The organism is Kribbella sp. DT2 (genome assembly GCF_049844575.1).
Lineage (GTDB): Bacteria > Actinomycetota > Actinomycetes > Propionibacteriales > Kribbellaceae > Kribbella.
Genome location: NZ_JBNCLH010000006.1, coordinates 440,219 through 495,916 on the forward strand (window position 1 = coordinate 440,219; position 55,698 = coordinate 495,916).

53 protein-coding genes and 1 riboswitch (2 of these 54 only partly in view) are annotated in these 55,698 nt (G+C 70.1%); of the genes, 30 read left to right on the forward strand and 23 right to left on the reverse strand.

What is annotated here, in order from left to right:
* Positions 1-503 carry the beginning of a hypothetical protein gene (locus ACLQ2O_RS26620; protein ID WP_425836061.1) on the reverse strand. It extends 6,694 nt beyond the left edge of the window, so only the first 503 of its 7,197 coding nucleotides appear in the window; the start codon lies at positions 501-503; the stop codon falls past the left edge of the window.
* 176 nt (positions 504-679) lie between these two features.
* On the opposite strand from ACLQ2O_RS26620, the gene ACLQ2O_RS26625 reads away from it, so the two are divergent.
* The 13 genes from ACLQ2O_RS26625 to ACLQ2O_RS26685 all read left to right on the forward strand — a co-directional run bounded on the left by ACLQ2O_RS26625 (position 680) and on the right by ACLQ2O_RS26685 (position 12,722).
* Positions 680-1,153 carry a hypothetical protein gene (locus tag ACLQ2O_RS26625; protein ID WP_425836063.1) on the forward strand — a complete coding sequence of 158 codons (474 nt, stop codon included), beginning with the start codon at positions 680-682 and terminating at the stop codon, positions 1,151-1,153.
* 63 nt (positions 1,154-1,216) lie between these two features.
* Positions 1,217-1,942, forward strand: a complete 726-nt coding sequence (locus ACLQ2O_RS26630; protein WP_425836065.1) for a hypothetical protein — start codon at positions 1,217-1,219, stop codon at positions 1,940-1,942.
* Positions 1,942-2,745 carry a hypothetical protein gene (locus ACLQ2O_RS26635; protein ID WP_425836067.1) on the forward strand — a complete coding sequence of 268 codons (804 nt, stop codon included), beginning with the start codon at positions 1,942-1,944 and terminating at the stop codon, positions 2,743-2,745. The genes ACLQ2O_RS26630 and ACLQ2O_RS26635 overlap by 1 nt, the downstream gene beginning before the upstream one ends.
* Entirely contained in the window at positions 2,742-4,052 is a 1,311-nt protein-coding gene (locus tag ACLQ2O_RS26640; protein WP_425836069.1) for a CpaF family protein, read from the forward strand. The genes ACLQ2O_RS26635 and ACLQ2O_RS26640 overlap by 4 nt, the downstream gene beginning before the upstream one ends.
* Positions 4,053-4,061: 9 nt before the next feature.
* Positions 4,062-4,967, forward strand: a complete 906-nt coding sequence (locus ACLQ2O_RS26645) for a type II secretion system F family protein (protein WP_425836072.1) — start codon at positions 4,062-4,064, stop codon at positions 4,965-4,967.
* Entirely contained in the window at positions 4,964-5,884 is a 921-nt protein-coding gene (locus ACLQ2O_RS26650) for a type II secretion system F family protein (protein WP_425836074.1), read from the forward strand. Before ACLQ2O_RS26645 ends, ACLQ2O_RS26650 begins: the two co-directional genes overlap by 4 nt.
* Before the next feature lie 101 nt (positions 5,885-5,985).
* The gene (locus ACLQ2O_RS26655) at positions 5,986-6,204 is read left to right on the forward strand and encodes a hypothetical protein (protein WP_344171457.1); all 219 of its coding nucleotides are present in this window, start codon (positions 5,986-5,988) and stop codon (positions 6,202-6,204) included.
* Positions 6,205-6,207: 3 nt separating this feature from the next.
* A complete protein-coding gene (locus ACLQ2O_RS26660; RefSeq protein ID WP_425836077.1) occupies positions 6,208-6,717 on the forward strand; it encodes a TadE family protein in 510 nt (169 codons plus the stop codon).
* The gene (locus tag ACLQ2O_RS26665) at positions 6,714-7,199 is read left to right on the forward strand and encodes a TadE/TadG family type IV pilus assembly protein (protein WP_425836079.1); all 486 of its coding nucleotides are present in this window, start codon (positions 6,714-6,716) and stop codon (positions 7,197-7,199) included. Before ACLQ2O_RS26660 ends, ACLQ2O_RS26665 begins: the two co-directional genes overlap by 4 nt.
* Positions 7,183-7,983 carry a TadE/TadG family type IV pilus assembly protein gene (locus tag ACLQ2O_RS26670; protein WP_425836081.1) on the forward strand — a complete coding sequence of 267 codons (801 nt, stop codon included), beginning with the start codon at positions 7,183-7,185 and terminating at the stop codon, positions 7,981-7,983. The genes ACLQ2O_RS26665 and ACLQ2O_RS26670 overlap by 17 nt, the downstream gene beginning before the upstream one ends.
* A 23-nt stretch (positions 7,984-8,006) precedes the next feature.
* Positions 8,007-8,687: a hypothetical protein gene (locus tag ACLQ2O_RS26675; RefSeq protein ID WP_425836083.1), complete on the forward strand. Its 681-nt coding sequence runs from the start codon at positions 8,007-8,009 to the stop codon at positions 8,685-8,687.
* Positions 8,688-8,779: 92 nt separating this feature from the next.
* Positions 8,780-9,718, forward strand: coding sequence for a hypothetical protein (locus ACLQ2O_RS26680; protein ID WP_425836085.1), 939 nt, complete (start codon positions 8,780-8,782; stop codon positions 9,716-9,718).
* A 13-nt stretch (positions 9,719-9,731) separates the two neighbouring features.
* Positions 9,732-12,722 carry a hypothetical protein gene (locus ACLQ2O_RS26685; protein ID WP_425836087.1) on the forward strand — a complete coding sequence of 997 codons (2,991 nt, stop codon included), beginning with the start codon at positions 9,732-9,734 and terminating at the stop codon, positions 12,720-12,722.
* Positions 12,723-12,785: 63 nt separating this feature from the next.
* Here ACLQ2O_RS26685 and ypfJ read toward each other — a convergent pair whose 3' ends face one another.
* A complete protein-coding gene (gene ypfJ, locus ACLQ2O_RS26690) occupies positions 12,786-13,694 on the reverse strand; it encodes a KPN_02809 family neutral zinc metallopeptidase (protein ID WP_425836089.1) in 909 nt (302 codons plus the stop codon).
* Between the two features lie 104 nt (positions 13,695-13,798).
* Between ypfJ and abc-f the strand changes: the two genes are divergently transcribed.
* The 4 genes from abc-f (at position 13,799) to ACLQ2O_RS26710 (ending at position 18,477) form a co-directional block, all read left to right on the forward strand.
* On the forward strand, positions 13,799-15,397 hold the full coding sequence (gene abc-f, locus ACLQ2O_RS26695; protein ID WP_425836091.1) for a ribosomal protection-like ABC-F family protein: 1,599 nt from the start codon (positions 13,799-13,801) through the stop codon (positions 15,395-15,397).
* A gap of 64 nt (positions 15,398-15,461) precedes the next feature.
* The gene (locus ACLQ2O_RS26700; protein ID WP_425836093.1) at positions 15,462-16,232 is read left to right on the forward strand and encodes an enoyl-CoA hydratase/isomerase family protein; all 771 of its coding nucleotides are present in this window, start codon (positions 15,462-15,464) and stop codon (positions 16,230-16,232) included.
* Positions 16,233-16,301: 69 nt separating this feature from the next.
* Positions 16,302-18,185: an ABC transporter ATP-binding protein gene (locus ACLQ2O_RS26705; RefSeq protein ID WP_425836095.1), complete on the forward strand. Its 1,884-nt coding sequence runs from the start codon at positions 16,302-16,304 to the stop codon at positions 18,183-18,185.
* 115 nt (positions 18,186-18,300) lie between these two features.
* Positions 18,301-18,477 carry a hypothetical protein gene (locus tag ACLQ2O_RS26710; RefSeq protein ID WP_425836097.1) on the forward strand — a complete coding sequence of 59 codons (177 nt, stop codon included), beginning with the start codon at positions 18,301-18,303 and terminating at the stop codon, positions 18,475-18,477.
* Between the two features lie 153 nt (positions 18,478-18,630).
* Here ACLQ2O_RS26710 and ACLQ2O_RS26715 read toward each other — a convergent pair whose 3' ends face one another.
* Positions 18,631-18,975, reverse strand: a complete 345-nt coding sequence (locus ACLQ2O_RS26715) for a hypothetical protein (RefSeq protein WP_425836099.1) — start codon at positions 18,973-18,975, stop codon at positions 18,631-18,633.
* Positions 18,976-19,142: 167 nt separating this feature from the next.
* Complete coding sequence (locus tag ACLQ2O_RS26720; RefSeq protein WP_425836101.1) at positions 19,143-19,643, reverse strand: hypothetical protein; 501 nt, start codon at positions 19,641-19,643, stop codon at positions 19,143-19,145.
* A gap of 68 nt (positions 19,644-19,711) precedes the next feature.
* Here ACLQ2O_RS26720 and ACLQ2O_RS26725 point away from each other — a divergent pair, with 68 nt between their 5' ends.
* Complete coding sequence (locus ACLQ2O_RS26725; protein ID WP_425836103.1) at positions 19,712-20,776, forward strand: ATP-dependent DNA ligase; 1,065 nt, start codon at positions 19,712-19,714, stop codon at positions 20,774-20,776.
* Here the strand turns inward: ACLQ2O_RS26725 and ACLQ2O_RS26730 are convergent, their stop codons facing one another.
* On the reverse strand, positions 20,777-23,041 hold the full coding sequence (locus ACLQ2O_RS26730; protein ID WP_425836105.1) for a glycoside hydrolase family 3 C-terminal domain-containing protein: 2,265 nt from the start codon (positions 23,039-23,041) through the stop codon (positions 20,777-20,779).
* 96 nt (positions 23,042-23,137) lie between these two features.
* Here ACLQ2O_RS26730 and ACLQ2O_RS26735 point away from each other — a divergent pair, with 96 nt between their 5' ends.
* Entirely contained in the window at positions 23,138-23,677 is a 540-nt protein-coding gene (locus ACLQ2O_RS26735; RefSeq protein ID WP_425836107.1) for an FHA domain-containing protein, read from the forward strand.
* Between the two features lie 30 nt (positions 23,678-23,707).
* Here the strand turns inward: ACLQ2O_RS26735 and ACLQ2O_RS26740 are convergent, their stop codons facing one another.
* The gene (locus ACLQ2O_RS26740) at positions 23,708-24,124 is read right to left on the reverse strand and encodes a hypothetical protein (protein WP_425836109.1); all 417 of its coding nucleotides are present in this window, start codon (positions 24,122-24,124) and stop codon (positions 23,708-23,710) included.
* Positions 24,125-24,315: 191 nt separating this feature from the next.
* Positions 24,316-25,299, reverse strand: a complete 984-nt coding sequence (locus ACLQ2O_RS26745; protein ID WP_425836111.1) for a LysR family transcriptional regulator — start codon at positions 25,297-25,299, stop codon at positions 24,316-24,318.
* Between the two features lie 190 nt (positions 25,300-25,489).
* Here ACLQ2O_RS26745 and ACLQ2O_RS26750 point away from each other — a divergent pair, with 190 nt between their 5' ends.
* Positions 25,490-28,801 carry a M28 family peptidase gene (locus ACLQ2O_RS26750; protein ID WP_425836113.1) on the forward strand — a complete coding sequence of 1,104 codons (3,312 nt, stop codon included), beginning with the start codon at positions 25,490-25,492 and terminating at the stop codon, positions 28,799-28,801.
* Between the two features lie 114 nt (positions 28,802-28,915).
* Here the strand turns inward: ACLQ2O_RS26750 and ACLQ2O_RS26755 are convergent, their stop codons facing one another.
* The gene (locus tag ACLQ2O_RS26755) at positions 28,916-29,875 is read right to left on the reverse strand and encodes a zinc-binding dehydrogenase (protein WP_425836115.1); all 960 of its coding nucleotides are present in this window, start codon (positions 29,873-29,875) and stop codon (positions 28,916-28,918) included.
* Positions 29,876-29,991: 116 nt separating this feature from the next.
* Between ACLQ2O_RS26755 and ACLQ2O_RS26760 the strand changes: the two genes are divergently transcribed.
* Positions 29,992-31,215 (forward strand): ROK family transcriptional regulator, encoded by a 1,224-nt coding sequence (locus tag ACLQ2O_RS26760; protein ID WP_425836117.1) that lies wholly within the window; start codon positions 29,992-29,994, stop codon positions 31,213-31,215.
* Here ACLQ2O_RS26760 and ACLQ2O_RS26765 read toward each other — a convergent pair.
* Genes ACLQ2O_RS26765 through ACLQ2O_RS26790 form a run of 6 tightly spaced genes read right to left on the reverse strand, consistent with a single transcriptional unit; the run spans position 31,204 to position 37,589 of the window.
* The gene (locus tag ACLQ2O_RS26765; RefSeq protein WP_425836119.1) at positions 31,204-32,604 is read right to left on the reverse strand and encodes a GH1 family beta-glucosidase; all 1,401 of its coding nucleotides are present in this window, start codon (positions 32,602-32,604) and stop codon (positions 31,204-31,206) included. The two genes, ACLQ2O_RS26760 and ACLQ2O_RS26765, sit on opposite strands and share 12 nt — an antisense overlap.
* Entirely contained in the window at positions 32,601-33,593 is a 993-nt protein-coding gene (locus ACLQ2O_RS26770; RefSeq protein ID WP_425836121.1) for an aldo/keto reductase, read from the reverse strand. Before ACLQ2O_RS26770 ends, ACLQ2O_RS26765 begins: the two co-directional genes overlap by 4 nt.
* A 58-nt stretch (positions 33,594-33,651) precedes the next feature.
* Positions 33,652-34,422 (reverse strand): VOC family protein, encoded by a 771-nt coding sequence (locus ACLQ2O_RS26775; protein ID WP_425836123.1) that lies wholly within the window; start codon positions 34,420-34,422, stop codon positions 33,652-33,654.
* Positions 34,423-34,448: 26 nt separating this feature from the next.
* On the reverse strand, positions 34,449-35,303 hold the full coding sequence (locus ACLQ2O_RS26780) for a carbohydrate ABC transporter permease (protein WP_425836125.1): 855 nt from the start codon (positions 35,301-35,303) through the stop codon (positions 34,449-34,451).
* The gene (locus ACLQ2O_RS26785) at positions 35,300-36,262 is read right to left on the reverse strand and encodes a carbohydrate ABC transporter permease (protein WP_425836127.1); all 963 of its coding nucleotides are present in this window, start codon (positions 36,260-36,262) and stop codon (positions 35,300-35,302) included. Before ACLQ2O_RS26785 ends, ACLQ2O_RS26780 begins: the two co-directional genes overlap by 4 nt.
* A 4-nt stretch (positions 36,263-36,266) precedes the next feature.
* Positions 36,267-37,589 carry an ABC transporter substrate-binding protein gene (locus tag ACLQ2O_RS26790; RefSeq protein WP_425836129.1) on the reverse strand — a complete coding sequence of 441 codons (1,323 nt, stop codon included), beginning with the start codon at positions 37,587-37,589 and terminating at the stop codon, positions 36,267-36,269.
* A gap of 168 nt (positions 37,590-37,757) precedes the next feature.
* Between ACLQ2O_RS26790 and zapE the strand changes: the two genes are divergently transcribed.
* The 6 genes from zapE (at position 37,758) to solA (ending at position 43,374) form a co-directional block, all read left to right on the forward strand.
* Complete coding sequence (gene zapE / locus ACLQ2O_RS26795) at positions 37,758-38,768, forward strand: cell division protein ZapE (protein ID WP_425836131.1); 1,011 nt, start codon at positions 37,758-37,760, stop codon at positions 38,766-38,768.
* A gap of 120 nt (positions 38,769-38,888) precedes the next feature.
* Positions 38,889-39,620 (forward strand): hypothetical protein, encoded by a 732-nt coding sequence (locus ACLQ2O_RS26800; RefSeq protein WP_425836133.1) that lies wholly within the window; start codon positions 38,889-38,891, stop codon positions 39,618-39,620.
* Between the two features lie 149 nt (positions 39,621-39,769).
* The gene (locus ACLQ2O_RS26805; protein WP_425836135.1) at positions 39,770-40,501 is read left to right on the forward strand and encodes a hypothetical protein; all 732 of its coding nucleotides are present in this window, start codon (positions 39,770-39,772) and stop codon (positions 40,499-40,501) included.
* A 62-nt stretch (positions 40,502-40,563) separates the two neighbouring features.
* Positions 40,564-41,427 (forward strand): PPK2 family polyphosphate kinase, encoded by an 864-nt coding sequence (locus ACLQ2O_RS26810; protein WP_425836137.1) that lies wholly within the window; start codon positions 40,564-40,566, stop codon positions 41,425-41,427.
* Positions 41,414-42,178, forward strand: coding sequence for a phosphotransferase (locus ACLQ2O_RS26815; protein ID WP_425836140.1), 765 nt, complete (start codon positions 41,414-41,416; stop codon positions 42,176-42,178). The genes ACLQ2O_RS26810 and ACLQ2O_RS26815 overlap by 14 nt, the downstream gene beginning before the upstream one ends.
* Positions 42,179-42,216: 38 nt before the next feature.
* Positions 42,217-43,374, forward strand: coding sequence for an N-methyl-L-tryptophan oxidase (gene solA, locus ACLQ2O_RS26820; protein WP_425836142.1), 1,158 nt, complete (start codon positions 42,217-42,219; stop codon positions 43,372-43,374).
* On the opposite strand, the gene ACLQ2O_RS26825 is transcribed toward solA, so the two are convergent.
* The 7 genes from ACLQ2O_RS26825 to ACLQ2O_RS26855 form a co-directional block, all read right to left on the reverse strand.
* Positions 43,364-43,687 (reverse strand): hypothetical protein, encoded by a 324-nt coding sequence (locus ACLQ2O_RS26825; RefSeq protein WP_425836144.1) that lies wholly within the window; start codon positions 43,685-43,687, stop codon positions 43,364-43,366. The two genes, solA and ACLQ2O_RS26825, sit on opposite strands and share 11 nt — an antisense overlap.
* A 65-nt stretch (positions 43,688-43,752) precedes the next feature.
* Complete coding sequence (locus ACLQ2O_RS26830) at positions 43,753-44,535, reverse strand: sirohydrochlorin chelatase (RefSeq protein ID WP_425836146.1); 783 nt, start codon at positions 44,533-44,535, stop codon at positions 43,753-43,755.
* Positions 44,532-45,869, reverse strand: coding sequence for a sulfate adenylyltransferase subunit 1 (locus ACLQ2O_RS26835; protein ID WP_425836148.1), 1,338 nt, complete (start codon positions 45,867-45,869; stop codon positions 44,532-44,534). Before ACLQ2O_RS26835 ends, ACLQ2O_RS26830 begins: the two co-directional genes overlap by 4 nt.
* On the reverse strand, positions 45,869-46,801 hold the full coding sequence (gene cysD, locus ACLQ2O_RS26840; RefSeq protein WP_425836150.1) for a sulfate adenylyltransferase subunit CysD: 933 nt from the start codon (positions 46,799-46,801) through the stop codon (positions 45,869-45,871). Before cysD ends, ACLQ2O_RS26835 begins: the two co-directional genes overlap by 1 nt.
* On the reverse strand, positions 46,783-47,469 hold the full coding sequence (locus ACLQ2O_RS26845) for a phosphoadenylyl-sulfate reductase (RefSeq protein ID WP_425836151.1): 687 nt from the start codon (positions 47,467-47,469) through the stop codon (positions 46,783-46,785). The genes cysD and ACLQ2O_RS26845 overlap by 19 nt, the downstream gene beginning before the upstream one ends.
* The gene (locus ACLQ2O_RS26850; RefSeq protein WP_166665480.1) at positions 47,466-47,615 is read right to left on the reverse strand and encodes a hypothetical protein; all 150 of its coding nucleotides are present in this window, start codon (positions 47,613-47,615) and stop codon (positions 47,466-47,468) included. Before ACLQ2O_RS26850 ends, ACLQ2O_RS26845 begins: the two co-directional genes overlap by 4 nt.
* Positions 47,612-49,300, reverse strand: coding sequence for a nitrite/sulfite reductase (locus tag ACLQ2O_RS26855; RefSeq protein WP_425836153.1), 1,689 nt, complete (start codon positions 49,298-49,300; stop codon positions 47,612-47,614). Before ACLQ2O_RS26855 ends, ACLQ2O_RS26850 begins: the two co-directional genes overlap by 4 nt.
* Positions 49,301-49,707: 407 nt before the next feature.
* On the opposite strand from ACLQ2O_RS26855, the gene ACLQ2O_RS26860 reads away from it, so the two are divergent.
* From ACLQ2O_RS26860 to ACLQ2O_RS26870, 3 genes are all read left to right on the forward strand, one after another.
* The gene (locus ACLQ2O_RS26860) at positions 49,708-50,274 is read left to right on the forward strand and encodes an ArsR/SmtB family transcription factor (RefSeq protein WP_425836155.1); all 567 of its coding nucleotides are present in this window, start codon (positions 49,708-49,710) and stop codon (positions 50,272-50,274) included.
* Positions 50,275-50,455: 181 nt separating this feature from the next.
* On the forward strand, positions 50,456-51,604 hold the full coding sequence (locus ACLQ2O_RS26865) for an MFS transporter (RefSeq protein ID WP_425836157.1): 1,149 nt from the start codon (positions 50,456-50,458) through the stop codon (positions 51,602-51,604).
* Between the two features lie 141 nt (positions 51,605-51,745).
* On the forward strand, positions 51,746-53,632 hold the full coding sequence (locus tag ACLQ2O_RS26870; protein WP_425836159.1) for a glycoside hydrolase family 9 protein: 1,887 nt from the start codon (positions 51,746-51,748) through the stop codon (positions 53,630-53,632).
* A 71-nt stretch (positions 53,633-53,703) separates the two neighbouring features.
* Here ACLQ2O_RS26870 and ACLQ2O_RS26875 read toward each other — a convergent pair whose 3' ends face one another.
* Positions 53,704-55,152, reverse strand: a complete 1,449-nt coding sequence (locus tag ACLQ2O_RS26875; protein ID WP_425836161.1) for a glycine hydroxymethyltransferase — start codon at positions 55,150-55,152, stop codon at positions 53,704-53,706.
* Positions 55,153-55,179: 27 nt separating this feature from the next.
* Positions 55,180-55,261, reverse strand: a riboswitch (ZMP/ZTP riboswitch).
* Positions 55,262-55,304: 43 nt separating this feature from the next.
* Positions 55,305-55,698: the 3' portion of an acyl-CoA dehydrogenase family protein gene (locus ACLQ2O_RS26880; RefSeq protein ID WP_425836163.1), read on the reverse strand. 1,232 nt of this gene lie beyond the right edge of the window; 394 of the gene's 1,626 nt are visible here — the last part of the coding sequence; its start codon lies beyond the right edge, outside the window; its stop codon occupies positions 55,305-55,307.

Genomic DNA, 55,698 nt, shown 5'->3' on the forward strand with positions numbered 1-55,698 from the left:
GCGCTGACGGTGTCGGCGACCAGGGGAGGGTGTTGAGCGGCCCGCTCGGCCGACAGACGCCGTACGGCGGAGTCGGTGGTGAGCGGGTTGGTCTCCAGGACGTTCCGCAGGACCGTCCTGGCCTCGTCCCGCACGCCCTCGTTGACATCGGGCAGGTCGAGCAACTGGTCCAGTGCGACCGTCGCTCCGTCCACCGGCGACGAGCCGCCGCGGGTGTGGTCGACCTCCGCGCCCAGTGCGGCGACCGCCTCCACCAGGAGACGCTGGTCGCTGATGTCCTCGCGCGCGGCCATCGCGGCCAGCCGCCGGTCGAGCCGGTCCATCGCCGCCTGCTCCAGCAGCTCACCAGCGCCGCCGAGCCGGACCCGGCCGTCGTCGAGCGCGACGGCCTCCGGCGAAACCACTCCCAGTGCGACCCCCAGGGCCGCGCGCGCCCGCTCGTGCGGTGTGAACCGCAGTCGCGTACCGCCGGCCGGCGAAGGGCCCTCCGGTGACTCGGTCATCGCTGCTCGCCCCCTCGTCGATCACTTCATTGTGACGTCCGTGTGACCGCAAAGTAACCGTTCGGGTTCCATCGGGCAACCAAGTACCGATCTCGATCCCGAAACGGTGGGTGATTGACATGCCCCGTCCACTGTCGTTGCCTGATGCATCAACCTGGGTGTGCCAGGCTGGTTCGGTGAGTACCGTCTTGTCGCCCTCGTCGTGGACCGTCGCCGAAGCCCGCAGCCTGACCTCCCGCCTGCGGCACACCAACCTCACCGGCCCCGAGTACGACGGCCTGGAGCTGTTCGGCTCCCTGACCAGCTACCTGGACGACCTGTACGGCGGTGCCGGCTTCGACCGGTTGCTGCCCGAGCCGGACCGCGCGGCCCTGGCCCGGCGGATCCGGAAGGCCCGCGGGCACGGCGTACCGGTGGACCTGTCGGCGACGGAAGCGGATGCGCGGCTCGACCAGCCGGTCAACGCGGCCGTGACGCTGGCCGAGGGCCGCGAACTGGCGGTCGAGCTCGCCGCGGCGGCGGAGTGGCAGAGCGAGCTCGGCCGGTGCCTGCTGGCGCTGTACAGCTATCTAGACCACTTGTACGGCGGACCCGGTGCGTTCACCGAGCTGCTGACCCCGGAAGAGGTCTCGGAGGTGGCCGCCGGGTAACAGCCTTGCCACGCCGTGGACCTATCGGCGCGGATGGTCCCCGCTGGCCATTACGGTAGGCCCGTGAGTTTCTCCTCCTCCAACCGTCCCCAGGCCGCCGGCGCCCGCGCGGCCAAGCCCAGCGGCTCCGGCAGACGCCTGCCCGGCAGTCGCGAGCGCCGCCCCGCGCTGGCCGCCCTGGCGGTGATCCTGATCCTGCTCGGTGCGGCCGGCTCCACGCTGATCGCCCTGCGTAGCGGCGACCGTCAGTACTTCGTGGCGGTCAAGGAGAACCTGCCTCCCGGGCACAAGATCCAGGACGAGGACCTGACCCGCGGCGACCTGGCCGGCGCGACCCGCACGCTGGTGCTGTGGTCCGACCGGGCCTCGCTGAAGGACCAGTACACGACCGGCTGGATCTACGCGGGCCAGTTCGTGTCGAAGAAGAACTTCATCGCCGACGCCGTCCCCCAGGGCGGTGCACTGGTCGGGATCAGCCTGGAGAGCGGCCGGGCGCCGGCCGAGCAGATCGAGATCGGCGACATCGTCCGGCTGGTCCGGATCCCGGCCGCCAACCAGGAGAACGGCCAGGCGATGGTCATCGCCCCGGCGGCCAGAGTGACCGCGACCAGCGGGAACACGCTCACCGACGGCAAGACCGGCGCCAACACCACGGTCAACGTCACCGTGCTGATCCCGGACACCCGGGCCACCACCGTGGCGGCCGCCGCCGCGGCCAAGACGCTCGTCCTGGTCAAGCTGGCCGACTCGGTGAAGCCGGAGATCTCCAACGACCCCGGAGCCCGCTGATGGCACTGGTCGCTTTGGCGAGCGCCAAGGGCTCGCCGGGAGTGACGACGGCCGGTCTGGTGCTGGGAGCGCTCTGGCCGCGGCAGGTGCTGCTGACCGAGTGCGACCCGGCGGGCAGCGACGTCGCGATCCGGATGACGGCGCCCGGCGGCCAGCCGCTCAACTCCGACCGCGGACTGGTCAGCCTGGCCGCCGCGGGCCGCAAGGGCCTCGGTGACGAGGTCATCATGGCCCACAGCCAGCAGCTCGACGGCGGGCTGGACGTCATGCTCGGGGTGCGATCGCCCGAGCAGATCGGCGGCATGGGCGGCCTGTGGGCGCCGCTGGGCATCACGTTCAACCAGATGCACGGCGCCGACGTCCTGGCCGACTGCGGGCGGATCGGGCCTTCGTCGCCGCAGCTGCCCGTCGTACAGGCTGCTCGGCTGGTCGTCCTGGTCTGTTCGGCGACCGGTTCGTCGGTGGCGCACCTGCGCGAACGGCTGTCGTCGCTGGTGCACCACGTCGACGCACGGCTCGCCGTGATGGTCGTCGCCGACCCGAAGCGCCGTGACGGGGTCAAGCAGGTGTGGTCGGTGCTGGACGCGATGTCGATCCAGATCCACCACCGCTGGCACCTCGCGTACGACCCGATCGGCGCGTCGTTCTTCGACGGGCGTGGGCACGGCCGGCTCGAGAAGACCGCGCTGATCCGGACCGGCAGCGAGATCGCCGCCGAGATGGCGTCGGTCGTCGGCGCGCCCTCGCAGTACGAGTACGACATGGCGCAGGCCCTGCCGCGCGACGGGGAGGTGCGGCGGTGATCACCGACCAGGAGCTGGTCCGCAAGCTGCGCGTCCAGGTCGCCGAGCGGCTGAACGAGCAGCGCCGCCGCGACCAGGTCAACGGCGTACCGCCGATGAGTGCCGAGGACGAGCGTGAGTACGCCCGCTCCCTGATCGTGCAGGTGCTCGAGGACCACGCCCGCTACGAGCTGGCCGAGGGCCGGACGCCGCCGACGCCCGAGGACGACGCGCAGATCGCCGGCGCGATCCACTCCGCGCTGTTCGGCGTCGGGCGGCTGCAGCCGCTGATCGACGACCTCGACGTCGAGAACATCGACATCAACGGGTACGACCAGGTCTTCGTCCAGTACGGCGACGGCCGCGAGGAGCGCCCCGGACCGGTCGCGGAGTCCGACGATGAACTGGTCGAGCTGATCCAGGTCCTGGCCGCGCACGCCGGACTGACCAGCCGCCCGTTCGACTCGGCCAACCCGCAGCTCGACCTGCGGCTGCCCGACGGTTCCCGGCTCTCGGCCGTGATGGGCGTGACGTCGCGCCCGGCGGTCTCGATCCGGCGCTCGCGGCTCGGCCGGGTCTTCCTCAAGGACCTGGTCGCCAACGGCACCTTCTCCGACGAGATCGGCTCGTTCCTGAAGGCGGCCGTCGCGGCCCGCAAGAACGTGATGATCGCGGGCGCCACCAACTCCGGCAAGACCACGATGCTGCGCGCGCTGGCCAACGAGATCCAGCCGCACGAGCGGCTGATCACGGTCGAGCGGTCGCTCGAGCTCGGGCTCGGCGAGTTCCAGGACCTGCACCCGAACGTCGTCGCGTTCGAGGAGCGGCTGCCGAACTCGGAAGGCGTCGGCGAGGTCAGCATGGCCGACCTGGTCCGCCGTTCGCTGCGGATGAACCCGTCCCGCGTCATCGTCGGTGAGGTGCTCGGCGACGAGATCGTCACGATGCTGAACGCGATGAGCCAGGGCAACGACGGCTCGCTGTCGACGATCCACTCGAACAGCTCGATGGAGGTCTTCAACCGGATCAGCACCTACGCGATCCAGGCGACCGAGCGGCTGCCGATGGAAGCCACCCAGATGCTGATCTCGGGCGCGCTCGACTTCGTCGTGTTCGTCCGCAAGCACAACGACTACCAGCACGGCGGCACGCTCACCCGGTACGTCGAGAGCATCCGCGAGGTGACCGGCTGGGACGGCCGGGTGCTGTCCGGTGAGGTGTTCGCGCCGGGACCGGACGGCCGGGCCGCGGCGCACGCGCCGATCGCCTGCATCGACGAGCTCGAGCACTTCGGCTACCAGCCGATGGTGCACGGCCGGTGGGCGTGAGGAGAACCGATGGATGACCGGACCCTGATCTCGCTGCTGAGCGGCGCGGTGGTCGGCGGTGGGATCCTGCTGCTGGTCATCGCGCTCCGCGGCACCGAACCGCGCGAGGAGACGCCGTCGCTGTTCAAGCGCGGCCGCAGCGCGGACAACCGGCGGCAGCTGACCCGGCTCGGTGCCGGTCTCGCCGTCGGCGTGATCGTGCTGGTGGTGACCCGCTGGCTCGTGCTCGCGGTCGCGCTCGGTCTGCTGGCGGCGATGGCCGACCGCTTCTTCGGCGGCACCGGCGAGGAACGCCGCGCGATCGAGCGGCTGGAAGCGCTGGCCACCTGGACCGAGGCGCTGCGCGACACGATCGCCGGCGCGGTCGGCCTGGAGCAGGCGATCCCGGCGACCGCCGTGAACGCCGCCCCGGCGATCAAGCCCGGCCTCAACCTGCTGGTCGACCGGCTGCGGATCCGCGAACCGTTGCCCTCGGCCCTGATGCGGTTCGCCGACGACCTGGACGACCCGTCGGCCGACCTGATCGTCGCCGCCCTGGTCCTGAACGCACGGCTGCGTGGCCCCGGTCTGCGCGAGGTGCTGACCGCCCTGGCCGACTCGGCCCGCGAAGAGCTCGACGTACGCCGTAAGGTCGCCGCCGAACGGCGCTCGACCCGCCGGTCGGTCCAGGTCGTCGTCGCGATCACGCTGGTGGTCGCGGCCGCGCTGGTGCTGTTCAACCCGCAGTACGTCGAGCCGTACACGAGCTTCGTCGGCCAGTTCGTGCTGTTCCTGGTGATCGCCCTGTACGCCGTGGGGCTGGTCTGGCTGCGCAAGCTGGCCAAGATCGAGGTGCCCGAGCGGTTCCTGATCAAGGCCGACGACAAGCGGTCCGCGCGGGCCGGCGACGATCGGATGGAGGTGGTGGGCGGATGACGTGGGCCTTCATCTGTGGCGGCCTGGTCGGCATCGGGGTGTTCCTCCTGGTCCGGATGCTCGTCCGGCCGGCGCCGAACGTGCTGTCGACGATCGCGCGCATCGACGCGGGCCGGGCCGGGTACACGAGCGCCTCCACCGCGAGCGCGGCGGGGGAGAAGGTGCTCGGCGGGGTCGACAAGGCCCGCGAGACCCTCGGTCGCCGGCTCGAGGCCGAGGCGAACGCGCGCGGCTGGGCGTTCGGCCGGCTGCGCCGCGACCTCGCGGTGATGAACCAGTCGTTCGCGGCGATGCTCGCCACCAAGGTGTTCTTCGCGCTCGGCGCGCTGATCTTCATCCCGCTGGTGCTGTTCGCCGCGTCGTACCTGGGCTTCCCGGCACCGGGCGCGGCCCCGGCCGTCGTCACGCTGGCCGCGATGACGTTCGCGTTCTTCCTGCCCGACCTGGCGTTGCGCCAGGAGGCGGAGGAACGCCGCCGCGACTTCCGGCACGTGGTCGGCAGCTTCCTCGACCTGGTCGCGATGAACCTGGCCGGCGGCCGCGGCCTGCCCGAGGCGCTGATGACGGCGTCCACGATCGGCGATCACTGGGCGATGGCCCGGATCCGCCAGGCCCTGGCCAACGCGCGCCTGATCGGCATCACCCCCTGGGACGCGATGGCCCGCCTCGGCGAGGACCTCGGCGTCGAGGAGCTCCGCGACCTCGCCTCCGCCCTGGCCCTGGCCGGCGACGAAGGCGCCAAGATCCGCGCCTCCCTGCTGTCCCGCGCCGCGTCGCTGCGCCGCAAGGAGCTCGCCGACGTCGAAGGCAAGGCCGGCGAACGCTCCCAGTCCATGCTGGTGGCCCAGCTCGTCATGTGCGCCGCCTTCATGCTCTTCCTCGGCTACCCGGCGGGAGCCGCGATCCTGGGAAGTTAGTGGTGGCGACGGGTCGGGCAGGGGATCCGTCGAGGCAGTTCGATCGTCGTACCGGGCATACTGAGGCCCGGTTCGGGCTCACGAGTGGGAAAGGCAATCGGATGAACCTGGAAGTGCAGTTCGTGCGCGCGATGGTCGGTTACGCGCTGGCGCGGGCCCACAACCAACGGGCCAAGGCCCGGCGGGGTGAGAGCGAGCTCGGGGCCTCGGCGCTGGAGTGGGCGATCATCTCGGCCATCCTGGTCGCCGCCGCGATCGCCATCGGCGCCGTGGTGAAGGGCGTCATCGACAAGCGCACCGGCGAGATCCAGAAGGGCTGAGCGTTGCCGCAGGGACGTCGGCGTACCACCGCCACCACCGGGCACCGCCTCGCCCGGACCGGCGGAGCCGGCTCGTCCAGGCGGCGCTTCGGCGTACCCTTTTCGGCCCGGTCGGAACGAGGTGCCAGCTCCCTGGAGCTGGCCATCCTCGCCCCGACGATCCTGGCGCTGATCTTCGTCTCCATCCAGAGCGCCCTGTGGCTGTACGGGCGTTCGGTGGCCCTGAACGCGGCGCAGGAAGGCGTCTCGCGGCTGCGGCTCGTGCAGCCCGAGCTGTACAGCCCGGCCGTCGGTGAGAAGGTCCGCGCCGACATCGAGGCCTACGCGCAGCAACTGGGCGGTAACTCCCTCGGCGACGCGAAGGTCGATGCTCCGGCGTACAACGACCCCGAGGGGCAGGTCTCCTTCACCGTGACCGGCGAGACCATCTCGCTGGTTCCCGGTCTGACCCTGACCGTCTCCCGTACGGCCACCGGCCCGATCGAGGAATTCGAAGCGGACGACGGCGAATGAGCACACGTACGCCGGGCCGCCCGGCTTCCCCCGGCCTTCGCGCCGCGTTGCGGCGCGAGCGCCGTACGGAGCGCGGCACGATGGCCCTGGAGATGGTCATCCTCGCGCCCATCCTGCTGATCCTGTTCTTCTTCCTGCTCGCCTGCGGCCGGTACTTCCAGACCTCGTCGCTGCTCGAGAACGCCGCCCGCGACGGCGCCCGGTCAGCGAGCCAGGAGCGCAGCCTCGGCGGGGCGCAGACCAAGGTCGACCAGGCCGTCGCTCGCACGATGGACCAGGCCGTCGAGTCCTGCAAGACCTCCGCCTCGGGCTCGATCACCACCGGCTTCGTCGCCGGCACCCCGCTGTCGGTCGAGGTGACCTGCACCATCAACTACCGCGACCTCGGCCTGCTCGGCATCGGCGGCGACACGACGATCACCAAGAAGTTCTCCAGCTCTCTCGACCCCTACCGAGGAGTCCGAGATGGCGAGAACCCGTAGCCGCGCGGGCCGGGCGCCCGCCGTACGCCGAACTGTCACCCGGCTGACCAACTGGTTCCGCATCGATGCCCCCAGCAACGACCGCGGCGCTCTCAGCCCGGCGGTGGTGATCCTCGCCCTGATGATCTTCACCCTGGCCGGCCTCGTCATCGACGGCGGCCGCCAACTCGGTGCTCGGTCCCGGGCCGTCGGCTACGCGCAGGAAGCAGCCCGGGCCGGCGTCGGCACCATCGACTTCAACTCCGCCGAGGCGAAGATCGACATCACCAAGGCGGGCGACGCGGTCGGGACGTTCTGCGCGAAGGTGACCCAGAACGATCCGGCGGTCACCGAGTGCGGAACGAGCGAGATCGACGCCGAGCACCTGCAGGTCCAGGTGAAGATCGACAACAAGACCACCTTTCTCGGCATGGTCGGCATCCAGAACCTGACCGCAAGCGGAGTCGGCGAAGCGCACACCGAGCAGGGCGTGTCCAAACCCGACGACGCCCCGACGAAGATCCCGCCGCTCGTGGTCGAGACCAGACCGGATGGGCCGGGCTCCAACGTCCCGGTGGAATCGACCGCCGTACCGCCACCGATCGACTTCCCTTGCCCGAAGTGGACGATCGGCTCGCCGACGCCCCCCTGGGAACCGCCGATCCCGATCCCGTTCCCGTCGACCTGTACGCCGAGCATCACGCCGACGGACAGCCCGTCCCCGACCGACGACCCGTCCGACACCACGTCGCCGACACCGACGTCGCCCACACCGTCGACGCCGCCGACCAGCGCGGGCGGCTGATGAGTACGCCGAGGAGCAGCGCAGTGCGCGTTCGTTCAACCATCACCCGGGTCCTGCTGCCGATTGTCGCCCTGACTGTCGTCGCGGCCTGCGGAGGCAGCGGCGACGCGAACAGGGGTGGGCTGCCCGAGGGCGTCAGCGAGGAGCCGGGAGGGGATCGCACGATCACCCTCGGTACGCCGACGCCGACGCCGACTCCGACCAAGCCGTCGAGCGGCAAGCCGAGCAAGCCTGCGACCACTGTCCCGCCGGCCGCGCCGTCGGGTCAGGTGACCGTCGTCCCCGGGCGCTTCGGCGCGGACCCCGCCGTCCAGGGACTGATCGCGAAGTACCCGCTGTACTACCAGGCGCTGGTCAAGCGGGACTCGAACATCGTCAAGACCAGCTTCCCGGCGTTCTTCTACGCAGACACCGCGATCAACATCGATGCGGCGAAGGCCTCCGGCTGGGTGATGCGCCCGCCGGGCAGCATCGTCGTGGTCGGCACGTCCAAGCAGCCGTACGGCGTGGTCCGGCTCAACCTGTGCCGCTCGCAGCGGCTGCAGTGGTGGAACCCGAAGACCCGCAAGTTCGTCGTAGTCGCGCCCAAGGGAACCCCCGAGGCGATCGACATGGTGCGAAGCGGGGTCGGCTGGACGATGTACAAGGTGGTTCGTCCGGTGCCGAAGGGCATCAACTGCGCCGCCGTGCGGTATCCGGCCTAGGCCGGTAACGCGCGAGTGCAATGCGTGACTCGCTGGGCATGATGCCCCTGAGCGACGATAATCTGCCAGCAGGACCAGTGTCAGGAGTGAGGATGCGCAACCGGGTAGCCCGTGGGTTCATTGCCCTGAGCACCGTGCTCGCATTGTTGGTCGCTCTGCCCGCCCCGACCGCCACGGCCGACACCATCCACCTGGGTGACGGCGTCTGCAGCATGTACGCGAACTCGAGCGGGTTCGGAGCATACTGCAGCGCCGGTCAGACCGGCTGGGGCGACTCCCCGCCGAGCTGGCGGGCCAAGCTGGCAGGCAAGCCCTTCATCCCGTGCCGCGACTTCCCGGTCCCGAACGGGATCGAGTTGGCGGCCCCGCCGGCGGGCAAGGAGTGGGTCCTGCGGCTCACGATCGTCGACTACGAGCTCGACAGCAACTACGGCGGTGACGACGCGCATCTGGAGCGGGCCATCGTCCCGGTGTCGCGGGAAGAGCGGCGGCAGTGCCTTCCGGAGTCGTACATGGACGAGTTCTGGACGTACTTCGACGAGGCCTACCCCGACCCGGTGCTGCTGGTGAAGCCGACCTACACGCCACGGGTCAACGTCCCGGCGTACTTCGCGCTGGCTCCGGAGACGTCGTACGTGCTGAAGAACTACGGCCCGGTCGATGCTCGTGACTTCGCCAACTACCGGCCGGGGACACGGCTCACGATGCGGGCGATGGTGACCCGGATCAGGGTCGATCCCGGTGACGGGACCCCGGCGTTCGACTGCCTCGAAGGCATGCTGCCGCTCGGCTCGGACGGGTACGACGAGGCCCAGGACCCGTTCAACCAGTTGAGCGGCTGCAGCCATGTCTACAAGCGTTCCAGTGCCAAGCAGCCGGACGGGATGTACACGGTCAAGCTGACGATCCACTGGCAGGTCGACTACTGGCGCGGGCCGGACGCACTGCAGGACTGGACGACCGTCGGGGAAGCAGACGTGCACGCTGTGCAGCGGTTGCCTGTGCAGGAAGTACAGGGGATCGGTGGCTGATGGAGGGACGACGATGGTGAAGACGACTGATCCGGTGCGGTCGGCGCGGTTGCCGCAGCGGGGGGCGGGGAGTGCGGCGGCGGACCGGTTGAAGGGGTTTGCCTCGTTGCTGGCCGTGCTGGCGATCGTCGGTGGCGTGCCGTACGTGCTGCTGACGTTCTTCGGCAAGCCGTGGCCCGACCAGGTGCCCTCGCGGGACGTGCTGTTCAGTGAGCTGAGCATCGAGACGGTGCTGGGGATCATCGGGTTCTTCGTGTGGCTCGCGTGGCTGCACTTCGTGGTGTGCCTGATCGCCGAGGCTGTGGCCGAGGTGCGGGGGCACGGGTTGTCGCCGCGGATTCCGCTGGGTGGTGGGTCGCAGACGCTGGCCCGCCGGCTGGTGGCGGGTGTGGTGCTGATCGCCGGTTCGGCGGCGGTGACGCTGCCGGTTGCCAGCGCGGTGACCACGAGCGGTGTCGCGCCGACCTCGATCAGCGTGTCGCAGGGTGGGGACGACTCCGTCTCGACGTACCGGCAGACCGAGAAGCGCAGCACGGTGCTCAGCGGTGGCCACACCGGCGTACGGACCAACAACGACCAGACCGGTCAGGTGGTCAAGTACACGGAGGTCCGGCCGCCCGAGGGGCGTAACTACGACTGCTTGTGGGACATCGCCGAGCGGTACCTGGGCGAGGGGCGTCGTTACAAGGAGATCTACGACCTCAACAAGAACAAGCTGCAGCCCGACGGCCGCCGGCTGACCAACCCGGACCTGATCATGCCGGGCTGGCAGGTCCGCCTGCCCGCCGACGCGAAGGGCCCGGGTGTGCACACGGTCCGGGTCGCGATCGACACGCCCGGCAGCCCGGTGCAGCAGCAGGACGACAAGCTGTCGCCGAACACCAAGGACACCAAGGAGAAGGTGACGCCGAAGATCGTCACCAAGCCGACGGTGAAGACGGCGACCGAGGCCAAGCCGGGCACGGGCAGCCGCTGGTTCGAGGAGCAGGGCACCGAGAAGCCCTCGTCGGTCGGGATCGGCAACGACCCGGCCGTCAAGGACACCAAGCCGAGCGAGCCGAGCATCGACGTCACCCAGCCGCACGGTCCCGGTACGACGGAAGCCCAGCCGGGCGACCCGGTCGCCGGCGGTACGAAGGTGCCGGACGTGGTCGTGGAGTCCGACAGCGGGATCAGCGCGACCGAGGCCGGGATCTACGGCTTCGGCGCGACGCTGCTGGCGGCCGGTCTCGCGGTGGCGCTGAAGCGCCGGCGCGGCTGGGCCCTGGGCCCCGGCCCGAAGGCGGCGGCGAATCGGCAGACCGAGATCAACCTGCGGCTGGCGGCCGACGTACCGACCGCGCAGTTCGTGGACAACTCGCTGCGCCAGCTGGGCGCGAGCATGACCGAGGCGGACCGGCCGATGCCGGCCGTCGTCGCCGCGCTCGTCACCGACCGGGCGCTGACGCTGGTGCTGGAGCCGGGGGAGCACCATGCCCCGCCGCCGGCGCCGTGGCAGGTCATCGCCGACGGGCGTCGCTGGGTGCTGCGTCGCGCGTACGGGCCGGCCGGCGAGGTGACCGCGCCTTCGCCGTACCCGACGCTGGTGACGATCGGCCGCAACGCCGACGGCGCGACCGTGCTGGTCGATCTGGACACCGCCCGCGGTGTCGTCAGCTTCGGCGGTGTCACCAACGCGTCCCGCGACGTCGTCGGATCGCTGGCGGCCGAGCTGGCCACGAACCTGTGGTCCGAAGGCGCGCACGTGAGCATGGTGGGCTTCGGTGACGATCTGTCGTCGCTGGCTCCGGCACGGTTGAGCTACTGGACCAAGCTGGACGACGCGCTGCAGGAGGTGACCCGGCGGACCGACAACCAGGTTCAGGCCTGCGCCCGCCGCGACGCCGACTCCGTCGCGACCGCCCGGATGGCCTACCCCGACGCGATGTTGTGGGGTGCGGAGATCATCTTCGTGTCCGCTCCGCCGTCGCTGGAGGAGCAGCACCAGCTGGGCCGGCTGGCGGCCGACGCGAAGCGCTGCGTCGCCGTGGTCGTCGTCGGTGACGTGCTGGACGCTCCCTGGCGGTTCGTCGTGGACGAGAAGAACCAGGCGGTCTGCCGGCTGCTCGGGCTCGAGGTCGATGCCCACAGCATCAACCCGACGCAGTTCGCCGACCTGGTCGCGCTGTTCGACACGGCCGAGTCCGAGGCGCGGGACAAGCGCCGGGCCGAGCAGGACATGCCGGCGTACGAGTTCTCGTCGATGGACCTGAGCCAGGCGGCGCCGGTCGAGGTCGACCTGCTCGGCCCGGTCGAGGTCGACGCACGCGGGCCGATCGACGACGGCCGCGTGCAGCTGGCGACCGAGATCGTCGCGTTCCTGGCCGGCCAGGACTACGGCGTGCACCCGAACGTGCTGGCCGGCTCGATCTGGCCGCGCGGGATCAGCGACGAGCTGCGCGACGCGGCGCTCGAGCACACCCGTCAGTGGGTCGGTGTCGACGCCATGTACGCCGACGAGTCGGGCCGCTGGATGCTGAACCGCAGCGTCGTACGGGTGGACTGGGACGTGTTCCGCACGCTGGCCAAGCAGGCCGACCTGATGGACGACCCGCGCCGGCCGTTGTCGACGGCGCTCGGCCTGGTGCACGGCCAGGCCTGGTCCGGGCTGCCCGCCGGCCGGTACTCCTGGCTCGCGGCGGCCGGCATCGAGCGGCGGATGGCCGAGTCGGTCGTCGACGCGGCGCTCAAGCTGGCCGAGGCCAGCCTGCGCCACGACGACGGCAACCTGGCCCGTACGGCGCTGCAGACCGGCCTGAGCTTCGCCCCCGCGTCGGAGGAGCTGTGGCGCGCGACCCTGCGCCTCGCGTCCCACTTCGGTACGACGGACGACGTCACGGTGATCGCCGGCCAGATGTACACGGCCCTGTCCAAGCACGGCGGCCCCCGCGGCGCCGAGGCCGAGACCGACGCCCTGGTCGACGAGCTTCTCCCGGGCTACCGCCGCCCGGCGCAGGTCGCTTAGTACGCCGTACGGCGAAGGCCCGCTCTCCTGCAGAGGAGGAGCGGGCCTTTCGTCGTACAGGGGTTAGAGGGTCTGTGCGCCCCAGGTGTCGCAGTCGGTCATGTCGCCGGAGTCCATGCCGGTCCTGAACCAGCGCTGGCGCTGCTCGGCCGTGCCGTGGCTGAAGTTCTCCGGGGTGACGCGGCCCTGGGTCTTCTGCTGGATCCGGTCGTCGCCGACGGCCGCTGCGGCATCCAGGCCGCGGTCGATGTCGTCGTCGTTCAGGCCCTCGATGAACGTGTCGCCCTGGGCGTCCTTGGCCGTGGTGGCGTGGTTGGTCCAGATCCCGGCCAGGCAGTCGGCCTGCAGCTCGGAGCGGACCGAGTCCGACGTCGGTCCCTCGCGGGTCTTGATCCGGTCCAGGTAGCCGTACAGGTTCTGGATGTGGTGGCCGTACTCGTGCGCGACGACGTAGGCCTCGGCGAAGTTGCCGCCCTTGGCGTCGAGCTCGGTCTGGAGGGTCTCGAAGAAGCCGAGATCGAGGTAGACCCGCTTGTCCGGCGGGCAGTAGAACGGACCGACCGCGCTCGAGGCGGCGCCGCACCCGGTGTTCACCTGGCCGCCGAAGACGCGCATCGGCGCCTTGACGTACTTCTTGCCACGGCGCGGCAGCTCGGCGGCCCAGAAGCCCTCGATCGAGTTCTGGTAGACGACGAAGCGGCAGTCCTCGTTCTTGGCGAGGTCGCTGCCCTTCTTGCAGGTGTCGAGGTTGCCCTCGGCGGTGTTGCGGACGGTGGGCTCGTCGGAGCCGCCGCCGACGCCGGGGATGCCGCCGTTGAGCAGCAGGATCACGACGAGCAGGATCAGGCCGCCGACACCGCCCCCGACCGGGATGCCCATCCCGCCCGGCAGCCGGCCGCCGCCACCGCCCCCGCTGCCGCGGGTGTCCTCCACGCCGCTGGTGTCCAAGTCGGCGTCCGGGTTGAATTTCACAGCAACTACACTAGACCCGGACATGGAGTAGAGGCCGCCTCGTCACGGGGCGTCGCAGACGTGTCCCACCCCCTGTACCCGACCTTGAGGACCCCTGCGCCGCCATGATCACCGTCACAGACGTCGAGGTCCGCGTCGGGGCCCGGCAGTTGCTCGCGCCGGCGTCCTTCCGGGTCGGTCCTGGCGACAAGGTCGGTCTGGTCGGGCGCAACGGCGCCGGCAAGACGACGCTGACCAAGATCCTGGCCGGTGAGGGCCTGCCGGCCGGCGGTTCGGTCAGTTCCTCGGGCGAGATCGGCTACCTGCCGCAGGACCCGCGGACCGGCGATCTGGCCATCCTGGCCCGCGACCGGATCCTGTCGGCCCGCGGCCTCGACGAGGTCGTCCGGCGGATGCGCAACGCCGAGAAGCAGATGGCCAGCGCGGACGACAAGACCCGCGAGAAGGGCATGCGCCGGTACGAGCGTGCCGAGTCCGACCTGCACGCGGCCGGCGGGTACGCGGCGGAGTCCGAGGCCGCCCGGATCGCGGCGAACCTCGGGCTGCCGGATCGCGTGCTCGGCCAGCCGCTGAGCACGCTGTCGGGCGGTCAGCGCCGCCGCGTCGAGCTGGCGCGGATCCTGTTCGCGCAGGCCGAGACGCTGCTGCTGGACGAGCCGACCAACCACCTGGACGCCGACTCGATCGTCTGGCTGCGTGACTTCCTGAAGCAGTATCCCGGCGGCGTGATCATGATCAGCCACGACGTGAACCTGCTCGAGGAAACCGTCACCCGGGTCTTCCACCTGGACGCGAACCGCGCCGAGATCGACGTCTACAACGTCGGCTGGAAGCTGTACCTGAAGCAGCGCGAGACCGATGAGCGCCGGCGCAAGCGGGAGCGGTCGAACGCGGAGAAGCAGGCCTCGCAGCTGGTTGCCCAGGCCAACAAGATGCGCGCCAAGGCGACCAAGGCGAGCGCGGCCCAGCAGATGCTCAAGCGGGCCGAGAAGCTGATGTCCGGGCTCGAGGACGAGCGCGCGGCCGACCGCGTCGCGAAGATCTCGTTCCCGACGCCGGCGCCGTGCGGCAAGACGCCGTTGATGGCCAAGGAGCTGTCGAAGTCGTACGGGTCGCTGGAGATCTTCACCGACGTCGACCTGGCGATCGACCGCGGCTCGCGCGTCGTCGTACTGGGCCTGAACGGTGCGGGCAAGACGACGCTGCTGCGGGTGCTGTCCGGGATCGAGAAGTCCGACACCGGCGAGGTGCTCGACGGGCACGGGCTCAAGCTCGGGTACTACGCGCAGGAGCACGAGACCCTCGACGTGAACCGGACCGTCCTGGAGAACATGAAGTCCGCGGCCCCGGACCTGAACGAGACCCAGGCCCGGTCGGTGCTCGGCTCCTTCCTGTTCAGTGGGGACGACGCCGACAAGCCGGCCCGCGTCCTGTCGGGTGGTGAGAAGACCCGGCTCGCGCTGGCGACGCTGGTCGTCTCGGCGGCGAACGTGCTGCTGCTCGACGAACCGACCAACAACCTGGACCCCGCGTCGCGCACCGAGGTGCTGAACGCGATCCGTTCGTACACGGGCGCGATCGTGCTCGTCACCCACGACGAGGGCGCTGTCGAGGCCCTCGAACCCGAGCGGGTGCTGCTGCTCCCGGACGGTGTCGAGGACCTGTGGACCACCGAGTACGCCGACCTGGTGTCGCTGGCCTGAGAGGTTTTCCACAGCCGCTCAGGACGCCGGAGAATCGGCGTGCTGGTCCCGTATGTTCTTGGGCATGGAGAACAGTGGACTGCGGTTGACGGTGGACGGTCCGGTCGCGCGCGTGGTGCTCGACCGGCCGGAGGTGCGGAACGCGCAGACGCCCCGGATGTGGCGGGCGCTGGCGGAGTTCGGGGCGGCCCTGCCCGCGGACGTGCGCGTGGTCGTGGTGTCGGGGGAGGGGCCGTCGTTCTCGGCCGGTCTCGACCGGCGGCTGATGACGGCCGAGCCGGTCGACGGCGACGAGCCGCTGCTCGCGCTCGGGACCAAGCCGGTCGACGAGGTGCACGCGACGATCGCCGAGATCCAGGCCGGGTTCTCCTGGTTGCGCAAGCCGGACTTCATCAGCATCGCGGCGGTCCAGGGGCACGCCGTCGGTGCCGGGTTCCAGTTGGCGCTGGCCTGCGACCTGCGGGTGGTGACGCCGGACGCCAAGTTCAGCATGCGTGAGCCGGCGCTCGGGCTGGTGCCGGACCTGGGCGGGACGCAGCCGCTGGTCCAGCTCGTCGGGTACTCGCAGGCCCTGGAGATCTGCGTGACCAGTCGCTGGGTCGAGGCCGCCGAGGCCAAGGAGATCGGGCTGGCGAACATCGTCGTACCGAGTGAGGAGCTGGACGGTACGGTGAAGGACCTGACGGATGCGCTGCTGACCCCGCTGGTTGATGCGGTCCGGGAGACGAAGGCGCTGCTGCTGGGTGCCGCCGATCGGTCGTACGAGGACCAACTGAAGGCCGAGCGCGAGGCGCAGCAACGCCGGCTAGCGGCCCTGGCGTCGTACCTCGGCTGACGGATCGGGAAGAGACGGCTGACCTGGAGCGTTGTTGAGGTTCATGGGTGGACACCGGGGAGGAGCCGAATGTCACAGGGAATGATGCGAGGTGGTGGCGCCAGCGGTTGGCGCCGGCAGGACGCGTCGGTGGTCAACCAGAAGCTGGCGAAGGGCACGGTCAAACGGATCGTGCGGTTCGCGCGGCCGTTCCGGGCGCAGATCACGGTGTTCCTGCTGCTCGTGGTGGTGTCGGCGGTCCTGGTGATCGCCTCGCCGCTGCTGTTCAAGAAGATCGTCGACGACGGCATCTCCAAGGGCAACGCCGGTCTGGTGACCGGCCTGGCCCTGCTGGTGGCGCTGCTCGCGATCGTCGAGGCCGGCCTCGGACTGGTCCAGCGCTGGTACTCGGCGCAGATCGGTGAGGGACTGATCTTCGACCTGCGGACCAAGGTGTTCGCGCACGTGCAGAAGATGCCGGTGGCGTTCTTCACCCGGACGCAGACCGGCGCGCTGGTCTCCCGGCTCAACACCGACGTGATCGGCGCCCAGCAGGCCTTCACCTCGACGCTGTCCGGCGTCGTCTCGAACATCATCAGCCTGATCCTCGTGGTCGGCGCGATGCTCCTGCTGAGCTGGCAGCTGACGCTGGTCGCGATCCTGCTGCTGCCGGTCTTCCTGGTCCCGGCCCGGGTTCTCGGGCGACGGCTGGCCGCGATGACCCGGGAGCAGATGCAGCTCAACGCGGACATGTCGACGGCGATGACCGAGCGGTTCAGCGTCGGCGGCGCGCTGCTGGTGACGCTGTTCGGCCGGCCGTCCGCGGAGAACGCGGAGTTCGGCGAGCGCGCCGGGCGGGTCCGCGACCTGGGGATCCGGACCGCGATGCTCGGCCGGGTCTTCTTCACCGCGCTGACGCTGGTCGCTTCCCTGGCGACGGCGCTCGTGTACGGCGTGGGCGGCAACCTCGCCGTCCGGGACACGCTGACCGTCGGCACACTGCTGGCCCTGGTCGCGTTGCTCGGCCGGCTGTACGGGCCGCTGACCGCACTGTCGAACGTGCGGGTCGACGTGATGACCGCGCTGGTCTCGTTCGAGCGCGTCTTCGAGGTGCTCGACCTCGAGCCGATGATCCAGGACCGGCCGGAGGCCAAGCCGCTGCCGGTCGACGTCGCCGCGTCGGTGAAGTTCGACGAGGTCGCGTTCGCGTACCCGACGGCCGACCAGGTCTCGCTCGCGAGCCTGGAGTCGGTCGCGGTGCTCGACAAGCGCGCGTCGTCGCAGGTGCTGCACGACGTCAGCTTCACGGTGGAGCCCGGGCAGATGGTCGCGCTGGTCGGTCCTTCGGGCGCCGGCAAGACGACGATCACGAACCTCGTCGCCCGCCTGTACGACGTGACCGGGGGAGCCGTGCGGGTCGGCGGGCACGACGTGCGCGAGGTGACGCTGGAGTCGCTGCACGACGCGATCGGGTACGTCACGCAGGACGCGCACATGTTCCACGACACGATCCGGGCCAACCTGGTCTACGCCAAGCCGGACGCGACCGAGGACGAGATGATCGAGGCGCTGTCCTCGGCGCAGGTGTGGGACCTGGTGTCCACGCTGCCCGACGGTCTCGACACGGTCGTCGGCGATCGCGGCCACCGGCTGTCCGGTGGTGAGCGGCAGCGGCTGGCGATCGCCCGGTTGCTGCTGAAGGCGCCGCACATCGTCGTACTGGACGAGGCGACGGCTCACCTGGACTCCGAGTCCGAAGTCGCCGTGCAGCGGGCTCTCGACACCGCGCTGGAAGGGCGGACGTCGCTGGTCATCGCGCACCGGCTCTCCACGGTCCGCAACGCCGACCAGATCCTGGTCGTCGACCAGGGCACGATCGTCGAGCGCGGGACGCACGAGCAGTTGCTGGCGCTCAACGGCGAGTACGCCGATCTGTACCGCACGCAGTTCGCCCAAGCGCCCGCGGCGGTGTAGTCCGGGGCGCTGCGTAGACGTCCGTCCTCCGGGTACCTGCCGAAGCACGGACCTATCACCAGCCATACTGGTGATAGGGAACGGCATTGTCCTGACGTGAGGGAAGGACTTCGGGATGATCAAGTACGTACTGGTCCTGGGCGCCGGCTACACCGGCTTCCGGCTGGCCTACAACTCCGAGGACGGCGTCCACTACGGCAAGGTCGGCGACCAGACGCTGCGCCGGGGGCTGTCCCTGTTCTTCGCCGCGCTCGCCGCGGGGCTGGCGTACGCCGCTGTGATGCTGCACTGAAACGCCGGAGCAGCCCGGAGCGGGGGATGCGAGCGGTCAGTTGGACCGGCGGGGGCGGGGCCGCTGCGCCAGCGAGGGCGGGCTTGGACGCACCGGCTGAGGTGCGGTCAGTCGTACCAGCGGGGCGGGGTCGGTTGCGCCAGCGGGGCGCGCTCAGTTCAGCCAGCGGAGGGCTGCGTCGGCGCAGTCGTCGGGGCGGCCGTTGAACGCGATGGCGGCTGTGGGTGCGTGCAGGCGCACGAGGTTGACCACCTGCTCGAACAACTCGAGCAACGGCTCGTGCTTGCGGATCCCACCGCCGACGACGACACACTCGTAGGTGCCGCCGGCGAGCGCCTCGACGATTGCTCGCTCGGGCTGATCGGCGGGCGCGATCAAGCACCAGTCAGCGGTCAGCCCGAGCTCGTCGAAACGCTCCCGCCCGCGCGCCATCGCAGCCAGGACAGGCTCCGGGTCCCAGCCGTCGAGTTTCGCCGGGTCGAGCCCAATCACCAACACCCGTGCGGCACGCACTCCGCCGCCGGCCTCGCCCACACCGCCGGCCTCGCCAACTCCGCCGCTCCTGCCAACTCCGCCGGGCTCGGCGGGCTCGCCGGGATTGCCCCTGGCGGAATCGCCGAGCTCAGCGGCAGGATCGTCTTCGGCGGGCTGGGGCCGCACCGGGGTTACTTCTCTGCCTTTTCCGGGTCGTGTTCCAGCAGGTGCAGAACCGGTACGCCGAGGTGGCGGCGGGCGGTGTTGGTCCAGTCCAGGTGGAAGAACTCGGCGACGATGTGTGGGCGGGTCAGGATGATGACCTCCTGACCCCCGGCCTTGTCGACCGTTGCCGTGAGGGCGTCGATCGGGCGGTCGTGGGAGATCCCGCCGACGGCGTCGTGGCCCAGGTCGCGCAACCGCTGGACGCTGCGGCCCGTGCAGTCGCGGGCCTCGCTGTCGATCGCTTTCTGGGCCTCGGCCAGTTCCGAGCGTTGATCGCCCAGACCGGTCCCGTAGAGGTCGGCCGTGCCGAGGGCGCTGATCGACGCCTCGACCCCGGCTTCGGCGTTGTGGCACGGCACGAGCACGTGGTACCTCACCGGCTCGGGCATGTCCTGGTGCAGCTCGACGACCCGGTGGGCGTCCTCCTGCGACAACTCCTGCTCGACAAGCAGTACGACGTCGTACATCGCGGTACCTCCGGTCCCTACCGTTCGGTATACCTCCATCATGCCCCGTCCGCGGGCAGAATGGCCGCATGCAGCTACCCGTGGTTCCTCCGGTCAAGCCGATGCTCGCCAAGGCGGTCAAGCAGATGCCGGACGGCGAGGTCAGCTTCGAGCCGAAGTGGGACGGGTTCCGTTCCATCATCTTCCGCGACGGCGACGAGGTCGAGATCGGCAGCCGGAACGAGAAGCCGATGACGCGCTACTTCCCGGAGCTGGTCGAGGCGATCAAGGCGAATCTGCCCGAGCGCTGCGTGATCGACGGCGAGATCGTGGTCGTCGGCGGCGAGGGGGACCGGCTCGACTTCGAGGTGCTGCAGCAGCGGATTCACCCGGCGGCGTCGCGGGTGAAGATGCTGTCCGAGACCACGCCGGCGCGGTTCGTCGCGTTCGACCTGCTCGCGCTCGGTGACGTCGACTACACGGAGCGCCCGTTCGCGGAGCGTCGCGCGGCGCTGGAGAAGGCGCTCGCTCCGGCGAAGACGCCGATCCACCTGACCCGTACGACGACCGACAAGGCGCTGGCGACCGAGTGGTTCCACCAGTTCGAGGGCGCCGGCCTGGACGGCGTGATCGCGAAGCCGCTGCAGGGTTTGTACGAGCCGGACAAGCGGACGATGTTCAAGATCAAGCACGAGCGGACGGCGGACTGCGTCGTCGCCGGCTACCGCGTGCACAAGAGCGGCCCGAACCGGATCGGCTCGCTGCTGCTCGGGTTGTTCAACGCCGAGGGTGTGCTGGCGAGCGTCGGTGTGATCGGCGCGTTCCCGATGGCGCGGCGTGAGGAACTGTTCGAGGAGCTGCAGCCGCTGGTCACGGACTTCGACCAGCACCCGTGGGCGTGGGCGAAGCAGGAGGAGGGCAACCGGACTCCCCGCAACGCCGAAGGCAGCCGCTGGCAGGCCGGCAAGGACCTGAGCTTCGTCCCACTCCGGCCGGAGCGTGTCGTCGAGGTCCGGTACGACCACATGGAAGGTGTTCGCTTCCGGCACACCGCGCAGTTCGTCCGCTGGCGCGAGGACCGTACGCCGGAGTCCTGCACGTACGAGCAGCTCGAGGAGCCGGTGAAGTTCGCCCTCGACGACGTCCTGGGCTGACTAGATTCTGGTCAACAACTGCTGAAGGCGCTCGGGCGTCAGCCCGAGGCCCGGGAACGACGCGATGCTGCTGATCGGGAAGTTGCCGATCAGCTTCAGCAGGTCCGGGTCCGGGTCCGCCAGGATGCCCTGCGCGTTGCCGTCGGCATCGACTCCGATGAGCTCCAGCAGCGCCGCCGCGCCGACCGGGTGGGCAAGCCACTCCTCGAGCGTGGCCATCCCGTCGAGGTGGGGAAGCAGCGGCGGCGCGTCGATCTCGACCGATGCGGTCAGTCGCAGGTCGCGCGAGGACGCCCCCACGGAGAACTCGAAGGTCCCGCCTTCGAGAACCCAGCCGTTCGACCAGTACGACAGGTCACGAGCGCTAAGGGTGAAGTTGACGTTGACACTCTCACCGGACTCGAGAGTCACCTTCTCGAAGCCCTTGAGCTCGCGCACCGGGCGGCGGACCCGCGCGACCGGATCGCCGACGTACAGCTGGACGATCTCCTGGCCGGCCCGGTCGCCGGTGTTGGTCACCCTGCAGCTGAGGTTGAGGCTCAAGTCGCCCGCGGCGGCGCTGCCGTCGACGGTCACGGTCAGGTCGTCGTACGCGAAGGTCGTGTACGACAGGCCGTGGCCGAACGGGTAGCTGACGTCGCGACCGACCGCGTCGTAGCCGCGGTAGCCGACGAAGACTCCCTCGCCGTACCGGACCTGGCCGTTCTCGCCGGGGAAGTTGAGGTACGCCGGGCTGTCCTCGAGCCGCAGCGGCAGGGTCTCCGCGAGCCGGCCGGACGGGTTGACCTTGCCGAGCAGGACGTCGGCGACCGCGCCGCCCGAGGCCTGACCGGCCAGCCAGCACTCGACGATCGCGGCGGCGTGCTCGTCCCACGTGGACAGCCGCACGGCCGAGCCGTTGCTCAGGACAACGACCAGGCGGGCGTTGACCTCAGCCAGGCGGGGGAGCAGGTCCAACTGGTCCGCGGGGAGATCGAGGTGGGTGCGGTCGAAACCTTCGGACTCCTCTGCTGCCGGGAGGCCGAGGAAGAGGATGACGGTGTTCGCGCGGGCGGCGAGGGAGACGGCCTCGTCCGCGCCGGCGGCGTACTCCAGCTGGACGGCGTCGGGCAGCGCGGCGCGCAGCTCGACGTAGGCGTTCTCGACGCGCGTCGGGTTCACCTGCGAGCTGCCGGCACCTTGGTAGCGCGCGGTCTTCGCGAACTCGCCGATCACGGCCACGAGCTCACCGTCGGCTGGCCTCAAAGGCAGCATGGGCAGGCCGACCGGCGCCGGACCACGAGCCTCCCCGGCAGGAAGAGCCCCTCCGCTGTTCTTCAGCAGTACGACGCTCGCGGCCGCCGCCTCCCGGGCCAGCGCGTGGTGCTCGTCGACATCGAAGCTCGGCCTGTCCGCCAAGGCCACCGCGTCAGATGCCAGCCGGAGCACCCGCTCCGCCGCCCGATCCAGCACCGACTCGTCGAGCTCACCCGAGGCGACAGCGGCGACGATCGCCGCATCGCTGATCCCGAGCTTCGGCGGCATCTCCAGATCCAGCCCGGCCTTCAGCGACGCCACGCGATCGTGCACAGCACCCCAGTCCGACATCACCAGCCCGTCGAATCCCCACTCGTCACGCAGCACGTCGGTGAGCAGCCAGCGGTTCTCCGACGCGTAGACCCCGTTGATCTTGTTGTACGAACACATCACCGTCCACGGCTTCGCGCTCCGTACGACGCGCTCGAAGCCGGCCAGGTAGATCTCCCGCAACGTCCGCTCGTCGACCTCCGCGCTCACCCGGAGCCGGTCGGTCTCCTGGTTGTTCGCCGCGAAGTGCTTGACCGAGGCACCGACTCCCTGGCTCTGCAGCCCGTCGACCAGCGCCGCGCCGAGCACGCCGGAGACGTACGGGTCCTCCGACAGGTACTCGAAGTTGCGCCCGCACAACGGCGACCGCTTGATGTTGATCCCCGGCCCGAGCACGACCGCGACCCCCTGCGCCCGCGCCTCGATCCCGATCGCCGCACCGACCCGCCGTACGAGGTCGACGTCCCACGACGAACCGAGCGCGCTCGCCGTCGGGAAGCAGGTCGCGGGCAGACTCCCGCCGATCCCGACATGGTCCCCGCCGTCCGGCTGCCGCCGGAGCCCGTGCGGCCCGTCGGCCACCATTACAGCCGGTACGCCGAGCCGCTCGATCGCCGCGGTGTGCCAGAAGTCCGACCCGAGACACAGGGCGGCCTTCTCCTCGACGGTCAGCTGCCCGAGAGTCTCACCCGAAGTCATTCACCCAGCTAACCACTGGCTCCCCGGACAGACCGTGACACCGGCGTGGCCGAGGCGTGCTGGACAGTGAACCGCTGGTCAGCGGACAATTCCGGAATGACCTCCGGCCTGGAACTCACGCGTCCCTCGGACCGTGAGCGGGATCGCGCGCTGGAGATCCTGCGCGAGGGCGCCGGGACCGGGCGGTTGTCGCAGGACACGTTCGTCCGCCGGATGAACTTCGTGCTCGGTGCCCAGAGCCGCCGGGAGTTGCGCGATGCGACGCAGGACCTGCCGGGCCGTGAGCCGCGGGTGGTCGAGTGGCTCCGCGAACTGGTCTCGAAGCTTCCGCGCGTCGAGCTGACCCCGAGGACCAAAGCCCAGCTTCCGGGCCTGGCACTGCCGCCGGCCGGTTCGCCGACGATCCGGATCGGGCGTGGACCGGGTGCCACGCTGCGCATCGCGGACGCCTCGGTCTCACGCCGTCACGCCGAGCTGCGCCGCGTCGGCGAAGGCTGGATGATCCGCGACCTCAACTCGATGAACGGCACCCACCTCAACGGCTCCCGCATCACCTCGCCGACCGCGGTCCGCGCCGGCGACATCGTCCAGTTCGGCTCGGTCCTCTACACCCTCACCTGGTCCAACTTCCGCTGACACCCGGTCGGCGGGGCACGGCGGGCCGGGTCACCACTTGTCGGGCTCGAGCTCTTCCTCGTAGGCGTCGCGCTCGGCGGTTCTCTGCTCGCGGCGGCTTGCTCGGACCCGGCGTTGGAGCTGCAGGACCTGGTCCAGCTGGACCCACTCGTCGGAGTCGTCGGGTCCCATCGGCTGGTCGCCGGAGGGGAGTGAGGAGCGCAGCTCGTCCTCGGACATGTCCACTGCCCGCGCGGCCTCCCGAAGGGGGAGTTCGTGCGGCAGCAGCGAGATCTGTACGGCGTACCCCTCGCGGAGGGCTGTCTCGACGTAGTGCAACGCGTCGAGGGCTTTCGGCGGTACGTCGTGGCGCTCGCCCTCGGTGTCGACGATCGCCGGCCCGTCGGGGACCAGGCGGCGTTCCTCGCCGGAGATCATGAAGATCTCGGAGAGGCTGGGCACGGTCATGCCGGGGAGCGTACGGGACCGGGCCGCCCGGCGGCAGGCCCTCGCGAATCACAACTCGATCGCGAAACCCCGCCGGCCGGCCGAAGCCCCAGCCCGCGCTGGGGCCGGACGAGATCCGGGCCGGGCCGCGCTGGAGCCGCACGAGATCCAGCCCGCGCCGGAGCCGGACGAGATCCGGGCCGGGTGCGGAGCTACCCGCTCGGGTCGAGCACCGTCGGGTGGGAGCCCGGGTGCGTGGTCCACCACGGGCGGCGGGTCGCGTTCTCGGCGATGGTCGCCCGGTAGGTGTCGACGAACGCCTGGTGCACCAGGTCGACGTCCTCCTGCGTGGTGTGGTCGGTGCGCCAGCGCAGCGTCCGGCGCCACAGGAGCGGGTGGTCGCGCAGCGGCCGGACCACCGTGTTCGGGATCTCGCGGACGGTCGGCGCGCACAGGCTGATCCCGCGCCCGGCGCCGATCAGCTGCTCGATGTCGGGGGTGTCGAGGTTGGCGTACCGGAACTGCGGCGTGAACCCACCCACCGCCTCGCAGGTAGTACGCAAGTACGCGAGATCGCCGTCCTGCTTGCCCGCCGGCGGGCAGATCCAGATGTCACCGGCCAGGTCGCGCAGCTCGATCTCGTCGCGATCCGCGAGCGGGTGCGTGGAAGGCAGCGCGACCGCGAACGGTTCCGGGTAGACCATCGTCTGCTCCCGGACCCCCGCCGGGCACGGTGGCGCGTGCACGTCGTCGCAGCGGCCGAGCATGACGACGTCGACGATGTCCGCCGCGAGCAGATCGGTCAGTACGGCGCACGAGCTGTCGACCTGCGTGATGATCTCCCGCCCGGGCAGCACCTCCTCGAGCCGCGACAGCCAGGCGCCGTACATCACTGTCCGCATCGCGCCGAGCCGCAGCGGCCCGGTGCCGATCGTGTAGCGCCGGCTGCTGCCGACCAGCTCGTCCATGTCGGCCAGCATCGAGCGGGCCCGGCCGAGGACGTGCTTGCCGAGCGGAGTCGCCTCCACGCCGTACGGGCCGCGCTTGAACAACTGTCCGCCGATCGCCTCCTCGATGCGCTGCAGCTGAGCGGTCAGCGACGGCTGGGAGATCCCCAGCGCGGCCGCGGCCTTCGAGACGCTGCCGCTCTCGGACAGGCGGCAGACGACCCGCAGATGGCGTAGCTCGAGATCCATAGCGGCGAGGTTATGCCCTGCTGGGATATCACAGCCACAACTCACGGGTGCCAATCTCTTTGCACAGAGGACCCCGGGCGTTCACCTGCCCAGTCCGGACCCCGGATCCTCGTCCCCCGCCGCCGGCCGGACGGCCCTGCAGCCCCCCGGCCGGCGTTGGGGTCCCGCCCCTTTCAGTGAGGACTGCCCCATGAAGAGCACAGCCCTGCGCACTGTCGCAGCCGGCTGCGTGCTGAGTCTCGCGGCCGCCGCCACAGCGGTGGTCGCGACCAGGCTCCCCGCAGCCGACGCCCAGGCCGACCCACCGGTCAGTCCGCGCGCCGCCGCCCTGGCGACCGCCGACCGGCTGGTCGAGGGACGCGCCGCCGAGCTCAAGGCGAGCCCGGGCGACCAGTTCGTCCGCCAGCAGGACATCAGTACGCCGTGGGGCCTGCAGTACGTCGCCTACGAGCGCACGTACTACGACCTCCCGGTGGTCGGTGGCGACTTCGTCGTCACGACGGATGCCAAGGGCAACACCCGGGGCATCTCCGTCGCGCAGCAGCGGGCGATCGACGTGAACCGTCACCCGGTCGTCACCAAGGCCGCCGCCGAGAAGGCGGCGCTGACCGCGCTCGACCAGGCCAAGGCGGTGCCCGGCGACCCGACGCTGGTCGTGTACGCGGGCGGCGCGACGCCGGTGCTGGCCTGGGAGTCGATCGTCCAGGGCCGTGACCACGGTGAGGACAGCCGGCAGAAGGTGTACGTCGACGCGCGCACCGGCAAGGTCGTGCACGCGATCGAGCAGACCGCGTCGGGCACCGGCACCGGCGTGTGGAACGGCGCGAACTTGTCGTTCGGGACCACACAGAGCGGTGCGCAGTACTCGATGACGGACCCCGCGCGGCCCAACCTGCGCTGCGCCGACTACAGCACCGGCACCGTGTACTCCGGCTCCGACGACGTCTGGGGGAGCACCTCCAAGACCGACAAGGAAGCCGGCTGCGTCGACGTCATGTACATCGCCGCGGGCGAGTGGAACATGCTCAAGGACTGGTACGGCCGCAACGGTCTGGACGGCCAGGGCCGCTGGGCGGACGCGGTCGTCGGCCTCGGCGACGTCAACGCGTACTGGGGTCACCAGAGCAACCCGGACGGCGTCGTCTTCGGCTACAACAACAACCGGCAGTGGATCACCGGTACGGACGTCGTCGCCCACGAGTACGGGCACGGGCTGGACGCCAAGACGCCGGGCGGCATCTCCGGCCACCCGTCGCAGGAAGCGGTCGCGGACATCTGGGGCACGCTGACCGAGCACTACCTGAACAACCCGAACGACCCGCCGGACTACGAGGTCGGCGAGGAGATCAACCTGCAGGGCGCCGGGCCGATCCGGTACATGTACGAGCCGGCCAAGATCTCCGGCCACCCGAACTGCTACTCGACCAGCCTGCCGTCGTCGGTGCACGCCGCGGCCGGCCCGATGAACCACTGGTTCTACCTCCTTGCCGAAGGCAGCAGCCCTGGCAACGGCAAGCCGAACAGCCCGACCTGCAACAGCAGCACGCTGACCGGCATCGGGCACCAGGAAGCGGGCAAGCTCTTCTACAACACGATGCTCGCCAAGACCTCGGGCATGAGCTACCCGAAGTGGCGGGTGGCGACGTTGGCGGCGGCAAAGAACCTGGACCCCAGCTGCGCGCTGCACGGCAAGGTGAAGGCCGCCTGGGATGCCGTTGCCCTGGGCACCCAGTCCGGCGAGGCCACCTGTACGGCGACCGGCAACGACTTCACGATGACGCTCTCACCGGCCAGCGGCTCGGTGAAGCCGGGGGAGTCCGCGACGGCGACGGTCAACACAGTGATCGGCAGCGGCTCGGCCCAGGCCGTCCAGCTCAGCGCGTCCGGGCTGCCGAGCGGCGCGACCGCGTCGTTCGCGCCGGCCTCGGTCCAGTCGGGCAACTCGTCGACGCTGACCGTCAGCACGTCGTCCAGTACGCCGGAAGGCAGCTACACCGTCACGGTCACCGGTGACGGTACGGCGGTCGACCGGACGGCGACGTACCGGTTGACCGTCGGCGGCACCGCCCCGCCCGCCGGCGTACCGGACGTCGACGTGGAGAAGGTGAAGGCGCACCTGCTCGCGCTGCAGCAGGCGGCCGACAGCAACGGCGGCAACCGCCGCGCCGGTTCGGCGGGCTACACCGCCTCGGTGAACTACGTCGAGCAGAAGCTGCGGGCCGCCGGGTTCACCGTCGCCAAGCAGCGGTGCACGAACTGCACGTACCCGTCGGACAACCTGATCGCCGACTTCCCCGGCGGTGACGCCAACCAGGTCGTCATGCTCGGCGCCCACCTGGACAGCGTGAGTGCCGGTGCCGGGAGCAATGACAACGCGTCGGGGTCGGCCGTCGTGCTGGAGACCGCGCTGACGCTGGCGGCGAAGAACCCGTCGCTGGCCAAGCACGTCCGGTTCGGCTGGTGGACCGACGAGGAGCAGGGGCTGAACGGCTCCGAGTTCTACATCGGTCAGCTGGCGTCGGCCGAGCGGTCGAAGATCAAGGCGTACCTGAACTTCGACATGGTCGGCTCGACCAACGCCGGCTACTTCGTCAACAACATCACCACGACGACCGGCAAGGTGCTGAAGGAGTTCTACGACGGGCTGAACCTGGCGCCGGAGGAGAACACCGAGGGCGCCGGGCGCTCCGACGACGCGTCGTTCAAGAACGCCGGGATCCCGACCAGCGGCGTGGCCGCCGGCGCGAGTGCGCGCAAGACCACGGCGCAGGCGCAGAAGTGGGGCGGTACGTCGGGCTCGGCGTACGACCCGTGCTACCACGGCTCCTGCGACAAGTACCCGGCGAACGTCAACGCGACAGTGCTCGATCGCAGTGCCGACGCCGCGGCGTACGGGCTGTGGAAGCTCGCGGTCGGGCAGACCCCGCCGGCCGGCAACGACTTCTCGCTGTCGCTCGACCCGGCGTCGCGGTCGGTCGCGGCGGGTGGCTCGGCGCAGACAACGGTCCGGACGGCGACCACGAGCGGCGACGCGCAGAGCGTGCAGCTCGCGGCGAGCGGCCTGCCGTCCGGTACGACGGCCACGTTCGCGCCGTCCTCGGTGACGTCCGGGAGCACCTCGGCCCTGACCCTGGCGACGTCGGCCACAACGCCGGCCGGGACGTACCAGGTGACGGTCAAGGGCACCGGCGCGGTCAGCCACGAGGTGACGTTCAGCCTCACGGTGACCGGTTCGTCGTCGGGGACGGTGACGGTGCAGAACCCGGGCAGCCAGTACGGGTTCGTCGGCTTCCAGAGCTTCCCGCTGCAGGTCCGGGCAACGGCCAGCTCTGGACAGCCGGTCACCTTCCGCGCGACAGGACTGCCCCCGGGCCTGTCGATCAGCACCAGCGGAGTCATCTCGGGGACACCGACCAGCCGCGGCTCCTCCACGGCAACAGTGACGGCAACCGATGGTGGCGGGGCAACAGGAAGTGCCACCTTCGCTTACTCGATCTGGTAGGCGGCCACGGCTGAGGGCTCCGGGACGTACACCAGGCGACCCGGAGCCCGACCCCGTGAAACCGTCGGCACAGAGCAGGGCTCCCAGGCATTGAGGCGCACGGGGATCTCCGCTCTAGGTGACCAGGACCACCTTGCCGACGGTTTCACGGTTCTCCAGCGCGCGGTGCGCGTCGGCCGCCTTGGACAGCGGGAAGCTGGTCACCAGCGGCGCCCACTCACCCTCGACGGTGTGCCGCAGCGCCTCGCTCTCCAGTTCGCGGAGCCGGTGCATCAGCTTGGGCCCGATCGCCCACGTCGCACTCAGCCCGCGCTCCATCAGGTCGGCGGTGGTGATCTGGACCGGTCCGCCGCCGGACCAGCCGAACATCAGGATCCGGCCACCGACCGCCAGCAGCTCGAACGCCCGCTGCCCGACCTCGCCGCCAACTCCGTCGAGCACCACAGTCGGCTTCTCGACGACCTGATCGACCCAGTCGGCCTGGCGGTAGTCGACCACGATCTGCGCACCCAGTTCTCGCACCTGCCGGACCTTCTCCGCTCCACCGGCCAAACCGACGACCGTCGCGCCGGCGTTGCGGGCGCTCTGGACCAGCAGGCTCCCCATCCCGCCCGCGGCCGCCGTCACCAGTACGACGTCGTCGGCCGTGAGCGCGGCCTGCTCCAGAACCCCTGTCACCGTGCGGCCGGTACCGATCGTCGCCACGGCATGAGCCGCACTCACGTGCTCGGGAAGCTCGTACAGCGACTCCACCCGGGCCACCGCCTTCTCGGCGTACCCACCGGGCACCGGCCCGAGATGGACCACGACGCGCTTCCCGGCCCACGCCGGATCGACGTCCGCGCCGACGCTCTCGATCCGCCCAGCGACCTCCCGGCCGGGGATCGTCGGCAGGGTCGGGGGAGGGACCGGCCCGCCACCGCCCGTTCCCTGCCGGAGCACGGTGTCCAGCAGGTGCACCCCGGCCGCCTCCACCGCGATCAGCACCTCGCCGGCCGCGGGCACCGGATCCGGTACCTCTTCGAAGGTCAGGTTCTCGGCCGGACCGAACTCGTACAAGCGGATCGCCCGCATCTGCGCACTCCCTCTCCCAGGACTGCTCCGCACGCTATGACCTGAACTTCGCTTGAGGTCAACCCGCACCACTTCCTTACCTTGTGTATTAAAGTGCGGGACCGGGAGGGAAGAACGTGGCGAAGATCTTGAAGGGTGCGACGGCCCAGGAGACGCACAGCGCGATCCTGGACCTGATCCGTTCCAGCGGGACCGTGACCCGGGTCGCGCTGGCCGACCGGTCCGGGCTGACCGGCGCGTCGATCTCGCGCGTGGTCAAGCAACTGCTGGCCGAGGGGCTGATCGTCGAGACCGGCCTGGGCGACCCGACCGGCGGCAAGCGCGCGACGTTGCTGCAGTTCAACCCGCGGGCCCGGCACGCGGTCGGGATCTCGGTCGACACCCTCAGTACGACGTACGTGGTGACCGACATGAACGGGCGCGTGATCGAGCAGCTCGCTTCGAAGGGCATCGGCCGCGACCTTCCCGCGACGGTGATCTCCCGCCTGGTCGGCGAGCTCGAGGACCTGATCACGCGCACGGGCGTCGAGCCGGCCACCTTGGTCGGCGTCGGTGTCGCGCTGGCCGGCCGGCAGGGGAGTGGGTCGTCGTTGCTCCGGGCCGACCGGGAGCGGTACGCGTGGGAGCCGTTCGCCGTCCAAGGGCAGCTCAGTCAGGCGATCGAGCACCCGGTGGTCGTGGAGAACGACTCGACCTGCGCCGCGATCGGCGAGTTCTGGGCCGGCCGGATCCCGTCGGCCAGCGACTTCGCGACGCTCTACCTGGCGGCCGGATTCGGCCTGGGCCTGGTCACCAACGGCGACGCCTACCGAGGCTCGTCCTCGAACGTGGGCGAGATCGGCCACATGGTCCTGGAGGTCGACGGCCCGTCGTGCTGGTGCGGAGGCAACGGGTGCCTGGAAGCGCTCGCCGCGCCCGCCCGCGTCGTGGAGCTGGCCCAGCAGGATCCGGCCCTCGCCAAGGACTTACGCGGCAAGCGCTCGTCGGTACGGACCGACTTCGCCCGCATCGCCCGCCGGGCCACCGAGGGCGACCCTCGGTGCCTGGAGCTGATCCAGCAGTCGGCCCGGTACCTGGCCAAGGCGCTGCTCTCGATCACCAACCTGCTGGACCTGTCGCAGATCATCCTTGCCGGCCCGGGCTTCAGCGAGGCCGGCGACCTGTACGTGCAGGCCGCGACGGAGGAGATCAACCGGCTCTCGTTCGTCCGCGCGATCCACCCGACCCGCGTGGAGCTGTCCAAGCTGGGCCCGAGCGCCGCCGCGCTCGGTGCGGCGGCGCTGGTCCTGCACAGCCAGCTGACGCCGCACCAGACGTCGAACCGGGCTCTAGCGACTTAGGAAGTTCTTCAACCACAGCCCGCTGTTCTTGATCGTTCGCTGCTGCGTCGTGTAGTCGACGTGCACGAGGCCGAACCGCCGCGTGTACCCCCACGACCACTCGAAGTTGTCCATCAGCGTCCAGGCGAAGTAGCCCTTGAGCGGCAGGCCTTCGGCGACGGCCTCGCCGACCGTGGCCACGTGCTTCTCGAAGTACGCCTGGCGTTCGGGGTCGTCGATCGTGCCGTCGGCGCCGACCTCGTCCGGGTACGCCGCGCCGTTCTCCGTGATGTACAGCGGGAGCTCGGGCGCCAGCGTGTTGATCTGCACGAGGATGTCGCGCAGGCCGTTGGGGTCGATGCCCCAACCCATCTGGGTCTTGTCCAGACCGATGTCCACGGCAACGACCTTCTCGCTGCCGGGCTGGGTGGTCGGGCCGCCCGGGGCGGAGAACGAGCCGTCCGCCGGCGCCGCGACCGTCGACGGGCAGTAGTAGTTGACGCCGAGGAAGTCCAGCGGCGCCGAGATCAGCCGAAGATCGGCGTCGAAGCGGCCGAACCACTCGGCGGTGCCGGTGTCCTCCAGTACGTCGGCCGGGTACTTCCCGACCAGCAGCGGATCGAGGAACATCCGGTTCCGCAGCCCGTCGACCCGCCGCTGCGCGTCCCGGTCGGCGTCCGACTCCGACGCGGCGTACACCGGTGCGGGGTTGAGCGCGATCCCGACGGTGTTCTCCGGCGTCTTGATCGCCTGCAGCGCCAGACCGTGCCCGAGCAGCAGGTGGTGCACGGCCTTCAGCGCGTCGGAACCCTCGACCCGTCCGGGCGCGTGCTCGCCGTTGCCGTACCCGAGGAACGCCGAGCACCACGGCTCGTTCAGCGTCATCCAGTGCGAGACCACGTCGGAGAGCGCTTCCTGCGTCAGCGCCGCGTAGTCCCGGAACCGTTCGGCGGTATCGCGCACCAGCCAGCCGCCGGCGTCCTCGAGCGGCTGGGGGAGATCCCAGTGGTAGAGCGTCGCGTACGGCGTGACGCCGTTCGCCAGACACGTCTCCGCGATCCGCCGGTAGAAGTCCAGCCCTGCCTGGTTGGCCGCGCCGCTCCCGGTCGGCACCACCCGCGGCCAGGCCACCGAGAACCGGTACGCCTTCAGCCCGAGGTCCGCCAGCAGCCGGATGTCCTCCTCGTACCGGTGGTAGTGGTCGTCGGCAACATCCCCGGTCTCGCCGTCCGCGATCTTGCCGGGCGTCGCGGCGAACGTGTCCCAGATGCTCGGCCCCCGCCCGTCCTCGCGGGTCGCTCCCTCCACCTGGTACGACGCGGTGGCCGCGCCCCACACGAAGTCGGCAGGGAACGCGGATCGCGCGCCCACCAGCGCGTCCTCGGGCGTCGCACCAACAGAGTTGCTCATCGGGTTCCTTCCAGCCAATGGGTGCGGTCGGGCATCAGTTCGGCCAGCCGAGCGCTCAGCTCGGCGGGGATCTCGGTCTCCAGCGCCGCGACCAACTGGTCGACCCGCGCAGGCTTGCTGAAGCCCACGACGGTGCCGGTGATCTTCGGGTCGTTCACCGAGTGCTGCAGCGCGGCCGTGGACAGGTCGATCCCGTACTCGCGGCATGCCTTGTCCATCTCCGCGACCGCGTCGAGCATCTCCGCCGGCGCGTCGCGGTACCCGTACTTCCGCAGGCCACCCTGTGGGTTCGCCAGGATCCCGCCGCCGTAGATCGCGGCGTTGACCACCGCGAGATCCGCGGAGCGCGCCTTCTCGATCAGCTCGTCGGCGCTGTGGTCGACCAGGCTCCAGCGGTTGTGCACGAGCAGCACCTCGAAGCCGCCGAGGTCGAGGTACCGCGCCAGTTCGCGCACCGATCCGCCGGCCAGCCCGACGTGCCCGATCTCGCCCTCGGCCCGGAGCTTCATCAACGTGTCGACCGCGTCCCGCATGCTCGCGAAGTCGTGGAACTCCGGGTCGTGCAGGTACACCAGCGGCAGCTGCTCCAGCCCGAGCCGTTCCTTGCTCTCGGCAACACTCGCGCGGACCCGGTCGCCGGAGTAGTCGTTGCCGAGCGCATCCACCTTGGTGGCGACCAGGAAGCCGTCCGGCAGGGCCCCGCTTCCGCTCGCGCCGTCGTTCCCGCTCGCGGCGTCCGCCCGGGCCGCGATCGCCGCGCCGATCCGGCGTTCGCTCTCGCCGGCGCCGTACCCGTTCGAGGTGTCGATCCAGCGCAGCGGCCCGTCGAGCACCCGGTCGATCACGGCGACGGCCTCGTCGCGGCTCACCTCGTACCCGAACACCTCGGGCATGCTCGCGAGCAGGGCGCCACCGGCGCAGACGGCGGACACGGTCAGTCCGGTCGATCCGAGCGGCCGCAGCCAGTCGTCGGTCGAGGGATCTGTCACAAGGACCAACTTTCGGGAGGTCGGAGCAGAGCGGTTGGCAGTAGCCTAACCGGTTAAGTCAGGCGGTGGCGAACGCGAAACCGTCCGGATCGACGTGGACCTGCGTTCCCTCCGGAGCGGTCAGCTCGGTCAGTCCCGCGGGAGCGTCACCCGCCAGTACGGCGTACGAGAATCCCGCCACGTCGAGCTGCGGTTCCCGCGACGACTTCTCCCGGTCGTAGGTGAACACCTCGATCACCGTGTCGCCGCCCTTGAGGTAACCGATGCTGAACCCGCGCGGGTCGTGCGGCTGCTCGATCGTGCCGATGAACGAGAAGCCGTAGTTGTCCCGGTAGTACGCGTCGGTCCGGTCCCGGTCCTCGACCGTCACCGCGACGTGGTCGAACCGCGGCCGCGCGGGAACACCGAGCGCGCGCTCCTTGGCGACCCCGTCCTCGTCCAGGACGGCGGCGTACTGGAGATCCCCCTGGATCATCTCCAGCAGCGTGCCGTCGGGGTCGAAGAAGAAGCAGATCCGGACCGCGCCCTCGGCGTCCAGCGGGTCGAGCTTGAACTCGACGCCGGCGGCCTTCAGCACGGCGGCCCGCTCGTCGAGGCGGTCGACCTTGAAGCCGAGGTGGCGGAACCCCTTCTGCAGGTCGTCGCCGACCCAGGTGGTGTCCTCCCGCCCGCGCTCGACCCTGCGCAGCTCGACGGTCGCCGTCACGGCGTCGAGGACGGCGCGCTCCGGTGTCGGCTCGCCGATCAGCGGCAGCTCGAGGAACTTGCCGTAGTACTCGACGGAGGCCTGGACGTCGGTGCAGTTGACGACGACGTTCTTGATCGGCATGGAGCTCCTTCTGAAGTGGGAAGAGGTCAGTTCTTGACGGCGCCGAGCATCATCCCGGCGACGAACTGCCGCTGCATCCGGACGTAGACGATCACGACCGGGACGACCGACAGGGTCAGGCCGGCGGTGAGCGCCGGCCAGTTGGTCGAGTACTGGCCCATCAGCGTGAACAGCACGGGCTGCAACGGCAGCGACTTCGTGTCCTGCAGCACGGTGTTCGCGATCAGGAACTCGTTCCAGGTCTGCAGGAACTGGAAGATCACCACGGTCGCGATCCCCGGCCGGGTCAGCGGCAGGATCACCCGCCAGAAGATCACCAGCTCCGAGCCGCCGTCGACCCGTGCGGCCTCGATCAGCTCGTCCGGCAGGGTCTGGAAGAACGCCCGCATCAGGAACATCGCGAACGGCGCCGAGCCGGAGATGTAGAGCACGAGCAGCCCGGTCTGGGTGTCCAGCAGCCCGAGCGTCTTGAGCTGCAGGTAGAGCGGGATGATCAGCGCCGTCGACGGCATCATCAGCGTGGTCAGCAGCAGCACGAACAGCGTGTTGCGGAACGGGAAGTCGAGCTTGGCGAACGCGTACCCGCTGAGCGTCGCGAAGACCAGGACGCCGACCACCGTGACGGACGTGATCCAGACGCTGTTCCAGAAGTGCAGCGGGAACTCGATCTTGGTCCACGCGGTCGAGTAGCCGGCGAAGGTCAGCTTGTCCGGGATGATCGGCCCGCCGAAGATCGTGCTCGGCTCCCGCAGCGAGGTCAGCAGCATCCAGACGAACGGGAACGCCATCAGCACGCAGAACGGCGCCAGCACGAACGCCGCGAAGCTCTTGCCCAGTGGGAACTTGAACGGCTTGGTCTGTTCCACCGCAGGGGCACTCATCGATCGGCCCTCCTCGTCAGCCAGAGCTGGGCGATCACCGCGATCGTGCACAGGATCATCGTCACCACGCTGAAGGCGCTCGCGTAGCCGAGCTGCGGGATCGACCCGGACGTCGAGCCGAAGGCGAGCGAGTACAGGTAGGTCCCGAGGACCTCGCTGCCGTGGTTCGGCCCGCCGCCGGTCATCACGTAGATGATGTCGAACGCCTTGAACCCGTTCAGCAGCCCGAGGCTGACCACCAGCCCGGTCACGACCCGCAGGCTCGGCACGGTGATGTTCCAGAACTGCTGGACCGTGTTCGCGCCGTCGACGGCCGCCGCCTCGTACAGGCTGGGATCGATTCCCTGGATCCCGGCGAAGAAGATCAGCATGTTGAAGCCGAGGCCGCCCCACACCGTCACCAGGATGATCGCCGGCAGCACCGTCCGGCTGTCGGCCAGCCACGGGTGCTGCAGCGAGTCGAGACCGATGGCTCCGAGCAGCTGGTTGAGCGTGCCGATGTTCGGGTCGTAGATCAGCTTCCACAGGACGCCGGACACCACGAACGAGACGATGCCCGGGATGAACAGGATCGTCCGCACCAGGACGCCGACGTGCTTCCACACGACGTTCACCAGAACCGCCGTGACCAGGCCGAGGAAGGTCAGGACCACCGTCGTCACCGCGGTCAGCGCCAGCGTGACGATCATCGCCCGCCGGGCGACCGGGTCGCCGAGCATCCGGGTGTAGTTCTCCATCCCGATGAACTGCGGCGCCCCGAACCCGCCCCACCGGGTCAGGCTCAGGTACACCGTGCGCAGGATCGGCCAGAGCACGAAGCCGAGGAACAGCGCGAACGTCGGCAGCACGAACAGGTAGCCCGCGATCCGCTGGGACCTGCGCAGCGGCGAACCGAAGCGGTTCGGCCTTCCCTGCGGACGGGGTGCCGCGGACGGCCGGACTGTTGTTGCGGTCGCCACCCGATCAGCCGCCCTTGGCGTTCTGCACCGCCTGCTGCATCTCCTTGGCCACCGCGGCCGGTTCGCCGGTGCCGTCGAAGATCTTGGACAGCGGGTCCCCGGCGGCCACCGAGCCCGGACCGAACGGGATGTGCGGGCAGCCGTCGCCCTCGGTCAGCCAGGACGTCATCTGCTTCATGATCGGCAGCTCGATCCGGGCCGCGGCGCTCTTGGTCGCGGGCATCGAGTTCGAGTCGTTCATGGTCGGGGAGTACTGGTCGGCCGAGTACAGGAAGCGCAGGAACTCCAGCGCGGCGTCCTTGTTCTTGCTGGTCTCCGAGACCGCCCAGCCGGCGCCGGCCTGGTTCGCGCACCAGTGCCGCTTGCCCGGTGCGATCGCCGGGGTCTTCATCACCTTGTACTTCTTCGCGAACGCCGGGGGAGCGTCCTTGGACAGTCCCTGCGGTGACCACGAGCCGTTGAACAGCATCGCCGACTTCTCGGTGTAGAAGATCTGCGGGACCTGGTCGCCGCTCGTGCCCGTCGTACCGGGCTGGAAGACGCCGCCCTTGACGATGCGCTGGTTCAGCTCCAGCGCCTGGATGACCTTCGGGTCCTCGTAGGTGAGGCCGTCGCTGAGCTGGTCGAGCTTGAGGTAGAACGTCGGGTCGTCGGCGACCTGGGTGAGCAGCGGCAGGAAGAAGTCCAGCGAGCTGGTCGTCGGGTTGCAGCTGAGCGCGACCGGGTGCTTGCCGATGGCCCGGATCTTGGCCGCGGCCGCGATCAGGTCGTCCCAGGTCTCGATCTCGTCCTCGCCGACACCGGCCTTCTTCAGCATCTCGGGGTTGTAGAACAGGCCGAAGGTCTGCGCCATCCAGCCCAGGGCGTACTGCTTGCCGTCCAGGGTGTACTCCTGGTTGGCGGAGTCGAAGAAGTCCTTCAGGAAGTCGTCGCCGAGGTCCTTCTTCAGGTCGGCCGAGACGCCGCCGGTGCCGTAGGTCAGGGCCCGGGTGTGCGGCGCGAAGATCTCCGGGACGTCGCCGCCGGCGACCGCGGCCTGCAGGGCCGGCAGGTACTGGTCGGGGGTGCCGAAGATCCGGTTCTCGATGGTGATGTTGCTGTGCGCGGCCTGGAACTTCTCGATCAGCTTCGGGAACTGGTCCTCCTGGTCGCTGTACCAGGACCAGACCCGGACGACGGCCTTGCCGCCGCTGCTGCTCGACCCGCCGTCGTCGCTGCAGGCGGCCAGGGAGGACCCGAGCCCGAGGGCGGCGGCCCCGCCGAGTGCACCCTTGAGCAGGGTCCGTCGTCGAAACGCTGTGGATGGGAGTTGCCGATCACCCTGCATGCTGACTCCTCGCTCGTTCAGCCCGGCTGCGGTCCCCGATGGCAACTTCCTAACTAAAAGTAAGAAAGCCGTCAAGACCGGATGATTGTTTCCGTGCTGTTTCCCCGCAGCCGGATGGGACCGCTCCGGGTTTCGGATGGGACCGGCGCGGATCGTAGGGTGGTCCGTATGCCGATCCGTTTGGTCGAGCGGCGGCCGGAGGTCAGTCCGGACCGGCTGCTTTCCGAGTGCGTGCCGCCGCCGCGGTTCGCTCCGGTGCGGTTCGAGACGTACCGGCCGGCGGTGGGGGAGCCGAGCCAGGCCGAGGTGCTCGGCGTCCTGGTCGAGCGCGGGAAGGTGCTGGCCGAGCCGCGCCGGGAGAAGTCGTGGTGGCGGCGGAAGTCACCGGCCGAGACGCTCGAGCCGGGGATCTACCTGGACGGCGGGTTCGGGGTCGGGAAGACCCACCTGCTCGCCTCGCTGTGGCACGTGTCGGCCGGGCCGAAGATGTACTGCACGTTCGTCGAGCTGACCAACCTGGTCGGCGCGCTCGGGATGCGCGCCGCGGTCGAGGCGCTGTCGGCGTACCGGCTGATCTGCATCGACGAGTTCGAGCTCGACGACCCCGGCGACACGGTGCTGATCTCGCGCCTGCTGCGCCAGCTCGTCGACGCCGGCGTCCAGCTCGCCGCGACCTCCAACACACTCCCGGACAAGCTCGGCGAGGGCCGGTTCCAGGCGACCGACTTCCTCCGCGAGATCCAGGCCCTGTCCGGTCATTTCGACGTACGACGGATCGACGGCCCCGACTACCGGCACCGCGGGCTGCCCGTCGCCCCCGAGCCATGGTCCGACGCCGCCGTCGAACAGGCGGCAGCCACCCGCCCGAACGCGTCCTGCGACCACTTCGTCGACCTCTACCACCACCTCGGCGAGCTCCACCCGAGCAAGTACGGCGCGTTCCTGGACGGCGTGGACACCGTCGGGATCACCGACGTCCGCGAGCTGACCGACGAGAACATCGCGCTGCGGCTCGTCGTACTGGCTGACCGGATGTACGACCGGGACATCCCCCTGGTCCACAGCGGCCTGCCGCTCGACCGCCTGTTCTCACCGGCGATGCTCGGGGGCGGCTACCGCAAGAAGTACCTCCGCGCGCTGTCGCGTCTGATCGCTCTGGCCCACGCCGGGATGGACTGACCTTTCCGCCGGGACGCAAAGCGCGGCCGGAGAACCTTTGAACCACTACGCTACGCCCCATCGCAGGGTGCTGAGGGGGGTCCCAGTGCCATCCATGTATGACACCTAGGAGCACATCGCATGATTCGTCGTACTCTGACGGCCGCTGTCGCGGTCGTCGGTCTGGCGGCCCTCGCGCCGCTGTCGGCTTCGGCCGCCCGCCCTGGCCCGGTGATGCCGCCGAGCCTCAAGGGCCCTGTGTCCAAGGCCGAGGCCGCCGGTCCCTGCACCCTGTCGGTGCCCACCCGCGTCGCGATCGGCAAGCCGGAGATCACGCTCTACGGCAAGCGCACCGGCGGCTGCAACGTGCCGGACAACACCTCGGGCTGGATCCTGCACCACCCCAGCCTGAACGACGTCAACGGTCTGCTGTTCGACCCGGTCGACCCACAGGGCGACGGCAGCTGGTGGGTGCCGGACGTGCACCCGATCGGCACCCAGACCTGGCAGGGCATCGGCAGCATCAACCCCGACGGCACCGAGTTCACCCAGAACAACGTGCCCGTCACGGTGAAGCTGGCCGCCGGCGCGTGGATCTCGTCGTCGCGCACGGCCGACGTCGTCACGCTGAAGGGCACCTCGCTGCTGTACTCGGTCACCACGAACAACTACTTCAAGCGTTCGGCGGCCGGCGTCTTCCAGTTCCGCGAGAAGGGCTCCACGGTGTGGCAGACCCTCAAGGGCGGGCTGTGGACGAACTCGAAGGGTGAGGTCACGCTGTCGTACCGGTACAGCAAGGTGCGCGACTACCGCTTCGCGCTGTACTCGACCTCGATCAGCTGGGACCTGGGCAGCGCGGTCACGACCCGCTGACCTGCAACAAGCTGCAACCCACCGGTGAGCCCCGTCTCATCCGGCGGGTGGTGGCCGGGGGAAGCCCTCCCGGCCACTACGCTCCGGTCATCGCAGGTGCTGAGGGGGGTCCCAGTGCCATTCACGTATGACACCTAGGAGCACATCGCATGATTCGTCGTACGCTGACGGCTGCCGTCGCAGTCGTCGGCCTCGCCGCAGTAGCCCCGCTCTCCGCGTCGGCGGCTCGGCCCGACCCGGGTGCGCAGTGGGCGCCGAAGACCACGTCCTCGCGCGACGCCGCCGGCACCTGCAACCTGTCGGTCCCGACCCGGGTGGCCATCGGCCGGCCGGAGCTCACGCTGTTCGGCAAGCTGAGCGGCACCTGCGCGGCCAACGCCGACCCGAACTCGGGCTGGTACCTGAGGAACGCGAGCAACGCCATCGTCAACGAGATCGTCTTCGACAAGGAGTACGAGTTCGGCGACGGTTCCTGGTACCTGCCGGCGAACCACCCGATCGGGGTGCAGGAGTTCTACGGCGTCGGCAGCTACAACCCCGACGAGACCACCAACACCCAGAACACGGTGGGCGTCACCGTCAAGCTCGCCGCCGGGGCGTGGATCTCGTCGTCGCGCAAGGCCGACGTCGTCACGCTGAAGGGCACCTCGCTGCTGTACTCGGTGTCGAACAACACCTACTTCAAGCGGTCCGCCGCGGGCGTGTTCCAGTTCCGCGAGAAGGGCTCGACCACGTGGCAGACCCTCAAGGGGGGCCTGTGGACGAACTCGAAGGGTGAGGTCAGCCTTTCGTACAAGTACAGCAAGGTCCGGGACTACCGGTTCGCGCTGTACTCGACGCCGATCAGCTGGGACCTCGGCAGCGCGGTCACCACGCGCTGACGCCGTACCGGCCCTGCCCTGTCCTCACCGGTTTGCCGGTGGGGATGGGGCAGGATGGCGTCATGGCGAAGAAGAAGGCGGACGGGACGGGCGACGGGCTGCTGGACGCGTTGCGGGTGCCGGCGGGCCCGGTGGACCTGAGCGCCTACGACACGCGCGCGACGACCGGGTTCGAGGGCTCCAAGGACGACGGCAAGCTCAAGCTCGAGGAACTCGGCGCCGAGGTGTCGGACTGGCAGGAGCGGCTGTTCGCCGAAGGCCGCAAGGGCGGCAACCGGTCGGTGCTGCTCGTGCTGCAGGGGATGGACACCTCCGGCAAGGGCGGGGTGATCCGGCACGGCGCGGGCCTGATGGACCCGCAGGGGCTGCGGATCACGTCCTTCAAGGCGCCGACCCCGGCCGAGAAGCGGCGTGGGTTCCTCTGGCGGATCCGGCAGGCGCTGCCGGGCCCGGGCATGATCGGGATCTTCGACCGCTCGCACTACGAGGACGTGCTGATCGCCCGGGTGCGGAACCTGGTCGCCCCGCCGGTCTGGAACCGGCGCTACGACCAGATCAACGAGTTCGAGGCCGAGCTGGCCGAGAGTGGCGTGACGATCCTGAAGTGCTTCCTGCACATCTCCGCCGACCAGCAGAAGGAACGCCTCGAGGCCCGGCTGGACGACCCGACCAAGTACTGGAAGTACAACCCGGGCGACATCGACGAGCGTGAGCTCTGGCCCGCGTACGCCGAGGCGTACCAGGCGGCGCTCGAGAAGTGCAACGGCTCGTCGGCGCCCTGGTACGTGATCCCGAGCGACCGCAAGTGGTACCGCAACTGGGCCGTCACGACGCTGCTGCTGGAGACTCTGCGCGACCTGAACCCGGAGTGGCCGGCCGCGGACTTCGACGTCGAGGGCGAGAAGGCCCGCCTTGCGACGACCTGATCTGCTGCCGGCCGGGGAGTGGGCTCCGGCCGGTTCCGGTGAGTCCGACGCCGAGGTGTTCCGGCGCTCGGACGGTACGGCGTACGCGAAGTGCGCGCCGGCCCACGGGATCGTGGACCTGCGCGGAGAGCGCGATCGCGTGAAGTGGCTGTCCTCGACCGGGATCCCCAGCGCCGAGGTGCTCGACTGGGTCGCGGGTCCCGACGGCGCTTGCCTGGTGACCACCGCTGTGCCCGGTGTCGCGGCGGCCGACCTGCCACCGGAGAAACGCCAGAAAGCGCTCTCTCCGCTCGCGGCCGCGTTCCGGGCGCTGCACGAGGTCGCCGACTGCCCGTTCACCCGGCCGCTCGGCGAGGTCGTCGACCAAGCGGCAGACGTCGTACGGCGTGGTGCGGTGAACCCGGACTTCCTCAACGACGCGTGGCGGAAGTTGCGGCCCGAGACGCTGCTCGAGCGGATCAAGGCCGAGCAGCCGTACGCCGAGCAGGTCGCCGAGCTGGTGGTCTGTCACGGCGACGCGTGCCTGCCGAACGTGTTGCTCGACCCGGAGACGCTGGAGGTCACGGGGTTCATCGATCTCGGCCGGCTCGGGCTCGCCGACCGGTACGCCGATCTGGCGCTGACCACCGCGCAACTGCTCGACGAGTGGGATCTGCCCGCTGACGAGTTCCTGCGCGGGTACGGTCTGGAGGAGCCGGACCGGCGCCGGCTCGACTTCTACCTGTTGCTGGATCCGCTCACCTGGGGCTGACCGTCGACCGGGGGCGGCCCGCCGATCTGGAGGCTGACGTGGAAACGTTGCGCACGGACGTGGTGGTGGTCGGCCTCGGCGCGTTCGGGTCGGCCGCGCTGTGGCGGTTGGCGGCGCGCGGCGTCGACGTGATCGGCGTCGAGCGGCAGGCGATCGGGCATGCGCTGGGCTCGTCGCACGGCGTCACCCGCCTGTTCCGGATCGCGTGCATGGAGCATCCGGGGTTGCCCCCGATCGCGCAGAAGTCGCTCGAGCTGTGGAACGCGCTCGGCGCGCAGACCGGTCAGGTCCTGGTCGAGCAGACCGGATCGCTGAACGCGGGGCCTCCTGGCAGCGAGGTCGTCGCCGGCGCTCTGGCCGCGGCGGCACAAGCGGGTGTCCCGGTGGCCGAGCTGAACCACGAGGAGCTGGTCGCCCGCCAGCCGCAGTACGGCGCCTTCGGCGCGGACGACGTCGGCGTCTGGGATCCCGGTGCCGGCGTCTGCTTCCCGGAGCCGATCGTGCGCGCGCAGGTCGAGGCGGCCCAGCAGCTGGGGGCGAAGGTCTTTGCTCACACCCTGGTCACCGACGTCGAGGTCGAGGGCGACGGCGTGCTGGTGAGGACGCCGACCGTCGAGATCCGCGCCGAGCGGGTGGTCGTCGCCACGGGCGCTTGGCTCGGGAAGGTCGTTCCCGGTCTGCCGCTCGTGCCTCGCCGTACGCCGCTGTACTGGTTCGAGCCTCGCGATCAGGCGTCGGAGGAGTTCGCGCTGGAGCGCTTTCCCGCGTTCATCTGGCAGCGCGCGGGCGGCATCGGCTTCTGGGGGCACGGCTCCGGCGACGGGTACGGCGTGAAGCTCGGCCTCGAGCACGCCGGCCACGTCGCCGGTACGCCGTTCACGGACGCCGACGACGTCGACCGCTACGTGCACCCGCGCGGCGACGTCGACGAGATCTCCAGCGCGGTCGCCGAAGCATTCCCAGGCCTCGACCCGGTCCCGGTCAAGCTGCTGCCGTGCATCGTCACCGACTCACCCGACGGCCAGTTCCTGATCGGTCACCCCGACGACACCGGCCGGCTGGTGGTCGCCGGCGGCGACTCCGGGCACGGCTTCAAGCACGCCGGCGGCCTCGGCGAGCTGCTGGCTCAGCTGACGCTCGGAGAAACGCCGTACTGCGACACCACGTTCCTCGACCCAAGACGCTTCAGCTCGTGACGCGCTTGACCGACAGCTCCGTCACCTCGGCCGCCTTCAGCGCGTCCACCACGCGGTCGGACGCGACGAAGCTCCAGCCCTGGTAGCCGAGCTCGAACCGCAGGTCCTTCGCCGGATCGGCGTCGAGCACGGCGAACCCCACGTAGTCGCCGATCGTCTCGCCACGCTTCCCGCGCACCTCCACCGGGAACGCCCGGTACCCCGTCGCGTCCACCGCTTCGAGGACCTCGTCGCCGTACTCGGGCTGACCGGGATGGTCCCGCATCACCCAGAGATTGCCGGGTCCGGACCGGGCTTGGAGGACGTAGGGCATGGCGCAACTCTACGGGCGGAGCGGGTGCCGGGTGTCGCCATGGGCACCCGGCAACCGCTCACGAGTCAGGCGGTGCGGACGAGTTGCGGGCGCGGGGCCGGAGCGGCCAGCGTCAGCAGGTCCAGGCCGGCTACGCCGTACCGGAGCAGGACCAGGCGGGCGACCTCGGCGCTGACGCCGAGCGGACGGGAGACCGCGACGGCACCGGCCTTGCGGGCGGTGGTTTCGGCGCGGTCCGGCAGGACGCCGGGGGCGAGGAAGAAGGAGCCGACGGCAACGTGCCGGCGGCCTTCCAGGCGCCACTGCAGAACGGCCTCGGCCGGGCTCGGGGACGCCGCGGTGGTGAAGGCCGCGGTGACCGGGAGCTTGTGCCGCTGACCCCAGAGCCGCGCCAGCCGGGTGACGGCGGCGTTGGCCTGGGCGTCGCTGGATCCGGCGCAGGCGAGCACGAGCGCGTCGAGCTCGCGCACCCGGCCGTCCTTGAGCTCGGCCCGCATCCGGCGGTCGAGCACGTCGAGCAGCGTCTCGTCGTACCCGAGTACGTCGGAGGCGATGATCTGGAGGGTCGGGAACCGGTTGCGGGCCTCGTCGACGACGGCCGGGACGTCGACCCGGGCGTGGAAGGCAGTCGACAGCAGCAGCGGCAGGATCACGATCTCCTCGACCCCTTCGGCGGCGAGCTTGCCGAGCACCTGGTACGGCGTCGGCGGGCAGTGGTCGAGGAAGGAGGCTTCGATCCGCAGGTCGTCCCGCAGCTCGCGCAGGCACTTGACCAGCGAGTGGACGGTGGCGGCCGATCGCGGATCGCGGCTGCCGTGGGCGAGGACTACGAGCGCGGGTGCGGTCACAGCAGTTCCCCTTCTTCTTCGTCGATCATTCCGGCGGCGAGCGTCCACCCGTCGTGGGCGTCGATCAGCAGGAACGATCCGGTGGTGTTGTTGCTGGCGTACGGATCGGCGGCCAGCGGTGCGGCGATCTTGAGCTGCACCTTGCCGATGTCGTTCAGGTCGAGCCCGGCGGCGTCGATGACTCCGAGCGTGTCCAGGTCGAGTACGCCGTTGATCTTGGTGACGATCGCCTGGGCGGTGGTGGTGGTGTGCTTGATCAGCAGCCGGGCGCCCACGGTCAGCGGGCGGTCCGACAGCCAGCACACGGTGGCGAGGAGTTCCCGGCGGGTGCCGGGGGAGGAGTCGGCCGCGACGATGACCGAGCCGCGGGCGACGTCGAGGTCGTCGGCGAGCCGGACGGTGACGGCCTCGCCGGCGACCGCGGAGGTGCGCTCGGCGACGGCGGTCGAGGTGGCGCTGACCACGGCGCGGTCGATGCCGGAGACCGACGTACGGCGTCCGGCGGGCAGCACGATCACCTGGTCGCCGACCGAGACGGTGCCGGAGGCAACTGTTCCGGTGTAGCCGCGGTAGTCGCGGTACTGGTCGTCGGTCTGCGGGCGGATCACGTACTGGACCGGGAACCGCAGCGGCCGGCCGGAGGCGTCGGAACGCCCGGAAGCGCTCTCCAGGAACTCCAGCAGCGTCGGGCCGTCGTACCAGCCGGTGCTCTCGGAGTGGTCGACCACGTTGTCGCCGACCAGCGCCGAGACCGGGATCGCCTGGACGTCGGCGATGCCGAGCTGGTCGGCGAGCTCGGAGACGTCCTTGCTGATGCCGCGGAAGACCTGCTCGTCGTAGCCGACGAGGTCGATCTTGTTCACGGCCAGGACCACGTGCGGGACCCGGAGCAGGCCGGCGACGGCGAGGTGCCGGCGGGTCTGCTCCAGTACGCCGTGCCGCGCGTCGACCAGGATGATCACGACGTCCGCGGTCGAGGCGCCGGTGACCGTGTTCCGGGTGTACTGCACGTGCCCGGGGCAGTCGGCCAGGATGAACGAGCGCTTGTCGGTCGCGAAGTACCGGTAGGCGACGTCGATCGTGATGCCCTGCTCACGCTCGGCCCGCAGGCCGTCGGTGAGCAGCGCGAAGTCGAAGTCGCCGCCGCGGGCCTCGGAGACGGTCTGCACGTGCGCGATCTGGTCGGCAAGGATCGCCTTGCAGTCGTGCAGCAGCCGGCCGACCAGCGTCGACTTGCCGTCGTCGACCGAACCGGCCGTTGCCAGTCGCAACAACCTGCGCTGGGCGAGCTGGGTCAGGTCGGGGAGTTCGGCCGGGGCGTGAGTGGTGCTCATCAGAAGTACCCCTCTCGCTTGCGGTCTTCCATGGCGGCTTCGCTGACCCGGTCGTCGGCGCGGGTGGCGCCGCGCTCGGTCAGCTCGCTCGCGGCGACCTCGACGATCACCTCGGCCGGGGACGCCGCGTGCGACGCGACGGCTCCGGTGCAGGACATGTCGCCGACGGTCCGGTAGCGGACCACGCGCCGGGAGACGTCCTCGCCGTCCCGCGGCTGCGAGTACGGGCCGACGGCCAGCAGCATGCCGTCGCGCTCGAACACGTCGCGCTCGTGGGCGTAGTAGATGCTCGGGAGCGGGATCTCCTCGCGGGCGATGTAGTTCCAGATGTCCAGCTCGGTCCAGTTCGACAGCGGGAAGACCCGGACGTGCTCACCCGGCTTGTGCTTGCCGTTGTACAGCGACCACAGCTCGGGCCGCTGGTTGCGCGGGTCCCACTGGCCGAACTCGTCGCGCAGGCTGAAGATGCGCTCCTTGGCCCGGGCCCGCTCCTCGTCGCGCCGCCCGCCGCCGAACACGGCGTCGAACCGGTGGTTGTTGATCGCGTCGAGCAGCGGGATCGTCTGCAGCGGGTTGCGCGTTCCGTCGGCGCGCTCACGCAGCCGGCCGTCGGCGAGGTAGTCCTCCACGCGGGCGACCTCGAGCCGCAGCCCGAGCGCGTCCACGGTGGCGTCGCGGTAGTCGAGCACCTCGGTGAAGTTGTGCCCGGTGTCGACGTGCAGCAGCGTGAACGGGACACCGGCCGGCGCGAACGACTTTCGGGCCAGGTGCAGCATCACGATCGAGTCCTTGCCACCGGAGAACAGGATCACCGGCCGCTCGAACTCCGCCGCCACCTCCCGGAACACGAAGATCGACTCGCTCTCCAGCGCGTCCAGCTCGGTAACCGTTGCCGGAGGCAAGCTTATCGCGGTCACGTGTGGAGCCCGCATTCGATCTTGCCCTGGCCGGCCCAGCGGCCGCTGCGGGGGTCCTCGCCGGGGGCGACCTGCTTCGTGCACGGCTGGCAGCCGATCGACGGGTAGCCGTCGTACTGGAGCAGGTTGACCAGGACGCCGTTGTCGTTGATGTAGCCGTCCAGGTCGTCCTGGGTCCAGGGGGCGATCGGGTTGAGCTTGACCATGTCGCGCTTCTCGTCGTACTCGACGAGCTGGGTGTTGGCCCGCGTCGGCGCTTCTTCCCGCCGTACGCCGGTCACCCACGCCTTGTAGCCGGACAGCACCCGGTTCAGCGGCTCGACCTTGCGCAGCGCGCAGCACTTGTCCGGCTGCGTCGCGAACAGGTCCTTGCCGTACGTCGCGTCCTGCTCCGCCACGGTCTGCCGCGGCGTCGCGTTGATCAGGTTGATCGGCAGCGTCGCGGCGACCGCGTCGCGGGTCCCGATCGTCTCGGCGAAGTGGTAGCCGGTGTCGAGGAACAGCACGTCCACGCCCGGCGCGGCCTCGGCGGCCAGGTGGGGGAGCGCGCCGTCGGCCATCGAAGCGGTGACCACGAGCTCGTCACCGAACGTCTCCCGTGCCCACGCCAGCACTTCCTGCGCCGAGGCGTCGGCTAGTCGTTCGTTCGCCTCCTCGGCGAGCGTCTTCAGGTCTGTACTCATTCCACCGTCACCCGCAGTCCGATCATCTTGAGCTGGAACACCCGTGCACACGGCCGGCACTCCCAGGCGCCGTGCCCTTCCTCCGACGGACGAAGGTCCTCGTCCCCGCAGTACGGGCAGTAGAGAGGTGCTGCGCGTTCACTCATTGCAAAGCCTCCTCGTCGGCACGGACGACCCACTGGGCGAAGCGTTCGCCCTCGGACCGCTCTTTCAGGTAGTTCTGGGTGACGCGTTCGATGTAGTCGGTGAGACCGTCGGAGGTGACCTTGTGGCCGCGCAGCTTGCGGCCGAAGCCGGCGTCGAGCCCGAGGCCGCCACCCAGGTGGACCTGGTAGCCGGACACTTGCTTGCCGTTGGCATCCATCACCAGCTGGCCCTTGAGGCCGATGTCGGCGACCTGGATCCGGGCGCAGGAGTTCGGGCAGCCGTTGACGTTCACGGTGATCGGTACGTCGAGGTCGGGGATGCGCTGCTCGAGCTCGTCGATCAGCTCGGCCGCGCGGGCCTTGGTCTCGACGATCGCGAGCTTGCAGAACTCGATGCCGGTGCAGGCCATCGTGTTGCGCCGCCAGGCCGACGGCCGGGCCTGGAAGCCGAGGTCGGCGAGCTGGGCGACCAGCGACTCGACCTGCGACTCCTCGACGTCCAGCACGATCAGCTTCTGCTGCGCGGTGGTCCGGATCCGGTCCGAGCCGTGCGCGGCGACGACCTTGGCCAGCTGGGCCAGCTTCGCGCCGGAGACGCGGCCGACGACCGGCGCGACGCCGACGTAGTACAGGCCGTCCTTCTGCCGGTGGACGCCGACGTGGTCACCCTGGACGGCGGGGATCTCGGGCGCGGGGCCGTCGATCAGCTGCCGGCCGAGGTACTTGTCGCTCTCCAGCACCTCACGGAACTTGTCGATGCCCCAGTCGGCGACCAGGTACTTCAGCCGCGCGCGGTTGCGCAGCCGGCGGTACCCGTAGTCGCGGAAGATGCTGACGACACCCTTCCAGGCCAGGTGCACCTCGTCGATCGGGATCCACGCCCCGACGCGCTGAGCGAGCATCGGGGTGGTGGACAGCCCGCCGCCGACCCACAGGTCGAAGCCCGGGCCGTGCTCGGGGTGGACGACGCCGACGAAGCTGATGTCGTTGACCTCCGGCACCACGTCGTGCGACGGGTGGCCGGTCATCGCGGTCTTGAACTTGCGCGGCAGGTTGGAGAACTCGGTGCTGCCGATGTACTTCTCGACGATCTCGTCGATGGCCGGCGTCGGGTCGATGATCTCGTCCGCGGCGATGCCGGCCACCGGGCTGGAGATGATCACGCGCGGGACGTCGCCGCAGGCCTCGGTCGTGTACAGGCCGACCGCCTCGAGCTTCTCCCAGATCGCGGGCACGTCCTCGACCCGGATCCAGTGCAGCTGGATGTTCTGCCGGTCGGTGATGTCGGCGGTGTCGCGGGCGTAGGTGCTGGACACCTCGGCGATCACGGCGAGCTGCTCGGTGGTCAGCTGGCCGCCCTCGATCCGGACCCGGAGCATGAAGAACTTGTCGTCCAGCTCCTCGGGCTCCAGCGTCGCGGTCTTGCCGCCGTCGATCCCGGGCTTGCGCTGGGTGTACAGGCCCCACCAGCGGAAGCGGCCGCGCAGGTCGGCCGGGTCGATCGAGTCGAACCCGCCGTGGGCGTAGACGTTCTCGATCCGGGCCCGGACGTTCAGGCCGTCGTCGTTCTTCTTGTTCTCCTCGTTCTTGTTCAGCGGCTCGCGGTAGCCGAGCGCCCACTGACCTTCGCCCTTGCCCTTACGGGGGCGGGCCGGCTTGCGGGGAGCAGAGGTGACACCAGTCATCTGGGGGCGAGTCCTTGTCTCTACAGACAGGTGCGCTCACGCGATGGGGCTCGAAGCGTCGTCGATTCGATCCGGTCTGCGCGGTGCGCACCCAGCGGTGATCAGGTGATCAAGGGGCCGTGAGGGGCCCGGCAGGGTGGCTGTCAGATCGTCGAAGGACAACAGATGGCGCTGCGCATCCGCCCGAGGTCGACATGAATGCGACCTACGAGGTGGGTGGTCAGGGCAGCGAGCATGGTCACCACGATCAGCGCAGGCGGCTGACAAATCAACTCCCTATCCTGCATCCCGAGATGCATTCTCAGCATGTGGATAAGTCCACCGACTGGGTCGTGATTGTTTCGCGCTCAGTTCGTTATCTGCAAGAATTCTTGCGCAAGAGGTCTTGTCATCGCTACGGTAGGCCCATGAGCCCCGCGAACCGCCGTACCGCCGATCCGTCCGTGATCGCCGCGATCCACCACCCGCTGCGCCGGCGGCTGATCGACCTGCTCGGGGTGAACGGGCCGTCGACGGCGTCGCGGCTGGCCGAGGCGACGGGGGAGCTGGTGGGCAACGTCAGTCACCACCTGAAGGTGCTGGCCGCCGCCGGCGTGATCGTGGAGGCGCCGGAACTGGCCAGGACCCGGCGCGAGCGCTGGTGGCGATCGGCGAAGGCGTCGTACTCGTGGTCGATCGCGGACGCCGGTGGGGACCCGGCCGCGGAACTGGTCGCGGAGACCGCCGAGGAGGCGAATCTCACGCACCACACGACGAAGGTCCGGCAGTGGTTCGGCCTGAGGTCGGAGTACGACGAGCCGTGGGTCCGCGCGGCGGTCGCGACCGAGAGCTGGGTGACGGTGACGCCGGAGCGGCTGGAGGAGCTCGGGGCGCGGCTCAGCGCTCTGATCCAGGAGTACGTCGACGAGCCGTCCGAGGGTGAGGGTGCGCACCCGGTCTTCGTCTTCGCCCACGCCGTACCGGCACGGCCATGAAGCGCGAGGTCGTGGTGCGGGAGGCTTGGACGGCGCCGACAACGTCGCCCGCGGCCGCGGCCGCGGCGGCGCCAGTTGTTGTTGGAGCAGCATCCTTCCCCCGTCACCTCGGTCGGTCGGTGTGAGTGCGCCGGCGGCTGAGGCGGAGCCCACCTTTCCGCCGTTGGGGCGGGACCGGCGGGTGCAGGGGTGGATCCTGTCGGCGGGTGTGTCGCAGGCCGGGGACGTCGCCTGGTACATCGGCCTGGCCTGGAGTGCGGCGCAGGTGACGTCGCCCGCTGGGGCCGGACTCGTGATGGGGATCGGGGCGTTGCCTCGGGCGCTGGTGCTGCTGTGGGGTGGCGCTCTGGCCGACCGGCTGGATGCGCGGCGGACGATGATCCTGGCCAACCTCGGGCGGATCCTCGTGCTGGCCGTCGCCGCGGTGGTGGTCGCGATCGCCGGCGTCTCCCTCGCGCTCCTGCTCGTCGTCGCCGTGCTGTTCGGGCTGGTGGACGCGCTCTACACGCCGGCGGCCGGGACGATGCCACGGCGGATGGTGCGAGCCGAGGACCTGGTGAAACTTGCCGCGGGCACCCAGTTGGCGAACCGGCTCGCGGTCTTCGTCGGCGCGCCGCTGGGCGGGTTCGTGGTCGCGCACGGCGGACTCGCCGCGGTGATGGTCGTCGACGCGGTCTCGTTCGGGGTGATCGCGATCGCGCTGGCCTGGGTCGTCCGGCCCCGGCTCCCGCAGGTGTCGTCGGCCGGCTCGTCGATCCGCGCCGACCTCAAGGCCGGTTTCGGCTACCTGCGCGGGGACCTGCCGGCGCGGACGCTGGTGATCGCGTTCTTCGGGCTCAACCTGTGCGTCGGCCCGGTGCTGGCCGTCGGTTTGGTGCAGCGTACGTCGGCCGCCGGGTGGGGTGCGGGTTCGCTCGGGTTGTTCCAGGCGTGCTCAGGGATCCTCGCCGCGACCGGCGCCGTGCTGGCGATGCGGTGGAAGCCGGCCAACCTGGCCCGCGCCGGGCTGCTGGCGCTGATCCTCCAGGCCGCCGGCTGCGCGGCGATCGGCTTCGCACCCCGCGCCGGCGTCTTCGTCGCGATGGGCGTCATCGGCTTCACCGCCGGGCTCGCGTCGGCGCAGTTGTCCGCCGCGTTCCAGCAGACCATCTCCCCGGCGTACCTGGGTCGGACGAGCAGCATCGTCAGCCTGTCCGACGAGGCGCTGATGCCGCTGGCGATGACCGGCTTCGGCGCCCTGGCCTCCGGTGCCGGAATCGTCTTCGCCTGCGGCTTTCTCGGCGTGTTCTTCGCTGTGCTGATGATCTGGTCGGCAAGCCGGTTGACCTGACTTGGGTGGGCCCACCGGGGCACCTGGAGAAGGCGCTCGGCGGCGAGTAGGCGCGATCTCTTGCCGGCGGCCGGGCGGAACGCTAGTTTGTGGCGACCAATAGGAAGGTTTCCTAACGGTTGATGCTCGAGGAGCCCCGCCATGCGCCCCTTCCGCCGTGCCGTCCTGCCGCTCGCGGTCGCCGCCAGTCTTGTGCTGGCGATGACGACCGCCGCAGCTTCCGAGGTGACGCCGACGAACGGGCTCGTGCGGATCAACCAGCTCGGGTACGCCGCGGGCGCCGCCAAGGTCGGGTACGTGATGAGCGGCTCGGCGATGACCGGCGCAAGGTTCTCGGTGCTCGATCGATGGGGGCGCCGCGTACTGACCGGGCGCGTCGGTGCGGACGCGGGGGAGTGGAACGCGGCGTACGCGCACGTCCACCGGATCGACTTCTCCGCCGTACGCCGGCCGGGTAGATATCGCGTTGAGGTTGAGGGTTCGTCGAGGCCTTCGCCGGAGTTCGAGGTGAAAGTCGGGGACGGGCTGGAGCAGGCAGCGGCGGACAAGGCGGTCGGGTTCTTCACCGAGCAGCGGGACGGCGCGCACGTGCCGAGCGGCCCGCTCGGGCGGAAGGCGTCGCACCTGACCGATCGTGCGTCGTCGGTCTACGACTGGCCGGTGTTCTCCGGGCCGGACACGGACGCGTCGACCGGCGAGCTGCAGCGGATCGGCGGGCCGGTCGACGTCGAGGGCGGGTGGTTCGACGCCGGCGACTACCTGAAGTTCACCCACATCGCGGCGTACTCGGACTCGTTGCTGTGGGCATCGGCCCGGGACGGCCGGCGGCTGAATCCCACGCTGCTGAAGGAGGCGCGGCACGGGCTCGACTGGCTGGACAAGATGTGGGACGAGCGGACGAAGACCCTCTACATCCAGGTCGGCGTCGGTACCGGGAACGTCGAGGGCACCTTCGTCGGCGACCACGACGTCTGGCGGCTGCCCGAGGTGGACGACTCGCTCTCCGCCCCGGGAGAGCGCTTCCTGAAGAACCGCCCGGTCTTCCGCGCCGCGGCGCCGGGCGAGCCGATCAGCCCGAACCTGGCCGGCCGGACGGCGGCCGCGTTCGCGCTCGCCGCGCAGGTCGAGCTGTCCCTGACGAAAGCCCGCCGGTACCTGGAGACGGCCGCGCAGATCTACGCCCAGGCGAAGACGACCGGGGTGAGTCAGCTGGTCACGTCGCTGCCGTTCGCGTTCTACCCGGAGAGCGCGTGGCGCGACGATCTCGAACTGGGTGCCGCCGAGCTCGCGCTGGCCGCGCAGAAGCTCCGCGACCCACGCGCCAGGACGTGGCTGCAAAGGGCGGACTACTGGGCCGGCCAGTACCTCGAGCACGAAGCGGGCGGCGACACCTTCAACCTGTACGACGTGAGCGCGCTCGCCCACGCCGACCTGATCCGCGCGGCACGGGCCGACCGCCGGATCGCGCTCTCCGGCGCTGATCGCTCGCCGCGGGTGGACGTGACCGCGGTGACGGCCGATCTTCGCGCGCAGCTGGAGATCGGCGTCCGGCGGGCGGCCGGCGAGCCCTTCGGGGCGGGAGCCCAGTACGACAACTTCGACGCCGTACCGCACGCCTTCGGCCTCGCGGCGACCGCGCGGCTCTACCGCTCCGTCACCGGCGACCGCCACTACGACAGCTTCGGTGCCCGCCAGCTGGACTGGAACTTCGGCGCGAACCCGTGGGGCGTGCCGTTCATGATCGGCGTCGGCGAGCCGATCGAACGCTGCCCGCACCACCAGATCGCGAATATCAAGAACCGGCCGCTGGTCGGTGCCGTCGTCAACGGTCCCAACTCCGCGGACCTCTTCGAGGAAGGCCTCGGCGACAACCTCGACGCCATGCGCCCCTGCCCGTCCAGCGGCGTCGACCGCTACGAACCCTTCACCGGCAAGGGCTCCCGGTACGTCGACGACGTGCGCTCCTGGCAGGCTTCGGAACCGGCCGACGACTTCGCCGCGATCGCGGTCTACGCGCTGAGCCTCTAGCGCCCCGGGTGGTCGGGACCGAAGAGCAGAGAGCGCGTGCTGCCCGGAGGCGGCACGCGCTCTCGGCACCCTCAGTTCAGGTCGAGGCCCGGGTAGAGCGGGTGCTTGTCGAGCAGCTCGGCGGAGGCCGCGCGGACCTTGTCGGCGACGCCGTCGGCGAGCACGTACTTCGCCTTCGACGCGGCACCGGCCGCCGTGGTGGTCGGGGTGACGCTCGACAGGACGTCGACCATCAGCTCGGCGACCTTGTCGAACTCGTCGCCGCCGAAGCCGCGGGTGGTGAGCGCCGGCGTGCCGATCCGGACGCCGGAGGTGTACCAGGCACCGTTCGGGTCACGCGGTACGGCGTTGCGGTTGGTGACGATGCCGGCGTCGAGCAGCGCCGACTCGGCCTGCCGGCCGGTGATCCCGTACGACGAGACGTCGAGCAGGACCAGGTGGTTCTCGGTGCCGTCGGTGACCAGCTTCACGCCACGCTTCATCAGGCCCTCGGCCAGCGTGACCGCGTTGTCGGCGACGTTCTGCGCGTAGGTCTTGAACTCCGGCTGCCGCGCCTCGGCCAGCGCGACGGCCTTGGCCGCCATCACCTGGCTGAGCGGGCCGCCGAGCACCATCGGGCACCCGCGGTCGACGGCGTCGGCGTACTCGGGCTGGCACAGCACCATGCCACCGCGCGGGCCGCGCAGCGACTTGTGCGTGGTGGTCGTGGTGACGTGCGCGTGCGGGACCGGGTCGAAGTCGCCGGTGAAGACCTTGCCCGCGACCAGACCGGCGAAGTGCGCCATGTCGACCATCAGCGTCGCGCCGACCTCGTCGGCGATCTCGCGCATCTTGGCGAAGTCGACCTTGCGCGGGTACGCCGAGTAGCCCGCGATCAGGATCAGCGGCTTGAACTCGCGCGCGGTCGCGGCGACCTTGTCGTAGTCCAGCAGCCCGGTCTCCGGGTCGGTGCCGTACGAGCTCTGGTGGAACATCTTGCCGGAGATGTTCGGGCGGAAGCCGTGCGTCAGGTGACCGCCGGCGTCCAGCGACATGCCGAGCATCTTCTGGTCACCGAGCGCCTTGCGCAGCTTGGCCCAGTCCTCGTCGGACAGGTCGTTGACGTGCTTGGCGCTCGCCTCGGCCAGCGCCGGGGACTCGATCCGGTTGGCCAGGATGGCCCAGAAGGCGACCAGGTTGGCGTCGATCCCGGAGTGCGGCTGGACGTAGGCGTGTGGCGCGTCGAACAGGGCCTTCGCGTGGTCCGCGGCGGCCTGCTCGACGATGTCGACGTTCTGGCAGCCGGCGTAGAAGCGGTGGCCGACGGTGCCCTCGGCGTACTTGTCGGACAGCCAGTTGCCCATCGTGAGCAGGGTGGCGGGGGAGGCGTAGTTCTCGCTCGCGATCAGCTTCAGCGAGGAGCGCTGGTCCTCCAGCTCGGAGCGGATGGCGCCGGCGACGGTCGGTTCGACCGCGCCGATGACCTCGAGAGCGTTGCGGTAGGCGGCCGACGCGGCGGTCGCGTCGAAGGGTTGAGTCATCGTCGTCTCTCCTGCGGTTGCACTCGGTCGCGGCACCCAGGCGCACGGTGCCGACGTCTTCTCGCTCCCCGGTGGTTCTCCACCTCACGCGCCAGTCGCGACGCGGTAACCCTAGCGTGTGACGGTCTTCGGCCGGGCAACTCCCTGCTCTGTCAGAAGATGCGATCGACGATCGCTCCGAACGGCGTCGTGCGGGGCAGCGTTCCGAACACTCCACCCCAGTCGCCCGCCAGTCGCGAGGCCACGAACGCGTCGGCCACCTCGGCTGTCGAGTAGCGGACCAGCAGCGACGCCTGCAGACAAGCAGCCATCCGTGCCGCCAGCCGTCGCGCACCGGCTTCGGCCTCGGTCGCGTCGGAGAGCGCTTCCAGTACGTCGGTCACCGCCGCGTCCAGCCGATGGTCGGCACCGCGCACCGCGCCGACCTCGGTCAGCCACGCCTGCAACGACTCGGGCTTGCGCAGGGCCCGCAGCACGTCGAGCGCGTTGACCGTGCCCGAGCCTTCCCAGATCGAGTTGAGCGGCGACTCGCGGAACAGCAGCGGC

What these genes read in the sequence shown, in the direction of transcription:
- ACLQ2O_RS26765 (WP_425836119.1), bottom strand. Translation starts at nt 32,604, where the DNA reads ATGAGCAACTCTGTTGGTGCGACGCCCGAGGACGCGCTGGTGGGCGCG.
- zapE (WP_425836131.1), top strand. Translation starts at nt 37,758, where the DNA reads ATGCCGATCCGTTTGGTCGAGCGGCGGCCGGAGGTCAGTCCGGACCGG.
- ACLQ2O_RS26750 (WP_425836113.1), top strand. Translation starts at nt 25,490, where the DNA reads ATGAAGAGCACAGCCCTGCGCACTGTCGCAGCCGGCTGCGTGCTGAGT.
- ACLQ2O_RS26845 (WP_425836151.1), bottom strand. Translation starts at nt 47,469, where the DNA reads ATGAGTACAGACCTGAAGACGCTCGCCGAGGAGGCGAACGAACGACTA.
- ACLQ2O_RS26755 (WP_425836115.1), bottom strand. Translation starts at nt 29,875, where the DNA reads ATGCGGGCGATCCGCTTGTACGAGTTCGGTCCGGCCGAGAACCTGACC.
- ACLQ2O_RS26805 (WP_425836135.1), top strand. Translation starts at nt 39,770, where the DNA reads ATGATTCGTCGTACGCTGACGGCTGCCGTCGCAGTCGTCGGCCTCGCC.
- ACLQ2O_RS26745 (WP_425836111.1), bottom strand. Translation starts at nt 25,299, where the DNA reads ATGGATCTCGAGCTACGCCATCTGCGGGTCGTCTGCCGCCTGTCCGAG.
- ACLQ2O_RS26730 (WP_425836105.1), bottom strand. Translation starts at nt 23,041, where the DNA reads ATGACTTCGGGTGAGACTCTCGGGCAGCTGACCGTCGAGGAGAAGGCC.
- ACLQ2O_RS26645 (WP_425836072.1), top strand. Translation starts at nt 4,062, where the DNA reads ATGGATGACCGGACCCTGATCTCGCTGCTGAGCGGCGCGGTGGTCGGC.
- ACLQ2O_RS26855 (WP_425836153.1), bottom strand. Translation starts at nt 49,300, where the DNA reads ATGACTGGTGTCACCTCTGCTCCCCGCAAGCCGGCCCGCCCCCGTAAG.
- ACLQ2O_RS26800 (WP_425836133.1), top strand. Translation starts at nt 38,889, where the DNA reads ATGATTCGTCGTACTCTGACGGCCGCTGTCGCGGTCGTCGGTCTGGCG.
- ACLQ2O_RS26740 (WP_425836109.1), bottom strand. Translation starts at nt 24,124, where the DNA reads ATGACCGTGCCCAGCCTCTCCGAGATCTTCATGATCTCCGGCGAGGAA.
- ACLQ2O_RS26635 (WP_425836067.1), top strand. Translation starts at nt 1,942, where the DNA reads ATGGCACTGGTCGCTTTGGCGAGCGCCAAGGGCTCGCCGGGAGTGACG.
- ACLQ2O_RS26835 (WP_425836148.1), bottom strand. Translation starts at nt 45,869, where the DNA reads ATGAGCACCACTCACGCCCCGGCCGAACTCCCCGACCTGACCCAGCTC.
- cysD (WP_425836150.1), bottom strand. Translation starts at nt 46,801, where the DNA reads ATGCGGGCTCCACACGTGACCGCGATAAGCTTGCCTCCGGCAACGGTT.
- ACLQ2O_RS26700 (WP_425836093.1), top strand. Translation starts at nt 15,462, where the DNA reads ATGGAGAACAGTGGACTGCGGTTGACGGTGGACGGTCCGGTCGCGCGC.
- ACLQ2O_RS26790 (WP_425836129.1), bottom strand. Translation starts at nt 37,589, where the DNA reads ATGCAGGGTGATCGGCAACTCCCATCCACAGCGTTTCGACGACGGACC.
- ACLQ2O_RS26685 (WP_425836087.1), top strand. Translation starts at nt 9,732, where the DNA reads ATGGTGAAGACGACTGATCCGGTGCGGTCGGCGCGGTTGCCGCAGCGG.
- ACLQ2O_RS26720 (WP_425836101.1), bottom strand. Translation starts at nt 19,643, where the DNA reads ATGTACGACGTCGTACTGCTTGTCGAGCAGGAGTTGTCGCAGGAGGAC.
- ACLQ2O_RS26725 (WP_425836103.1), top strand. Translation starts at nt 19,712, where the DNA reads ATGCAGCTACCCGTGGTTCCTCCGGTCAAGCCGATGCTCGCCAAGGCG.
- ACLQ2O_RS26775 (WP_425836123.1), bottom strand. Translation starts at nt 34,422, where the DNA reads ATGCCGATCAAGAACGTCGTCGTCAACTGCACCGACGTCCAGGCCTCC.
- ACLQ2O_RS26670 (WP_425836081.1), top strand. Translation starts at nt 7,183, where the DNA reads ATGGCGAGAACCCGTAGCCGCGCGGGCCGGGCGCCCGCCGTACGCCGA.
- ACLQ2O_RS26710 (WP_425836097.1), top strand. Translation starts at nt 18,301, where the DNA reads ATGATCAAGTACGTACTGGTCCTGGGCGCCGGCTACACCGGCTTCCGG.
- ACLQ2O_RS26810 (WP_425836137.1), top strand. Translation starts at nt 40,564, where the DNA reads ATGGCGAAGAAGAAGGCGGACGGGACGGGCGACGGGCTGCTGGACGCG.
- ACLQ2O_RS26655 (WP_344171457.1), top strand. Translation starts at nt 5,986, where the DNA reads ATGAACCTGGAAGTGCAGTTCGTGCGCGCGATGGTCGGTTACGCGCTG.
- ACLQ2O_RS26650 (WP_425836074.1), top strand. Translation starts at nt 4,964, where the DNA reads ATGACGTGGGCCTTCATCTGTGGCGGCCTGGTCGGCATCGGGGTGTTC.
- ACLQ2O_RS26735 (WP_425836107.1), top strand. Translation starts at nt 23,138, where the DNA reads ATGACCTCCGGCCTGGAACTCACGCGTCCCTCGGACCGTGAGCGGGAT.
- ACLQ2O_RS26870 (WP_425836159.1), top strand. Translation starts at nt 51,746, where the DNA reads ATGCGCCCCTTCCGCCGTGCCGTCCTGCCGCTCGCGGTCGCCGCCAGT.
- abc-f (WP_425836091.1), top strand. Translation starts at nt 13,799, where the DNA reads ATGATCACCGTCACAGACGTCGAGGTCCGCGTCGGGGCCCGGCAGTTG.
- ACLQ2O_RS26860 (WP_425836155.1), top strand. Translation starts at nt 49,708, where the DNA reads ATGAGCCCCGCGAACCGCCGTACCGCCGATCCGTCCGTGATCGCCGCG.
- ACLQ2O_RS26825 (WP_425836144.1), bottom strand. Translation starts at nt 43,687, where the DNA reads ATGCCCTACGTCCTCCAAGCCCGGTCCGGACCCGGCAATCTCTGGGTG.
- ACLQ2O_RS26850 (WP_166665480.1), bottom strand. Translation starts at nt 47,615, where the DNA reads ATGAGTGAACGCGCAGCACCTCTCTACTGCCCGTACTGCGGGGACGAG.
- ACLQ2O_RS26665 (WP_425836079.1), top strand. Translation starts at nt 6,714, where the DNA reads ATGAGCACACGTACGCCGGGCCGCCCGGCTTCCCCCGGCCTTCGCGCC.
- ACLQ2O_RS26875 (WP_425836161.1), bottom strand. Translation starts at nt 55,152, where the DNA reads ATGACTCAACCCTTCGACGCGACCGCCGCGTCGGCCGCCTACCGCAAC.
- ACLQ2O_RS26705 (WP_425836095.1), top strand. Translation starts at nt 16,302, where the DNA reads ATGTCACAGGGAATGATGCGAGGTGGTGGCGCCAGCGGTTGGCGCCGG.
- ACLQ2O_RS26780 (WP_425836125.1), bottom strand. Translation starts at nt 35,303, where the DNA reads ATGAGTGCCCCTGCGGTGGAACAGACCAAGCCGTTCAAGTTCCCACTG.
- ACLQ2O_RS26680 (WP_425836085.1), top strand. Translation starts at nt 8,780, where the DNA reads ATGCGCAACCGGGTAGCCCGTGGGTTCATTGCCCTGAGCACCGTGCTC.